Annotated in this window: 37 protein-coding genes, 1 tRNA gene and 1 pseudogene; 25 read left to right on the plus strand and 14 right to left on the minus strand. The window is 73.7% G+C overall.

Going from position 1 to position 41,580, the window contains the following annotated elements; translation table 11 throughout:
• Positions 1-120 precede the first annotated feature (120 nt).
• Positions 121-312, minus strand: a pseudogene (locus tag WMI84_RS04190) (N-acetylglutamate synthase); the annotation flags it as partial.
• Between the two features lie 29 nt (positions 313-341).
• On the opposite strand from WMI84_RS04190, the gene WMI84_RS04195 reads away from it, so the two are divergent.
• Entirely contained in the window at positions 342-935 is a 594-nt protein-coding gene (locus tag WMI84_RS04195) for a hypothetical protein (RefSeq protein WP_347350757.1), read from the plus strand.
• A 379-nt stretch (positions 936-1,314) separates the two neighbouring features.
• Here the strand turns inward: WMI84_RS04195 and WMI84_RS04200 are convergent.
• A tRNA-Lys gene (locus WMI84_RS04200) sits at positions 1,315-1,387 on the minus strand.
• A 464-nt stretch (positions 1,388-1,851) separates the two neighbouring features.
• Here WMI84_RS04200 and WMI84_RS04205 point away from each other — a divergent pair.
• From WMI84_RS04205 to WMI84_RS04225, 5 genes are all read left to right on the plus strand, one after another.
• A complete protein-coding gene (locus tag WMI84_RS04205; protein ID WP_347350758.1) occupies positions 1,852-2,652 on the plus strand; it encodes a PAS and ANTAR domain-containing protein in 801 nt (266 codons plus the stop codon).
• 9 nt (positions 2,653-2,661) lie between these two features.
• A complete protein-coding gene (locus tag WMI84_RS04210) occupies positions 2,662-3,276 on the plus strand; it encodes a hypothetical protein (protein ID WP_347350759.1) in 615 nt (204 codons plus the stop codon).
• Positions 3,277-3,528: 252 nt separating this feature from the next.
• On the plus strand, positions 3,529-3,741 hold the full coding sequence (locus tag WMI84_RS04215; RefSeq protein WP_347350760.1) for a hypothetical protein: 213 nt from the start codon (positions 3,529-3,531) through the stop codon (positions 3,739-3,741).
• A 97-nt stretch (positions 3,742-3,838) separates the two neighbouring features.
• On the plus strand, positions 3,839-4,459 hold the full coding sequence (locus tag WMI84_RS04220; RefSeq protein WP_347350761.1) for a DUF47 family protein: 621 nt from the start codon (positions 3,839-3,841) through the stop codon (positions 4,457-4,459).
• Positions 4,460-4,465: 6 nt separating this feature from the next.
• Complete coding sequence (locus WMI84_RS04225; protein ID WP_347350793.1) at positions 4,466-5,461, plus strand: inorganic phosphate transporter; 996 nt, start codon at positions 4,466-4,468, stop codon at positions 5,459-5,461.
• A 57-nt stretch (positions 5,462-5,518) separates the two neighbouring features.
• Here the strand turns inward: WMI84_RS04225 and WMI84_RS04230 are convergent, their stop codons facing one another.
• Genes WMI84_RS04230 through WMI84_RS04245 form a run of 4 tightly spaced genes read right to left on the minus strand, consistent with a single transcriptional unit; the run spans position 5,519 to position 10,481 of the window.
• Positions 5,519-6,469, minus strand: a complete 951-nt coding sequence (locus tag WMI84_RS04230) for an NUDIX hydrolase (protein ID WP_347350762.1) — start codon at positions 6,467-6,469, stop codon at positions 5,519-5,521.
• A gap of 5 nt (positions 6,470-6,474) precedes the next feature.
• Positions 6,475-8,814 carry an RNA degradosome polyphosphate kinase gene (locus WMI84_RS04235; RefSeq protein ID WP_347350763.1) on the minus strand — a complete coding sequence of 780 codons (2,340 nt, stop codon included), beginning with the start codon at positions 8,812-8,814 and terminating at the stop codon, positions 6,475-6,477.
• Positions 8,815-8,871: 57 nt separating this feature from the next.
• Positions 8,872-9,783, minus strand: coding sequence for a mycothiol synthase (mshD, locus tag WMI84_RS04240; RefSeq protein WP_347350764.1), 912 nt, complete (start codon positions 9,781-9,783; stop codon positions 8,872-8,874).
• 23 nt (positions 9,784-9,806) lie between these two features.
• A complete protein-coding gene (locus tag WMI84_RS04245) occupies positions 9,807-10,481 on the minus strand; it encodes a response regulator transcription factor (protein WP_347350765.1) in 675 nt (224 codons plus the stop codon).
• Between the two features lie 79 nt (positions 10,482-10,560).
• Between WMI84_RS04245 and WMI84_RS04250 the strand changes: the two genes are divergently transcribed.
• The gene (locus tag WMI84_RS04250) at positions 10,561-10,854 is read left to right on the plus strand and encodes a MoaD/ThiS family protein (RefSeq protein WP_347350766.1); all 294 of its coding nucleotides are present in this window, start codon (positions 10,561-10,563) and stop codon (positions 10,852-10,854) included.
• A gap of 9 nt (positions 10,855-10,863) precedes the next feature.
• On the plus strand, positions 10,864-11,676 hold the full coding sequence (locus tag WMI84_RS04255; RefSeq protein ID WP_347350767.1) for a hypothetical protein: 813 nt from the start codon (positions 10,864-10,866) through the stop codon (positions 11,674-11,676).
• On the opposite strand, the gene WMI84_RS04260 is transcribed toward WMI84_RS04255, so the two are convergent.
• Complete coding sequence (locus WMI84_RS04260) at positions 11,660-13,081, minus strand: wax ester/triacylglycerol synthase domain-containing protein (protein WP_347350768.1); 1,422 nt, start codon at positions 13,079-13,081, stop codon at positions 11,660-11,662. The genes WMI84_RS04255 and WMI84_RS04260 overlap by 17 nt on opposite strands.
• Before the next feature lie 260 nt (positions 13,082-13,341).
• Here WMI84_RS04260 and WMI84_RS04265 point away from each other — a divergent pair, with 260 nt between their 5' ends.
• The 3 genes from WMI84_RS04265 to WMI84_RS04275 all read left to right on the plus strand — a co-directional run bounded on the left by WMI84_RS04265 (position 13,342) and on the right by WMI84_RS04275 (position 17,483).
• Positions 13,342-13,827: a hypothetical protein gene (locus WMI84_RS04265; RefSeq protein ID WP_347350769.1), complete on the plus strand. Its 486-nt coding sequence runs from the start codon at positions 13,342-13,344 to the stop codon at positions 13,825-13,827.
• Positions 13,828-13,946: 119 nt separating this feature from the next.
• Complete coding sequence (locus WMI84_RS04270) at positions 13,947-15,419, plus strand: alpha/beta hydrolase (RefSeq protein ID WP_347350770.1); 1,473 nt, start codon at positions 13,947-13,949, stop codon at positions 15,417-15,419.
• 168 nt (positions 15,420-15,587) lie between these two features.
• Positions 15,588-17,483 (plus strand): potassium transporter Kup, encoded by a 1,896-nt coding sequence (locus WMI84_RS04275; RefSeq protein ID WP_347350771.1) that lies wholly within the window; start codon positions 15,588-15,590, stop codon positions 17,481-17,483.
• Positions 17,484-17,499: 16 nt separating this feature from the next.
• Here WMI84_RS04275 and WMI84_RS04280 read toward each other — a convergent pair whose 3' ends face one another.
• The 6 genes from WMI84_RS04280 to WMI84_RS04305 all read right to left on the minus strand — a co-directional run bounded on the left by WMI84_RS04280 (position 17,500) and on the right by WMI84_RS04305 (position 23,252).
• On the minus strand, positions 17,500-18,168 hold the full coding sequence (locus WMI84_RS04280) for a helix-turn-helix domain-containing protein (RefSeq protein WP_347350772.1): 669 nt from the start codon (positions 18,166-18,168) through the stop codon (positions 17,500-17,502).
• Between the two features lie 54 nt (positions 18,169-18,222).
• A complete protein-coding gene (locus WMI84_RS04285) occupies positions 18,223-19,020 on the minus strand; it encodes a redoxin domain-containing protein (protein WP_347350773.1) in 798 nt (265 codons plus the stop codon).
• Positions 19,021-19,096: 76 nt separating this feature from the next.
• Entirely contained in the window at positions 19,097-20,041 is a 945-nt protein-coding gene (gene ccsB, locus WMI84_RS04290; protein WP_347350774.1) for a c-type cytochrome biogenesis protein CcsB, read from the minus strand.
• 30 nt (positions 20,042-20,071) lie between these two features.
• Positions 20,072-21,577, minus strand: a complete 1,506-nt coding sequence (locus tag WMI84_RS04295; protein ID WP_347350775.1) for a cytochrome c biogenesis protein ResB — start codon at positions 21,575-21,577, stop codon at positions 20,072-20,074.
• Between the two features lie 13 nt (positions 21,578-21,590).
• Positions 21,591-22,343 (minus strand): cytochrome c biogenesis protein CcdA, encoded by a 753-nt coding sequence (locus WMI84_RS04300; RefSeq protein WP_347350776.1) that lies wholly within the window; start codon positions 22,341-22,343, stop codon positions 21,591-21,593.
• Positions 22,344-22,376: 33 nt separating this feature from the next.
• Positions 22,377-23,252, minus strand: coding sequence for a tetratricopeptide repeat protein (locus WMI84_RS04305; RefSeq protein WP_347350777.1), 876 nt, complete (start codon positions 23,250-23,252; stop codon positions 22,377-22,379).
• Positions 23,253-23,627: 375 nt separating this feature from the next.
• On the opposite strand from WMI84_RS04305, the gene WMI84_RS04310 reads away from it, so the two are divergent.
• The 9 genes from WMI84_RS04310 (at position 23,628) to WMI84_RS04350 (ending at position 35,393) form a co-directional block, all read left to right on the plus strand.
• On the plus strand, positions 23,628-25,397 hold the full coding sequence (locus WMI84_RS04310; protein ID WP_347350778.1) for a sensor histidine kinase: 1,770 nt from the start codon (positions 23,628-23,630) through the stop codon (positions 25,395-25,397).
• Positions 25,394-26,080, plus strand: coding sequence for a response regulator transcription factor (locus WMI84_RS04315; RefSeq protein WP_347350779.1), 687 nt, complete (start codon positions 25,394-25,396; stop codon positions 26,078-26,080). The genes WMI84_RS04310 and WMI84_RS04315 overlap by 4 nt, the downstream gene beginning before the upstream one ends.
• Before the next feature lie 135 nt (positions 26,081-26,215).
• Complete coding sequence (locus WMI84_RS04320) at positions 26,216-26,596, plus strand: hypothetical protein (RefSeq protein ID WP_347350780.1); 381 nt, start codon at positions 26,216-26,218, stop codon at positions 26,594-26,596.
• Between the two features lie 144 nt (positions 26,597-26,740).
• Positions 26,741-27,229, plus strand: a complete 489-nt coding sequence (gene nrfH, locus WMI84_RS04325; RefSeq protein WP_347350781.1) for a cytochrome c nitrite reductase small subunit — start codon at positions 26,741-26,743, stop codon at positions 27,227-27,229.
• A gap of 7 nt (positions 27,230-27,236) precedes the next feature.
• The gene (locus WMI84_RS04330) at positions 27,237-28,703 is read left to right on the plus strand and encodes an ammonia-forming cytochrome c nitrite reductase subunit c552 (protein WP_347350782.1); all 1,467 of its coding nucleotides are present in this window, start codon (positions 27,237-27,239) and stop codon (positions 28,701-28,703) included.
• A 145-nt stretch (positions 28,704-28,848) separates the two neighbouring features.
• Positions 28,849-32,151 carry a bifunctional lysylphosphatidylglycerol synthetase/lysine--tRNA ligase LysX gene (lysX, locus tag WMI84_RS04335; RefSeq protein ID WP_347350783.1) on the plus strand — a complete coding sequence of 1,101 codons (3,303 nt, stop codon included), beginning with the start codon at positions 28,849-28,851 and terminating at the stop codon, positions 32,149-32,151.
• Positions 32,151-33,263 carry an alpha/beta hydrolase-fold protein gene (locus WMI84_RS04340; protein ID WP_347350784.1) on the plus strand — a complete coding sequence of 371 codons (1,113 nt, stop codon included), beginning with the start codon at positions 32,151-32,153 and terminating at the stop codon, positions 33,261-33,263. The genes lysX and WMI84_RS04340 overlap by 1 nt, the downstream gene beginning before the upstream one ends.
• Positions 33,256-34,122 carry an SGNH/GDSL hydrolase family protein gene (locus tag WMI84_RS04345; protein ID WP_347350785.1) on the plus strand — a complete coding sequence of 289 codons (867 nt, stop codon included), beginning with the start codon at positions 33,256-33,258 and terminating at the stop codon, positions 34,120-34,122. Before WMI84_RS04340 ends, WMI84_RS04345 begins: the two co-directional genes overlap by 8 nt.
• Positions 34,123-34,277: 155 nt before the next feature.
• Complete coding sequence (locus tag WMI84_RS04350) at positions 34,278-35,393, plus strand: alpha/beta hydrolase-fold protein (protein ID WP_347350786.1); 1,116 nt, start codon at positions 34,278-34,280, stop codon at positions 35,391-35,393.
• 63 nt (positions 35,394-35,456) lie between these two features.
• On the opposite strand, the gene WMI84_RS04355 is transcribed toward WMI84_RS04350, so the two are convergent.
• On the minus strand, positions 35,457-36,239 hold the full coding sequence (locus WMI84_RS04355; protein WP_347350787.1) for an ATP-grasp domain-containing protein: 783 nt from the start codon (positions 36,237-36,239) through the stop codon (positions 35,457-35,459).
• 111 nt (positions 36,240-36,350) lie between these two features.
• Here WMI84_RS04355 and WMI84_RS04360 point away from each other — a divergent pair, with 111 nt between their 5' ends.
• Genes WMI84_RS04360 through WMI84_RS04380 form a run of 5 tightly spaced genes read left to right on the plus strand, consistent with a single transcriptional unit; the run spans position 36,351 to position 41,251 of the window.
• Complete coding sequence (locus WMI84_RS04360) at positions 36,351-37,214, plus strand: hypothetical protein (protein WP_347350788.1); 864 nt, start codon at positions 36,351-36,353, stop codon at positions 37,212-37,214.
• The gene (locus WMI84_RS04365; RefSeq protein WP_347350789.1) at positions 37,214-37,900 is read left to right on the plus strand and encodes a hypothetical protein; all 687 of its coding nucleotides are present in this window, start codon (positions 37,214-37,216) and stop codon (positions 37,898-37,900) included. Before WMI84_RS04360 ends, WMI84_RS04365 begins: the two co-directional genes overlap by 1 nt.
• On the plus strand, positions 37,897-39,177 hold the full coding sequence (locus WMI84_RS04370; RefSeq protein WP_347350790.1) for a 2-dehydropantoate 2-reductase N-terminal domain-containing protein: 1,281 nt from the start codon (positions 37,897-37,899) through the stop codon (positions 39,175-39,177). The genes WMI84_RS04365 and WMI84_RS04370 overlap by 4 nt, the downstream gene beginning before the upstream one ends.
• Positions 39,174-39,977: an ATP-grasp domain-containing protein gene (locus tag WMI84_RS04375; protein WP_347350791.1), complete on the plus strand. Its 804-nt coding sequence runs from the start codon at positions 39,174-39,176 to the stop codon at positions 39,975-39,977. Before WMI84_RS04370 ends, WMI84_RS04375 begins: the two co-directional genes overlap by 4 nt.
• Positions 39,974-41,251, plus strand: a complete 1,278-nt coding sequence (locus WMI84_RS04380; protein ID WP_347350792.1) for an MFS transporter — start codon at positions 39,974-39,976, stop codon at positions 41,249-41,251. Before WMI84_RS04375 ends, WMI84_RS04380 begins: the two co-directional genes overlap by 4 nt.
• Positions 41,252-41,580: the final 329 nt, after the last annotated feature.

The raw sequence follows: 41,580 nt of genomic DNA on the forward strand, positions 1-41,580 counted from the left end.
GACGCGATCTGACCGGTACCGCTCGACAGCGCTACCGGCGCCCCACCCCGGTTGTGCGTGGTTGTGGTCGCCAGGGCCGCCACAACCACGCACAACCCCCCGGTGCTGACCCAGAGGCCGTCACAGCGTGCGCAGCATGCGGGTGTTGCCGAGGGTGTTGGGTTTGACCCGCTCCAGGTCGAGGAACTCGGCGACGCCCTCGTCGTACGAGCGCAGCAGCTCGGCGTAGACGTCACCGGTGACCGCCTGGCCCTCGATCGACGCGAAACCGTGCCGGGTGAAGAACCTCGTCTCGAAGGTGAGGCAGAACAGGCACCCCCGGTCGGGCGCTACGCTGGGACATGAGTGAGCGGCATACGCCGGAGGGGCCCGGCGAACGCCCGACGGTGGGGCCGTTGGGTGAGCGCTTGGTGAGCGGGCGGACCCGCCCCCAGCGGCTGCTGATCTGGCTCGGCGCGGCGGCGACCTCGATCCTGGCGATCGGCGCCCTGGTGACCGCGGTCACCGGCTGGTTCCACGGGCAGGGTCAGCCGGCGGCGCCCACCGTCGCCGGACCGACCCAGGGGCCGACCGGGTCGGCGGCTGTCAGACCGGCCGGGCCGGACGGCGTGGTGGTGGTGCGGAACCAGTCCGCGGAGGCGGACCAGCTGGTCCGCACCCTGCTGGACTCGGTCGGCAGGCACCCCGTGCAGCTCAACCACCAGATCCTCGCGCCCGAGTACCTGAGCACCGGCATGCCCGAGCTGACCTACGGCTGTGACGCATCCGGGTTCTGCGTCAAGACCAGGATCGAATGGACCAACAAGCCCTTCGGGTCCGTGCGTGGCGGGTTCTGGGCGCAGGGGTGCTACCAGGTCGCCAAGGACGGCGAGGGCTACGGTGTCGAGCCCCTCGACCTGGAGCTGACCCACCAGGGGCCGGTGTGCCCGTCATGAGGGCGCGGGCGCGTCACGTGGCCGGCTGCGGGCCGGCGTGGTCCCGGGGGCCGACCCGGCGTGTGCGCCGGTCGAGCGGTGACGGGTGTTGCCAGGGGTGACCCGGCATGACGGCGCGGGTGCGCTGCTCGCGGGGGTGGCTGGCCACCAGCTATCGGGCCGGGGCGGGATTGTGGGTGCTCGCGGGGGTGGTTGGCCACCAGCTATCGGGCCGGGGCGGGATTGTGGGTGCTCGCGGGGGGGGCTGGCCATCGACTATCGGGCCGGGGCGGGATTGTGGGTGCTCGCGGGGGTGGTTGGCCATCGACTATCGGGCCGGGGCGGGATTGTGGGTGCTCGTCCGGGCGCCGGGTCGCCGCGTCATCGACCGGTGCGAACGTGGGCCCCGTCGGGCTCGAACCGACGACCGGCGGATTAAAAGTCCGATGCTCTACCAACTGAGCTAGAGGCCCGCAGGAGCCGGTCGCGGCCACCTCGACACGCCCCGGTCGCTGCGGCACGGGTCCGACCCGCCAGCCACCAGTATGCCGGACCGTCTGCCCGCCCGACCCGGTACCGGCCCGCCGCCCCACAGGGGCGGCGCCTGCGGGCCGGCTGGTACCCGACGGCGACGACCCGCCCGCGGGCTCACCGGGGAACGGCCGGCAACCGGTCCGCCCCGACGCCACCCGCACAGGGGTATGCCGCTCACCTCGCAGCGCCGCCGACCCGGCCCTGCGCACGAGGCGGGCTCGGCGGCATACCCCCCCACCCGCGCGCGCAGTCCGGCGACCCGTGATCCGACCGGTGCCCACGCCGACCCGGGCACGCCGGGCCCGTTAGGGTGGTCGTGGTTGAGCCACCAGCCGACGGTCGCTGCCCGGTCCGCCCGGGCCGGCCAGGATCGGCGACGGCCAGGAACCAGGAGAAGCCCGGGATGCCGAAGCGCAGCGAGTCGACACCTCACTTCACGGAGGCGAGCGCCCCACCGGTGGCAGCATGCCGGTACGACGCGGTCGGCGACCGGCTGTGGTGGTCCCCGCAGATGTACCGGCTGTTCGGCTTCGAGCCGGGCGAGGTCGTCCCCACGCTGGCGCTCGTGGACGCGCACATCCACCCGGAAGACCGGCTCACGGTGCACGGGATCTGCTGCCCGGCGTGGCAGCACGGCGGGCCGTTCACGACGCGCCACCGCATCCACGACAGCAGGGGGGCCGTGCACGACGTGCTCGCGGTGGGCGAGTCGATCCTGACCGAGGGGCGTTGCGTGACGGTCCATGCCTACTACGTCGACGTCACGACCCAGATCGGCGCCGACGTGCGGGCCGGCGTCACCACCGCGCTGACCGAGACGTTCCGCACCCGGGGGCTGATCGACCAGGTCAAGGGTGCGCTGATGCTGGCCTACGGCGTCGACGCCGACACCGCGTTCTCGCTGCTGCGGGGCATCTCGAACAACCACAACCTGCGGGTCGCGCAGCTGGCGGCCTACGTCGCCGACCGGATGGCCCGCGCGGAGCCCGGCCCGGAGCCGGCCCAGGAGACGCTCTTCGAGATCCTCGCCTCGGTCGCCGACCGGCGCGCCCTCATCGAGTCGTGGGCCGAGCCGGACGGGAGCGTCCCCGACCCGCCACACCCCGGGGGACTCGACACCGAGCGACCTCCCGACACCGAGGGACGGGAGCCGGATGGAGCGGGGCAGGGCCGGTCGGGTCCGGCCGGCCCGCCAGCGGGCTAGCCTGCTGGAGTGAGCAACGAGGAGCGCCGTACGCCGCCGCGCCGGCCGGCGTTCTTCAGCCCGTCGGCGCTCGAGGCCCACGGCGGGTCCTACGACCCGACCGAGGCGCTGCACGCCGCCCACGCGACCGCCGCGGTCCTCGTGCACACGGGGCGGGCGGCGGCCGACCCCGAGCTGACCGAGCGCCTCGTCGAGCTGGTCGCCGAGATCGGCCTGTCGACGGTGGCCGAGCTGTGGTCGGAGCGGCCCGCCCGGACCCTGCCCGGGGCGCTGTGGCGGCTCTACGTCCTGCACGAGTGGGTGCGTCGCGCCCCCGAGCAGGCCAGCCGCGAGTATGCCGCCGGGGTGTGGTTCACCGGCCCCAACCACGTGGTCGCGGGCGCGGCCGAGCCGCCGGGTCCTGAGGAGGTCCGCCGCGTCAGCGACGAGATCCTGCGCGGCGTCTTCGCCGGCGACCTCGCCGTGGCGCTGGAGCGGGCCGCCGCGTTCTGCCGCGTCGTCTCCGCCGGGCGCGCCGACATCGGGGAGGGGGAGCAGGCGGCGGCGGGCGCTGCGAACCTGCTCGCGATGGCCGGCGACCTGACCGCCTGCGCGCACCTGTGGCGGGCCGGCACCCTGGCCTGACGCAGGTCCGGCCGGACCGAAGTCTTCGAAGGAAGTTCTGCCGGCTGGACGGAAGTCTTTCGAGATCGGCCGCCGGACCCTTATTCTGGACTGCGCGTCGGGTCGCGGTAGCCCCGGGTCCCAAATTCTGCCGCTCAGAGCGGCCCTGTGCCGAGAGGCGCTCCCGGCCCGACGCAACAGGTCGGCGCACTGCTCGGAATCCGTCGACCGATAGCCCCCCGCCGGGTCTCGGCGGACCCTAGATTTGTCTGCATGACGCGTGCGGACGAGGGTGAAGGGGAGCTGCTCGACGCCGACCTGCGCGACGAGATCGAGCTCGTCAGCGACCTCGTCGTCGCGGCCTCCGCGTCCGACCGCCACTTCACCCCCGCCGAGGTCGATGCCCTGCTCGGGATCGGGCCCGAGGCCCCCGACGAGCCCGCCGGCGACGAGCGCGGGTCCGCAGCCGAGCCCGCCGACGGCTGACGTCCGCCGGGCGCGCCAGCGGGCCGCTGGTTTGCGCCGACGTGCACCGGACGGCATAGCATCGTCCCGACCAGCCGTCCAGCGACCGGAGCCAGCCGTGGGCCTACGCCTCACACCCCAGGAGACGAGCTTCTACTCGCTCTTCGCCACGTCAGCCGATCTGCTCGTCCAGGCCACCCGCGAGCTCACCAGGCTGCTCGAGGCCGCCCCGTCCGACCGCCAGCCGATCGCCGACCGCCTGAAGGAGCTCGAGCACGAGGCCGACGACGCGACCCACGCGATCATCAAGCGGGTCAACAGCTCGTTCATCACACCCTTCGACCGCGAGGACATCCACGGCCTGGCCGCCCACCTGGACGACTGCATGGACCACATGGAGGAGGCGGCCGACCTGATCTGCCTCTACCGGATCGGCGAGCTGCCCAGCGGTCTGGCCGGCCAGTTCGAGATCCTCTCGCGCATGGCCGAGGTCACCGCGGAGGCGATGCCCAGGCTGCGCTCGCTGCAGAACCTGTCCTCCTACTGGATCGAGATCAACCGTCTGGAGAACCAGGCCGACGACCTGCACCGCAAGATGCTCGCGGGACTGTTCAACAACGGCAACGACGCGATCCACGTGATGAAGGCCAAGGAGATAATCGACGGCTTCGAGGACGCAGCCGACTCGTTCGAGAAGGTTGCCCACCTCGTCGAGGGCATCGCCGTCAAGGAGTCGTAACCGGTGCTGGACCTGCTGCCCATCGGCATCGTCATCGCGCTGGCGATGGGCTTCAACTACACCAACGGGTTCCACGACGCGGCGAACGCCATCGCCACGTCGGTCTCGACCCGGGCCCTGACCCCCCGTGCCGCGCTGTTCATGGCCGCGGTCGCCAACCTCGTCGGCGCCTTCTTCGGCACCAAGGTGGCCAAGACCATCGGGTCCGGGATCATCGACGAGCCCGTGGGCGTGCGTGGCCTGTGGCTCGTCGGCGCCGCCCTCGTGGGCGCGATCGGCTGGAACCTGATCACCTGGTGGTTCGGGCTGCCCTCCTCGTCGTCCCACGCGCTCATCGGCGGCCTGGCCGGCGCCGCCGTCGTCGCCGGGGTCGGGGTGCAGTGGTTCAACATCCTGATGGTGGTCATCATCCCGATGATCGTCTCGCCGGTCGCCGGCCTGCTGCTCGGCTACCTGGTCATGACCGCGATCCTCTGGCTGTTCCGGCACGCCCAGCCCGGCAAGGTCCAGCGTGGCTTCCGCTGGGCCCAGACCCTCTCCGCGGCCGCAATGGCCTTCGGGCACGGCCTGCAGGACGCCTCCAAGACCGCCGGCGTCGTCGTGCTGGCGCTGAGCGTCGCCGGCCACCACGAGGGGTCGCACATCCCGGTCTGGGTCCTGGTGCTGTCCGCCATCGTCATCTCCCTGGGCACCTACTCGGGCGGCTGGCGGATCATGCGCACCCTGGGCCGGCGCATCATCCACCTCACCCCGCCGCAGGGCTTCGCCGCCGAGACCACCGCCGCCGGGATCCTCTACGTCGCCGGGATGAGCTTCGGGGCGCCGATCTCGACGACGCACACGATCACCTCGGCGATCATGGGCGTCGGCGCGACCAAGCGGCTCTCGGCGGTGCGCTGGGGGGTGGCCGGCAACATCGTCGGCGCGTGGATCTTCACCTTCCCCGGGGCCGCCCTGGTCGCGATGATCGCGTGGTACGTCACGTTCTGGGGGCGCCTCTGACGTCGGGCCGGGACGCAGCCGTCCGGCGCCGAGGGTGGCCGGGGCGAGGGTCCGCGCTCAGCAGGTGATGCGCTCGACCGCGACCACGGCCGCGGCCTCGGCCCGTCCGTGGACGTGGCAGACCAGCACCTCGCCCTTGCGCATCTGCTCGTCCGCCGCCCCCGCCAGCTCCTCGCGGCACGCCTCGGCCCGCGGGAGGTCGTCGGCGACCAGCTCGACCAGGCGCCCGAGCAGGTCGGGCAGGACCGGCCCGTGGGTGCACAGCGCAGCGGGGGTAGCGCGCCGCAACGCCGCGGCCAGGTGACGTGCCGCCCGGGCGGGGTCGGCGGCATACCCCTCCTCGGAGAGGCCGTCCTTCGCGCGCAGCCGCAGCCCGGCGCGGGCGGCATACGGCTCGAGGGTGGCCGAGCAGCGCACGGAGGGTGAGGTGACCAGCCGGGAGATGCCGTATGCCGCCAGCACCCCGGCGATCGTGGCCGCCTGCCGGGTGCCCGCCGCGGTCAGCGGCCGGAGCCGGTCGTCGCCGCGCCAGGCCTCGCGGGGCCGGGCCCTGGCGTGCCGGACGAGCGCCAGCGGCCAGGTGTCCAGGCGACCGTCGCGCTCGGCCCGCACGAGCGCGCGCAGCTGCTCCCGGTCACGCGAGTAGTCCAGCCGGTCGTGGGCGGCGCCGACCTCGACCCAGTCGAGCGCGTCGATCTCGTGCTCGAGACGGCCGTGGCCCCCGGTGACGACCGCGGCCCAGTAGTCGACGTGCTTGCTGGCGAGCCCGCCGGCCCCGTCGGGCAGGGGGTACTCCGACGGCGGCAGGGGCGCGGCGAGCCGGACCTGCAGCCCGGTCTCCTCGAGGGTCTCGCGGACCGCGGCCAGGCACGGCAGCTCGTCGGGGTCGAGCTTGCCCTTGGGCCAGGACCAGTCGTCGTACTTCGGCCGGTGCACGAGGGCGACCTCGAGCCGGCCGTCGCGGCGACGCCACGGCAGGGTCCCCGCGGCCGGGATGGAGGAGGCCACCCGGCTCAGCGGCGCCGGGCCTTGCGGCGCCGCTTGTCGTGCCGCTCGGCCAGCCTGGCCTGGATGTCGACGAGCGGCTCACCGGCCTCGTCGGTGGCGTGCCGGACCCAGCGCCCGTCCGGCCCCAGGTCCCAGCGCGAGCTCGAGTCGGCGAACCCGAGGGCGAACAGCTGGGCCAGCTCGGTCAGGTGCCCCGGGTCGGTGATCCGCACGAGCGTCTCGACGCGCCGGTCGAGGTTGCGGTGCATCATGTCGGCGCTGCCGATGTAGACCTGCGGGTCGCCGCCGTGGTCGAACCAGAACAGCCGCGAGTGCTCGAGGAAGCGGCCCAGCACCGAGCGGACCCGAACCGTCTCGGACAGGCCGGCCACCCCGGGGCGCAGGGCACAGATGCCCCGCACCCACAGGTCGACGCGGACCCCGGCCTGCGAGGCGCGGTAGAGCGCGTCGATGACCGCCTCGTCGACGATCGAGTTGACCTTGATGGCGACGCGGCCGGGGGGCTGTCCCTCGCCCCGGTTCGCGTGCAGGGCCACCTCCTCCTCGATGAGGTCCACCAGACCGGACCGGACGCTGCGCGGCGCGACGAGCAGCCGCTTGAACTTGCTGCGCGGCGCGAAGCCCGACAGCTGGTTGAACAGGCGCGACATGTCCTCGCCGACCTGCGGGTCGCAGGTGAACAGGCCGAAGTCCTCGTAGATCCGGGCCGTCTTGGGGTTGTAGTTGCCGGTGCCGATGTGGGAGTAGCGGATCAGCCCCTCCGGCTCCTGGCGCACCACCAGACAGAGCTTGGCGTGGGTCTTGAGCCCGACGACGCCGTACACGACGTGCACCCCGGCCTGCTCCAGCTTGCGGGCCCAGGAGATGTTGTTGACCTCGTCGAACCGGGCCTTGATCTCGACGACGGCCAGCACCTGCTTGCCGGCCTCGGCGGCGTCGATGAGCGCGTCGATGATGGGGGAGTCGCCCGAGGTCCGGTAGAGCGTCTGCTTGATCGCCAGGACGTCCTTGTCGGCGGCCGCCTGTTCGATGAAGGACTGCACCGAGGTCGAGAACGAGTCGTACGGGTGCTGGACCAGCACGTCCTTGTGCCGGATCGCGGCGAGGATGTCGCCCGGCTGCGAGCTCTCGGTCGGCGCGAGGTCGGGGTGGGTGCGCGGGACGAACTTCGGGTACTCGAGGTCGGAGCGGTCCACGTCGGTCAGGCCCCACAGGCCGGTCAGGTCCAGGGGGGTCGGGAGCCGGTACAGCTCCCGCTCGCTGATCTGCAGCTCGCCGGTCAGCATCTCCAGGACCCGCGGGTCCATCTCCTTGTCCACCTCGAGGCGGATCGGCGGGCCGAACCGGCGCCGGGTCAGCTCCTTCTCGAGCGCGGTCAGCAGGTTCTCGACGTCGTCCTCCTCCACCTCGACGTCCTCGTTGCGGGTGACGCGGAAGGTGAAGTGCTCCAGCACCGTCATGCCCGGGAAGAGCTGGTCGAGGTGTGCTGCGATGACGTCCTCGAGCGGGACGAAGCGCTTGTGGTGGCCGGCGCCCTCGGTGCCGGCGGCGTCCGGCCGGTCGGCGATCTCGATGAACCGGGGCAGGTTCGGCGGCACCTTGAGCCGGGCGAAGTGCTCGACGCCCGTCTTGGGGTTCTCCAGCAGCACGGCGAGGTTCAGCGACAGGCCCGAGATGTAGGGGAACGGGTGCGCCGGGTCGACCGCGAGGGGGGTCAGCACGGGGAAGACGCGGTCGGAGAAGAACCAGTGCAGCGGCTGCCGGGCCGCCTCGTCCAGCTCGTCCCAGCGGATGATCTCGATGCCCTCGGTCTCCAGGGCGGGGCGCACGTCGTGCAGGAAGACGTCGGCGTGCTGGGCCATCAGCTCGTGCGCGAGCCGCGCCACGCGGTCGAGCAGCTCGCGCGGCTCGATGCCCGCGGCGGTCCGGACGGCCAGGCCGGTCGCGATCCGGCGCTTGAGACCGGCGACCCGGACCATGAAGTACTCGTCGAGGTTGCTCGAGAAGATCGCCAGGAACCGGGCTCGTTCGAGCAGCGGCACCAAGGGGTCCATGGCCAGCTGCAGGACCCGCTCGTTGAACTGGAGCCAGGACAGCTCGCGCTCGAGGAAGCGGTCAGCCGGCAGCTCCTGCTCCGGGCGGGGGGAGGGGGTCGCCGGCGCGAGGCCGACGAACCGGCCGTTGGGGGCCCGGGCCGGCAGCCGGGGGGCCGGCACGGCACTCGCGAACGAGCTGACCGCCTCCGTGACGAGGTCGGGGGCCGGGCCGCCCGGGTCGGTCCCGGCCTCTCCCGGCCCGGTCCCGGCGTCGTCGGACGTCACCTGCTCGAGGCTGCTCGTGCTCATGTGCCCATCGTGACACCGATTCCCGGGTGGTGGGCGGTCGGCCGGGTCGGGGCCGGCTCAGGGCCGGGCGAACTGGCGGTGGACCTGCAGGTCGTGGAACCCGAGGCCGAGGTAGGTGTGCAGCGCCGCGGCGTTGTCGTCGTCGACGTACAGCACCACGTCGTCCAGGCCCTGGTTGCGCAGGTGGTCGAGGCCCAGGATCGTGACCGCCCTGCCGAGCCCGAGCCCCTGGTGCTCGGGGGCGACCCCGACGACGTAGACCTCCCCACGCCGGCCGCTGGGCGGGTCGACCTTGGTCCAGTGGAACGCGGCGATCCGGTCGGGCTCGTCCTGCCGCACGAGCAGGATGAAGCCGTCGGGGTCGAACCACGGCTGGGCCATCCGCTGCTCGAGGTCGGGCATCCCGAGGGCGCCCTGCTCGGGGTGGTGGGCGAAGGCGGCGGCGTTGACCCGGAGCCACTCGCGCTCGTCACGACCCGGCTCGAACGAGCGGACGGTGAAGCCTGCGGGGAGCCGGGCCGCGGGCCAGGCCGGCCCGGAGGTCAGCGAGCGCCCCATGAAGTGCAGCTCCCGGACCGGCACGAAGCCCTGCGCCCGCGCGAAGGCCGTCGCGGCACCGGCCGGGTCGTGGCTCCACAGCCGCACGCCGGCCGGCAGCCGGGTCAGCAGCGCGGCACCGACCCCGCCGCCACGCCGGTCCGGGTCGACGACCACCTCGGCCGAGGGGGGCTCGCCCGGCCCGCCCGAGCGGGACTGCGCGTAGCCGGCGAGGGCCCGCTCGGCGGCATACGCGAGCAGGTGCGTGGCGCTGCGGTCGTCGCGGGACTCGACGGACAGGCGGAACTGCTCGGACAGCGCGGCGCTGCCGTCGGCCTCGCGGGCGCGCTCGGCGAGCCGCAGGATCGCGTGGGACTCGGCCGGGGACAGGGGGGACCGCGCGTCCCGGCGCTCGATCGTGACCTCGGGCATACGGCGATTCCATCACAGGGCGGTCACGGGACGGGCACGACGAGACGGTAGCCGACGTTGCGGACCGTGCCGATGAGCGACTCGTGGTCGGGCCCGAGCTTGGCCCGCAGCCGCCGCACGTGCACGTCGACGGTGCGGGTGCCGCCGTAGTAGTCGTACCCCCAGACCTCCTGGAGCAGCTGGGCCCGGGTGAACACGCGGCCCGGGTGCTGGGCGAGGTACTTGAGCAGCTCGAACTCCTTGTAGGTCAGGTCGAGCAGCTGCCCGCGCAGCCTGGCCGAGTAGCTGGCCTCGTCGATGACCAGCTCGCCCGAGGTGATCGGGGTGTCCAGCTCGCCGGACCCCGGCTGGTCGCGGGTCAGGGCGAGCCGGATGCGGGCGTCGACCTCGGCCGGGCCGGCCGTCTCGAGCACGACGTCGTCGACCCCCCACTCGGCGGTGAGACCGGCCAGCCCGCCCTCGGTCAGGATGGCCAGCAGCGGCGCGGTCGTGCCGGTCGCGCGCAGCACCCGGCACAGCGAGCGGGCCGCCGCGAGGTCGCGCCGGGCGTCGACGAGCACGACGTCGCACGCGGGGGCGTCCACCAGCGCGGTAGCCTCGGCGGCGAGCACCCGGACCGGGTGGGCGAGCAGCCCGAGCGCAGGCAGGACGTCGGCGCTGGGGGCCAGCGCATTCGTCAGCAGCAGCAACCGGGCCATTGCGAGCAGGATACGAGAGACTGGAGCCGGCCCGTCGGTCCGGACGGCGCCACGAGACGACCCGAGAGGAAGGTGCGCGGTGTCGACAGCCGCTGAGACGACTCCGGAGGCGGGCCCCGGCAGCCCCCCCGGGGCGCCGACGGTCACGGTGCGCTACTGGGCCGCGGCGCGCGAGGCCGCAGGCACGGCGACCGAGCGCCAGGCGGGCCGGACGGTCGGGGGTGTGCTCGATGCCGCCGTCGGCCGCCACCCGGGACTGGCCGGCGTCGTCGCGGCCTGCACCGTGCTCGTCGACGGGCTCGCGGCCGACCGGTCGGCCCGGCTCGAGGAGGGCGCGACGGTCGAGGTGCTGCCGCCCTTCGCGGGAGGCTGAGTGGGGCCGGTGACCGATCCCGCAGTCGAGGACCCGCCCGGCGGGCCCGAGGAGCACGGCCCGTTGCGCCTGCCGTTGTCACCGGTGTCGGGTGACCGGGTACGTCCCTGGTCCGTGGTCGTGACCGTGCTGGGCGCGGTGGCCGTGCTCGTCGCGTCGCCCTCGGGGTATGCCGCCGTGCTCGGTGTGGTCGCCGCCCTGACCCTGGTCGTCGTGCTGGGGTGGCCCGCGGTGGGCGCGTCGCGATCGCCGCTCGCCTCGTCGGTCGTCCTCGCGATCGCCGGTGTCGCCATGCTCGCGGCCACCGTCCGCGACGACCTGCGGTGGCTGCCTGCGGCCGTGGCGCTCGGGATGGTCGCGGCCTTCTTCCACCAGCTGCTGCGGCCGCCACCACGCGAGGGCCTCGTGCTCTCGCTCCTGGCCGCGCTCGGCGGGCTCGTCCTGCTGGCCTGTGGTGCCCTGCTCGTGGTGAGCACCCACGAGCCCGGCTCGCGCCCGGTCATCGTGGTGGCGATGCTGGCCGTGGCGGTCGGCGTCGCGGGCGACCTGCTCGCGCCGGTCCGCGTGCTGCGCCCGTTCCTCGGGTTCGTCGTGCTGCTGGCCGGCATGGGGGTGGCCGCGCTCACGGTGTCGTGGTCGGACCAGCTGACCACGCTGGGGGCTCTGGGCATCGGCGCCGCCGCTGCGACCATCTCGTGGTCCCTGCGACGGGTCCTCGCCCTCCAGCCGGCGCTGCTCGGTGGGCTCGGTCAGGCCGCGGTGGGCTGCGGGTCGGTCCTGTTCGCCGGCGCGCTGGTGCGGCTCTTCACGATCCTGCTCTGACCCTGCCGTCCCCTCGCCCGGGCGGTGGTTCGCTCCGGATCGGTGACGCGATGCCGCGCAGCTCCGACTCGAGCTCGCGCACCAGCCGGTCGGCCTCGGGGAAGTGGTCGGGGTCCGTGACCACCGTCACGGTCAGGGTGCCGGCGTAGTCGAGCACCTCGAAGTAGACGGGCATGTTCCCGGCCTCGCCCACGGCCAGGGCAGCGGCAGCGACCACCGGATGGCCGGCCAGTCGAACCGGCTGCACGGGAGCGCGCACGTGGCTGACCAGGGTGTGCATCCGACGCTGGTGGCGCAGGTACCACCGGAAGCCGCCCATGGCGGCCAACGGCCGGAAGAGCCACCCGAGGATGGCGATCGGGGGCGGCCCGGCGGCCGCCGCGCGGTGCCGGCGCACCTGCGCCGCCACGTCCGAGACGGCCGCAGCCACCGGGCCGGTCGACGGCACCGCGACGAGCATCGGGCTGACCAGGTTGCCCAGCTGCCGACCCGCGCCGGGTGGCGAGTCCGCGGCCCGGCTACGCCCGGACACCGGGACGGCGACGACCACGGGGTCCGGCTGCCCGTCAGACGCGGGCAGCACCGACCGCAGGGCTCGGGCCACCGCCACCAGGACCGCGTCGTTCGTGCTGCCGCCGGCCGCGCGCGCCGCCAGGCTCAGCTGCGCGCGTGGTAGCCGGAGACACCGCACCTGTCGGGACGCCCCGGTGGGCCGCAGCAGCGTCCGGTTCGGCAGGCGCGGCGGGTGCACGCCCCCGGCGGCCTGCATCGCCCGGCGCAGCAGCCTCGTCGAGGCGGCCAGGTGGGCCAACCCGCGAATCCGGCTGCGGAGCGCCGTCCCGGCGAGCACCGCCGTGCTCGGCCGCGCACGCGGGAACGGCCCGCCCGGGTCGGCCGGGCGGCGGGAGTCCTCGGACTGGTCGTCGGCCAGGGCCCCCAGCACGAGCAGGCCGCCTGCGCCGTCGGCCAGCGCGTGGTGCAGGACCACGACCAGGGCGAGGGACCGCCCGTCCGGGTCGGACAGCAGCGTCGCCGACCAGAGCGGCCGGTCCCGCGGCAGGCGTCGGGTCACCACCGACAACGCTTCGTCCAGCACGGCCTGCTCGCCGGTGTCCGCACACGTCCGGCCGGTGACGTGGCGAGCGAGCTCGAACCTGTCGTCGTCGACCCAGACGGGTCCGCCGCACCCGAAGGGGCTGGGCACCAGACGCTGGCGCAGCCGCCGGACCCGCGGCACCCGACCCGCCAGCACCGCGCGCAAGGTGCCCAGGTCCGGTGCGGCCGCGGCGCCGAAGAACAGCACGGCAGCCACCTGCTCCGGGACCGGGCCGCGGTCCATGGCCAGGAACGCGCGGTCGGCCGGACTGGCCCGCTCCACCGGCGCCGCGACCCCGAACTCGGCCATGACCCAAGCAGAGCCCGCCGCCGCACGCCCCACCAGTGTCGAAGGTCCCGCACGTCATCCGGCGCAGCGGGCGGCATACCCACCGGTGCTGCGGGCCCAGCCGGATCGGCGGGACGTTCGGCCCTGGCGGGCCCCGGCCCGACCGGGGTGTGCTGGCGCCGGAGGACCCGGAGGGCGCTCCGGTACGAGCCGGCCGCGCTGCCCCCTTCGCCGAACCGCGCGTCCGGCCGACGCGGGCGCCAGGCACCGAGGAGCGGACCATGACCACGACCAGCCCCAACCGGCACCCCGCCCTCCGGGGTCGTCGTCCCACCGGCGAGCGTCCGGCCCGGATGACGCGCCGGCGCTGGTCCGCCTGGACGGCCGCCTGGACCGGCGGGGCCGTCCTGGCGGTGGCCAACGGCACGGTTCGCGAGCTCGTCCTCGTGCCCTGGCTGGGCGCGACGGGTGCGCGCCAGGTCTCGACCCTGGCGCTGGTGCTCCTGCTGGCCGGATACATCTGGTGGCTGTGCCGGCGGCTGCCCCTGCCCACCGTGCGGGTCGCGCTGCGCGTCGGGGTGCTCTGGGTGGTCCTCACGCTGGGCTTCGAGTTCGGGCTCGGCCACTACGTGCAGGGCAAGCCCTGGGCGACGCTGCTGGCCGACTACGACCTGAGCGCGGGGCGGATCTGGCTGCTGGTCCCGCTGTGGACGCTCGTCGCGCCCGCCGTGACGACCTGGCTGCAGGGTCGCGGGGGACGACGGTGACGGCGCCGGACCGCACGGGCCTCGACCGACCGACGCGGCCGGGGCCGGCCCCGTCCGCGACCCGGCCGGCCGCCGCGGTCTCGGCGTGGCGGGGTCGTCGCGCGCGCGCCGTGGGCGGGGTGCTGGCGACCGCGGCCTACGGGGTGGCTCTCGGGCTGGCGCTGCCGCGGGGCCCGGTGACCACGGCCCAGGCCCTGACCACCCTGACCGCAAGCTTCGGGGCGGGTCTGCTCGCCGGCTACCTCACGCGCTCCCGCTGGGCGATCCTGGTGGCCCCGACCGTCTTCGGGGTGGTGTTCGAGCTGGTGCGGGTCGGGGCGAGCGGCCCCACGGTGGACGCGGTCGCGCCGACGAGCACCTACGGCGTTATCGCGCTGCTGGTCGGGCGTGGGTTCCTGGCCCTGCTGACGCTGTCCCCGCTGGCTCTCGGTGCCACGCTCGGCGCGGCCGCCACCCGTACCGGCCGGGCATCGCCCGGTGGGCGCCCGCCCGCCCGCGGGACGCGCTACCTGCGCCGCACCGTGACGGCCCTGCTCTGCCTCGGTCTGGTGCTCTTCGGGGTGGCCCTGGCCCGGCCGGCCCGTACCGCGCCGATCCCGGGGGCCGACGGCCGGCCCCTGCCCGGCAGCATCGCCGAGCTGGTCCGCGTCGAGGTCGGCGGTCACGAGCTGGGCCTGATGATCCGTGGCCACGACGTCACCGACCCGGTGCTCCTGTTCCTGGCCGGTGGCCCCGGCGGCAGCGAGCTCGGGGCGATGCGCCGCCACGCCCAGGGCCTCGAGGAGGACTTCGTCGTGGCGACGTTCGACCAGCGCGGCACCGGCACCTCCCACCACCAGCTCGAGCCGGTCGAGACCATGACCCTGAAGCGTGCCGTCGCCGACGTGGTCGAGGTGAGCCGCTACCTGCGGGACCGGTTCGACACCGACCGGATCTATCTGGTCGGGCAGTCCTGGGGTTCGACCCTGGGCGTGCTCGCCGTGCAGGACTCGCCCGCGCTCTACCGGGCCTTCGTCGGGGTCGGCCAGATGGTCAGCCAGCGCGAGACCGACCGGATCTTCCGTGCCGACACCCTCGCCTGGGCCAGGCGGGTGGGCGACGAGGCGCTCGCCCGCGAGCTGACCGCGATCGGCCCGCCCCCCTACGCGGACGTCCTCGACTACGAGACCGCCCTGTCCCACGAGCAACAGGTCTACCCCTACGACCACGGCCCGAACTCCGAGGGTGCGGGCGGCTTCTCGGAGAACCTGTTCGTCGAGGAGTACACCCTGCTCGAGCAGGTGCACAACCTCGGCGCGTTCCTCGACGTGTTCACGATCCTGTACCCGCAGCTGCAGGACATCGACTTCCGGCGGAGCGCGACCAGGCTCGAGGTGCCCGTCTACCTCGTGCAGGGGGCGTTCGAGGCGCGTGGCCGTGCGGTCCTGGCCGACGAGTGGTTCGGGCTGCTGCAGGCTCCCCACAAGCAGCTGGTCGTGCTCGACACCTCTGGGCACCGCCCCATCTTCGAGCAGCCCCAGCGGTTCCACGAGGTGATGGTCGGGATCGTGCTCGCGCAGACCGAGGGCAGAGCCACCCCGCAGGGTGGGTGACCCGTCGGGTATGCCGCCCGGCCCGGGGCGGCGCGACCGGCCCCGCACGCGCGTCGCCCTCCGTCCCGCACGCGCGGTTCCCCGCCTCGCACGCGACGGCACGGCTGCGCCCGGGTGGCTCGGCGGCATACCAGCCACGGCTGGGCCCGGACGTGGATAATGCCGAGGATGAGGGCAATGCACGGGCATCCCCGCACCGGCTGGACCGTCCTCGCGCTGGGTGCCCTCGGCGTCGTCTTCGGCGACATCGGCACCAGCCCGCTCTACGCGTTCCAGACGGTCTTCACCATCGACGGCGGCATCGTGCGCCCGACCCACGGGGACGTGTACGGCGTGATCTCGCTCGTGTTCTGGTCGGTCACGATCATCGTGTCGGTCAAGTACGTCGCCTTCATCCTGCGCGCCGACAACGACGGCGAGGGCGGGGTCATGGCGCTGGCCGCGCTGGCTCGGCGGTGGGTGCGTCCGGGCGGACGCCGGTCCGTGCTGGTGATGCTGCTCGGGGTCGTGGGCGCGTCGCTGTTCTACGGTGACAGCGTCATCACCCCGGCGATCTCGGTGCTGTCGGCGATCGAGGGCCTGTCGGTGACCGCCCCGTCGCTACGTCCCCTCGAGGTGCCGCTGGGTGCGCTCATCATCACCCTGCTGTTCCTCGGCCAGCGGGCCGGCACCCACCGCGTCGGGCGGATCTTCGGGCCGGTGATGGTGGCCTGGTTCGTCGTGCTGGCGCTCCTCGGCGTCGGCGGGATCGTTGGTGACCCGGCCGTGCTGACAGCGCTGTCGCCGACGTGGGCGATCCTCTTCTTCGTCGACCATCCCTACATCACCTTCGTCGCCATGGGGGCCGTCGTGCTGGCCATCACCGGGGCGGAGGCGCTCTATGCCGACATGGGTCACTTCGGGCGCTCGCCGATCCGGCGGGCCTGGTTCGGGCTGGTCTTCCCGTGCCTGACGCTGAACTACCTCGGTCAGGGCGCCCTCGTGCTGCGCCACCCCACGGCCGTCACCAACCCGTTCTACCTGCTCGCGCCGGGGTGGGCCGCCTTCCCGCTCGTGGTGCTCGCGACCGGCGCGACCGTGATCGCCTCGCAGGCGGTCATCTCCGGGGCCTTCTCGGTCTCCCGGCAGGCCGAGCGGCTCGGCTACCTGCCGCGGCTCACGGTGCGACACACCTCCCAGGTCGAGGGCGGGCAGATCTACGTGCCGGTCATCAACTGGGTCCTGTACGGCGGCGTCATCCTGCTGCTGCTCATCTTCGAGTCCTCGGCCCGGCTGGCCACGGCCTACGGCCTGGCCGTCACCGGCACCTTCCTGCTCACCACGACGCTGTTCCTGATCCAGGCGGAGGCGGCCTGGGGCTGGGGCCGCTGGCGGCTGGCGGGGGTGGGCGCGCTCTTCGGCCTGCTCGAGGTCACCTTCTTCGCCGCCAACCTGACCAAGATCGTCCACGGCGGCTGGCTGCCGATCGTCATCGCGATCATCGTCGCGACGATCATGCTCACCTGGCGCAAGGGTGCCGCGATCGTGACGCGCAAGCGGCGCAACATGGAGGGCCCGCTCGCGGACTTCCTCGAGGACCTGCACACCGAGTCGTACGCCCGCGTCCCCGGGACGGCCGTGTTCATGCACCCGGCCGAGGACACCACCCCGCTGGCGCTGCGCGAGAACCTCCGGCTCAACCACGTCGTGCACGAGCGGATCGTGATCGTGCGCACCGTCTCCGAGGTCGTCCCGCACGTCGCCGCCTCGGACCGGATCCGCTGGCACGCGGTGGGGGCCGGGGGGGACGGCATCGTCCACGTCGACCTGCACTACGGCTTCCAGGACGACCAGAACGTCCCCCGGGCGCTCGCGCTGGCCCGGGAGCAGGGGGTGCCCGTCGACCCCGACGAGGCGGTCTACTTCCTGTCCCGGATCACCATCTCGCGCGGCCCGACGCGGCACATGTCCGCCTGGCGCAAGCGCATCTTCGTCGGGCTGGCCCACAACGCCGCCTCGCCGGCCGACTACTACCGCCTGCCCAGCAGCCGGACCGTGTCCATGGGTGCCGCGGTGAGCCTGTAGCCGGGTGGGCCCCGTCTCACCCGACAGCCTCGGCGGCCTCCGTGACGGCCGCGTGCGACCCGACGAGGGCGACCACGAGGCGGTCGACGCCGTCGTCGGTCCGCGCCAGCAGCCGCGTCGTCTGCGAGATCTCGAGCCGGTGGCGACAGGCCAGCTCGGACAGCTCGCCGACCAACAGCCCCCGGAAGTGGTGCAGCGCCGCCACGGTCTCGCCGAGGTCGCCGTGGTGGGCGGCGGTGACGCGCCCGTGCAGGGCCGCGGCCTCCACGGCCGGGCGGATCGCCGCGTCCCGCTCGTCCGGAGAGTGCGCGTCGACATAGCCGAGCAGCCCGTCGACCATGGCCCGGCCGGAGAGCGCCAGCAGGCACCTGGTCTCCTCGTCGGCCGTCTGCAGCCAGGCGATGTCACGACAGACCGTCGACACGTGGCGCTCGACGGTCCGGGCCAGCCGTTCGCGTGACTCGCCGAGGGCCGACAGCGACAGCCCTCCGGGCGGCTGGTGGAGCAGCTGCTGGATCATCGACCAGGCGTAGCGTCGGTGGCCGCCGGGAGTCGTGAAGGCCTGGACCTTCCCGGCCGCGCTCCACCGTCGGAGGGTGGCCGGTGAGACGCCCAGCATGATGCTCGCGTCGTGGACGCCGAGCCAGACCTCCGCCCGGTCCACGAGGTGTCGGCTACCGGACATGGCGGCCTCCCTTCCGTGCCCGCGCGGTGACGGACCGGAGCGGCCGGGCTGCGCTCATGGCGTCATCACACCTCTCAGTGACGTGGTGATCGTCTCGGGGGACACGGCACCCTCCCGGCGCTCGCGCAGCACTCCGTCCGCGTCGATGAAGAAGTGGGCCGGGATCGCCGAGACCCGGTAGGTGTCCGCGACCGCGGAGCCGGTGTCGGCGCCGATCGGGAAGGTGATCCCGACGCGCTGCGCGTAGTCGCGCACGGCCTGCTCTCCCTCGGAGATGTTGACGCCGATGACGGCCAGGCCCTGCGAGCGGTGCTGTCGATAGGCGGCCTCGATGTCGGGAACCTCGGCCTGGCAGGCCGCGCACCAGCTCGCGCCGAAGACGACCCAGACCGGCCGTCCGGCCAGCTCGGCGAGCGAGACCCGCGTGCCGTCGATCGCGGTCAGGGTGAAGTCCTGGGCCGGCGCACCGACCTTGGGCGGGGGCGCCGTGGACCGACCGGGAAGGCTCACGGCGGCGGTGCCGGCCGCCGCGGTGGTGCCGGCGGAGCGCATGGCGTCGACGACCCACGTCCCGCCGGCCACGAGGGCCGCAGTCACGAGCAGCACGACGATGGTCCCGTACCGGCTGGCCCGGATGCGCTCGCGCAGGCCGGGCCGGACGTCCGGGGCGGGACCGGCGCCGGTGCCCCGGGCCGATGGCTCGGCCAGCGCGTCGATGCCGCCGGAGCGGGTCCTCGGGGGTGCCGGTCGGGGGGCTCTCGGCGGGGGAGCGTCGAGCAGGTAGTCCTCGTCGAAGAGCTCGTCCGGGGGCGTCCCGGTCCCGGGTGCGCCGGGCAGGGTGCGGTCGGACATCTCGCTCGCCTCCTTTCGCCGGGTGCGGCTCTGGTCGTGCGGGTGGTCGGGGAGTCCGGTGGTCGCGCCCGACGGGTCAGGTGTAGCTGTGCAGGCCGCCGAAGAAGCTGTTGCCCATGAAGGTCAGCACGACGCTGGCGAAGCCGATGACGAGCAGCCAGGCGGCCCGCCTGCCGGTCCAGCCGCGCGCGACCCGGGCGTGCAGGTAGCCCCCGTAGATCAGCCAGGTGACCAGCGAGGCCGTCTCCTTCGGGTCCCAGCTCCAGTAGCTGCCCCAAGCGATCTCGGCCCAGACCGCGCCGATGACCACGACCATGGTGTCCAGCGGGAAGCCGATGACGACGGCCCGGTAGCCGAGCCGGTCGAGCACCTCCGAGGTCGGGATCAGGTGGCGCCACCGGCGCGGGGTCCAGAGGTCGAGGGCGGCAGCCGCGAAGGAGACCGAGAAGGCGCCGTAGGCGAAGACCGCGACGATGATGTGCAGGGTGAGCAGCAGGCTGTTCTGCAGCGCCGGGATCAGCGGCTCCGCCGTCGTCTTCTGCGTGCCGGCGTAGGCGAGCGCGATGACCACGAGCGGCAGGACGAACAGCGCGAGCGTCCGTGCGTGGTAGCGCCACTCGAAGTACGTGTAGGCCGCGAGCATCCCCCACGCCGCCGCCGTGGCGAACTCGTACTGGCTCACGAAGGGGCCGTGTCCAGTGGCGGTCATGCGCAGCACGAGGGTCACCGTCAGGAAGGCCAGGGCGAGCCAGCTCAGCCAGGTGGCGTACCTCGCGAGCCGGGCTGCGGACGGACCGGAGTCCCGGACCGTGACCGGCTCGTCCGGGTCGGCCGCTCCCGGGATCGAGTCGAGGTCGTCGATCAGGTCGCCCCCGGCGGCGCCGACCCGGACCCGACCGCGGGGGCGGGCCCCCACCAGGCTCGCCCGGTGCCCCGCCGCCATCGCCCAGAAGTAGGCGAGCGCGGCCAGGACGGAGGTGATCAGGGCTGCGACGAACGTGAACTGCGAATAGCTGAGCATGGTCTGGGCTCCTCGTGGGTGGGGTCCGACTCAGCGGTCGGACGCCTTGATGCCGGCGACGATCTGGTGGAACACGGGCTCGAACGCGGGGTCTCGCTTGAGCGGGGCGCCGAGCATGACGCGGCTGGTCCCGTCGGCGTTGTCGCGCACCCGCACCCAGAGGCGCCGGTGGGGCATGAAGAACACCAGGTAGCAGCCGATGATGAACAGGGCCGAGCCGAGCCACACGAGCCCGGACCCGTTGTCCTGCTTGATGATCAGGCCGGTGTACTGCCGGTTGCGTTCGTAGGTGAAGGTGAGCCCGGCGGCCTGGGCCGACTGGCCCTGGCTCACGACCGGGACGCCGACCGGCGCCTCGACGCCGTCCTGGTGCACCTCGAGCAGGGTCGAGCCCGCGGGCAGGTCGGCCAGGACCTGTCCCGAGGCGGCCTGGATGACGAAGACCGTGACGCCCGTGGACGGGATGCCGAACCGGCCGATGCTCTGCTGGCCGTCCTTCGACTGCCACTCGAGCGGGACGGACTGGGCGAAGAGCTGCTTGCCGCCCTGCGTGACGGTGATGTCGGCGCCGATCCCGAAGAATGCCTGGTGGAACCACACGCCGTCGTAGATGAGCGGTGAGTTCACCCGGGTCTGCTGGCGGGCGACCTGCCGGCCGTCCTTGGTGACGACCAGGTCGGACACGTAGTCCTTGGGCCGGCCGTCCTCGTGGTACGTGTCGGCGAACGAGAGCGCCTTGACCACGAGGCCGGTGCCGTGCCCGACCTCGACGGGGACCCCCACCGGCGCGATCACGTCGTTGTCCTTGAAGCCGGTGGTGGCCGAGACCACGAAGCCGAGCAGCACGACGATGACGCTGAGGTGGGCGACCACCGTGCCGAACGGGCCCCAGCGGAACCGCTCGCCGTAGACATCCGCGCCCTCCTTCGCGGTGCCCTCGAGCACGCGGAAGTGCTTGGCCCGCAAGGCGGCCCGAACCCGGTCGGCGGAAGTCGCGACGTCGCACGGCAGGTCGACCGTGGCGCGCAGCGGGGCGTGGTGGAAGAAGGCCGCGCTCATCGACGTGCGGGGGCGGGTGGCGACCCGCCAGAGCCGCGGGGCCCGGTTGACCGAGCAGGCCAGGATGCTCAGGCTGAGCAGGGCGAACGGGCCGCGGAAGTACCACGTGTAGAAGACGTGGAACAGGCCGAGCCGGCCCAGGATCGCCGCCCACCCCCCGTAGCGCTCCGTCGGGTCGCCGGCCAGCCACTCCTGGTAGGCCTGCGGGTCCGCACGGACCTCGGGAGGCGCCTGGGTGAGCAGGGTGCCCAGCAGGGTCAGGATGCCGAGCACGAGGATGATCCACAGGCCGGTGCGCATCGAGATCAGGAACACCCAGGCGCGCCGCAGCGGACGTTGCCGGCGGCGACGCTCCTGACGCGGCAGCTCGTCGAGGACGTCGACGCCGTGCTCGGGATGGTCGCCGGGCCGGTGCCGGTCGCCGTGTGCGGCAGGCTGCGCCTTCGTCTCCGGGGGGCGCTTGGCGGTGGTGGTCATCTCGGGGCCTCTCTCAGACGGCGAAGGTGGGGAAGAACCGGGACAGGCTGACCAGCAGGTTCGTGATCATCAGGAAGCCGACCACGACCAGGAGCGTGCCGGTCGCCACCGAGACCACGGCCTCGTGCCGGGCCAGCCAGGCCAGCCGGACCCGCACGGCGTCGGCGCCGAGCGCGACGAGGATGAACGGCAGGCCCAGCCCGAGCGAGTAGGCCACGAGCAGGACGGCCCCCTGCCCGACGTCGGAGCGGAGCGCGGCCAGACCGATGATCCCGCTGAGGATGGGGCCGACGCAGGGCGTCCAGCCGGCGGCGAAGACGACGCCGAACAGGACCGACCGGCCGACTCCCGGGGTCCCGGGCTCGACGGTCCCGTCCGGGCGGCGGCGCAGCAGCATGCCTGCGCGCGGCCCGGTTCGGCGGCCGAGCACGGGCAGCGAGATGAGCCCGGCCACGTGCAGGCCCATGACGACCAGGACCGACCCGCCCACCCGGCGCAGCATGTCGGCCTGGTCGCGAAGCGCGTAGCCGATCAGCCCGATCGAGGCCCAGAGCGCGACGAAGACGACGGTGAAGCCGAGGACGAACGCGACCGCCTGCCGCAGGGTGGTGCGCCGCGGCACCCGGCTGCCGACCGGTCGGCCGTCGCCGGTGGAGCCGCCGACCAGGTAGCTGACGTAGGCCGGCACCAGCGGCAGGCAGCAGGGCGACGCGAAGGAGACCAGGCCCGCGGCGAAGGCGACGGCGAGGCTGATGTTTCCGGTCATGTCGGGGCTGCTTCCACGGTCGTCGCGGGTGGCTCACCCGGCCGGGGTGCCGGACGGGGTGGTGACGGGGCCGACCTGGGACTGGACGGCCTTGGCGATCTCGCTGTTCGGCGCGAGCTCGACGACCTTGGCCCACTCGGAGCGCATCTGCGCGGTGCGTCCGGTCGTCATGTAGAGGAAGCCGAGGTCGTAGTGCAGCTCGGCGTTTCCGGGGTGCAGCCGGACGCCGGTCTGCCAGGCCTGCTCGGCGGCGGCCGGGTCCCCACCGTTGAAGGCGGCCGCCCCCAGGGTGACCAGGCCCTGCTCGTTCTCCGGGTCGACGTCCAGCACCCGCTGGGCCGCCGCCCGGGCCTCGGCCCAGCCGTTGGCGGTGAAGTGCAGGTCGGCGATGGACTGCAGCGAGACCACGTCCTTCGGGTCGGCCTTCACCTTCGCGGTGAGCTGGGCGAGCCGGGCCCGGTCCAGGGGCGGCGGAGCCGTCTGGCCGGCCCCGGTCTGCGCCACGGGGGTGGAGGTGGCCGGGACCGCGGGCCGGCCCGTCCAGTAGACGCCGAGCACGACGCCGACGGCCACCAGGGCGGCGACGACGCCGAGCAGCGTGCGGTTCGTGGCACCGCGGTGTGCCCTGGCCGCAGCAGGTCCGTGCGGCCCGGTCCGACCGGCCCGAGCCTCGAGCGCGGACTCCGGACCGGTGAGCAGCGCGAAGATCCGGTCGACCTCGTGCCGCCGGCGCTCGGTCCAGCCGCTGATCTCGTCGGGAGCCGCGTCCAGGTACGCGACGATCCGGTCATGGGTGCCGGCGACCTGCTGGTCGTCCGCGGTCGCCTCGAGCCCGAGCCGGAGCAACAGGTCGCTCCGGACGCTCGCCGGCCTCGCCGGATCGGTCATCGTGCCCTGGTGGTCGGACATGCCGCCTGCTCCTCGCCTGCTCCTCGTCCTGCGCCGTGCGCCGGTCGGTGCTGGTTTTGTGGCATCCAGTGTCTTTTTGAGCGATGTGGTGGGCCATCCGCCGACCGGCACAGATTGGGTACAGCGGGTACAGCCGCCGCGGGTCGCGTCCGCTCCCGGGCACGGCTGCCGTCCTCGTGGCGCCGCCGGCTCGCCCCGGTGCGTCCGAGGTGAACCCACGGGACCGGCGTCCTAGACTCGGGGCCTGACGGAGGCACCGGACCGGCGAAGGAGCGGCAGATCAGCACCCGGGAAGCCATCGGCGAGCAGACCCCCGACCCCGGCCCGGCCGGTGCGGCCGGGCCCGTCCACGCGGCTGCCGACGACCCGGCACCTGTGGTCCCGGCTGCGCGCGGCAGCGGCCGGCTGGCCGGCAGCCGGCTGCGGGCCCTCGGGATCGTCCTGCCGGTGGCCTTCGTCGTCGCCCTCGAGGTGGTGCGCTCCCTGCTCGAGCGCAAGGGCTACTGGTCCCCGGGCAACTTCGGGCTCTGGCGGGTGTCGACGCTGGGGCTGGTCATCATCGGCATCGTCGTCTTCTCGGTGCTCATGTTCCGGCTCATCGACCGGGCCGAGCGACAGGTCCTCAGCCAGAACCGCGACCTCACGACGGCCAACGCCGTGGCGGCGGCCATCCAGGGGGAGTCCAGCGTGGCCGCGGTGGCCGACGGCGCCCTTCGCGCCATCCTCGGGGCCGAGGGTGCCGTCCGGGTGGCGATCCGCCTGTTCGACGCGGCCGGGCAACCGCCGCGGGACGAGCAGCTGCACGAGTTCGTGCTGGGCAGCGCGCCGGCACAGGCCGGCCCGAGCCTCGACGTGCCCATGTCCAACGGGCCCACGACGGTCGGGCGGCTGGCCATCTGGTACCCGGCGGGAGCCGACGTCACCGACCGGATCGGCGGTGCGGCCCTGTCCAGCCTGACCACGCAGATCGCCTGCGCGGTCCAGCTCGCCGACGCCGTCTGGGACCTGAACCGGCGCCAGGCCGAGGGGCACGCCTTCTACGACATCCTGCTGCGGATCTCGCACCAGGAGCCCACGACACCCGTGCTGGACGCCGTCGCGAAGCATGCCGTCGCCCTGCTGGACGCGGACGCGGCCGCGATCACCGTGACGCCCGAGACGACCCGCTCCATCGGGATCGAGTCGGACCCGCAGGCCGCGTGGATCCGCCCCGACGGCGCCGCCCTCGTCGCACACGGTCTGCCCGCGCATCCGGTCGCCACGGGGGGCGGCGGCCCAGCGGCATCCGACGCGATGGACGTGGCGCGCTGGACGAACGTCGCGCGGCGCGCCGTGCCCGGCGGCGCCGACGCGCTCGGCGAGATCTGGGTCGCACGGTCGGGCGGCACGGCGTTCTCGGCGCGCGACCGGGGGTTCCTCGCGGCGCTTGCCAGCCTCGTCGGGATCGCCCTGACCGGTGCCCAGATGCGCGAGGGCGCCAAGCAGCGCGAGGTCCTGAACGAGCGGGCCCGCATCGCCCGGGAGATGCACGACAGCCTCGCGCAGGTGCTCGGCGCCGTGCACCTGCGGCTGCGCGCCCTCGGGACGAACGTCGACGGAGTGGTCCCGGCCCACGTGGCCGGTGAGGTCGAGGCCCTGGCCGACGTGTGCGCGGAGGCCTACCGCGACGTGCGTGAGGCGATCCTGGGCCTGCGTGCGGCGCACCAGCATGCCAGCCGCAGCCTGGAGGACAACCTGAGCGCATACCTCGGGGCGTACTCCGCCCAGTCCGGGGTGGCCGCCACCCTGGTCAACGAGGTCGGTCACGAGGTGTCGCTCTCGCCGCGGGCCGAGGTGCAGGTCCTGCGGATCGTGCAGGAGGCCCTGACGAACGTGCGCAAGCACGCCCGCGCCGGGTCGGTCACCGTCAGCATCCGCGACGACGGCGCCACGACGAGCGTCGTCGTGCAGGACGACGGTGTCGGGTTCGACGCCGGCGCGACGCTGGCGGCCAAGGACGGCTACGGCCTGGGCACGATGTGCGAGCGCGCGGCGCTGCTGGGGGGCACGGTGGACATCGACTCCACCGCCGGCCGCGGCACGGCGATCAGGATCTCCGTCCCCGAGCGTCCGTACGCCGCCCGCGGGTCACGGGGCAGCCGATGAGCGAGCCCATCCGCATCCTGGTCGTCGACGACCAGCCGCTGTTCCGGGGCGCCATCGCCGCCCTGCTCGGCGCCCAGCCGGACATGGACGTCGTCGGTGAGGCGGAGAACGGGCTGGTCGGGGTCGAGCAGGCCCGGGTGCTGCGTCCCGACCTGGTCATCCTCGACGTCGACATGCCCGTCATGAACGGCGTCGACGCGGCCCGGCTGATCCGCGACCAGGTCCTGGACGTCAAGATCATCATGCTCACCGTCTCGGACGTCGAGGACGACGTGCTCGAGGCGTTGCGCGCCGGCGCCCACGGCTACCTGCTGAAGGACCTGCGGCCCGAGCAGCTCTACGACATGGTCCGGTCGGTGATGCGCGACGAGACGCCGATCTCGCCGCGGGTGGCCGGACCCCTGCTGCGCGAGCTGCGTGACGGCACCGGCCCGCGCGTACCGGACCCGAGCGCCGAGGAGGCCGGCTCGCTCACCCCCCGGGAGCTGGAGATCCTGCGTCTGGTCGCCGAGGGCCTGAGCAACCTGGAGATCGCCCGCCGGCTCGTCATCACCCAGGGCACGGTCAAGAACCACGTGCACAACGCGCTCGAGAAGCTGCACATGGACAACCGCATCCAGGCCGCCGGCTACGTCATCCGGCACGGCCTCGGCTCGCCGAGCGCGGAGCAGCGGGAGCGCTGAGGAACGGCTCGCCGCGCGGCGACCGGACGGTACAGACCACCTCTACCCAGCCTGTACCCAGCAGGGGATGTCGCCCCCGACGGGCCCGTCCTAGCCTGATCCGCAAGGCTGTTCGTCGCGGGAGGAGACCAGGCGATGGCGCACCGTCCGTCCGTCCTCGTGGTCTTCCGGCACGCCCTGCTCGGCGAGGGACTGGCGGCCCGGCTGAAGGCTCTCGGCATCGAGGTCACGTCGGCCGAGGTGCAGGACAGTCCGACCCTGGTCACGGCGTTGCAGGACCACCCCGACGTCGTGGTCGTCGAGTGTGCCGACGACGGGTGCCTCGAGCGGGTCGCGCGGCTGAGCCCGGAATCACGGGTCGTCGACGTCAGCGCCTCGGTCACCCGCGGGTACACCGGCGACACCGTGGGATTCGAGGCCATCCTGAGCGCGCTGCCGCCGAGCGCGGAGCAGCCCGCAGCCTCGCGTGCCCCGCCCGGGAACGTCGCGGGTCGCCGTGAGGGCACACACCCGTGAGCGATATGAGCCATACGGTCAAGATCGAGCGAATCCTGTTGCAGTGCAACCGAATCGATACCCGAACAGATGAATGTGCGGGGTTGCCTGCGGGATTGCAGCAGGACACGATGAGAGGCACCCGGCGAAGCGGAGGAAGGGGAGATGTCCGCACAGTCCAGGACGCAGAGCGTCGTCGCGCGAGCCAAGCGGTGGTTCTGGCCGATCGTCGCGGTCCTCGTGGGCGTCTTCGTCGGGCTTGCCCTCTTCACCTTCGGGTATGCCGACGGGGCCGCCTACTTCGGCAAGGACCCACAGACCTGTGCCCAGTGCCACGCCATGGACGCCCAGTACGCCGCCTGGTCGAAGGGACCGCACCAGCACGTGGCGACGTGCCAGGACTGCCACGCCCCGCACGACGACCTCGTCGCGTGGGCGCTGGACGAGGCCGACAACGGCTTCTGGCACTCGCTGAAGTTCACCTTCGACACCTATCCCGAGAACGTCATGATCCGTCAGAAGAACCGCGACGTCGTGCAGGAGTCCTGCCTGTACTGCCACGGGGACTTCGTCAGCCAGACCGAGCTCGGCCGTCCGCACGGCCAGGGCGTCGCGTGTCTGAACTGCCACAGCCGAGTCGGTCACGAGAGGTAAGGGCGCCATGAGCGACAACGAGCCCGACACCGGGCCCGCCACCCCAGCCGCCGAGAAGAGCCGCGGGCGATGGCGCCGGAAGCGAGGGATGATCCTGGTCTTCCTCGTCGGCGGGGCGCTGCTGGCCTTCGCCGTCGCCGGGCTGCTGGTCAACATCGCCCAGCGCAAGGCGGAGGGGCAGAACACCTTCGCCAAGGTGGTCGACCTGGACGAGCAGACCTACGACCCGTCGGTCTGGGGGCAGAACTTCCCGGCCCAGTACGAGGGCTGGAAGGCCACCGAGGAGATGCAGCCGGACGACACCGTCACCCGCACCCCGACCGCGCAGGACCCGCGCACCACCGTGGCGCACTCGAAGATCGAGGCCGACCCGCGCCTGGTGACGATGTGGCGCGGCTACGCCTTCGAGATCGACTACCGCGAGCCCCGGGGCCATTTCTACATGCTCATCGACCAGCGGTACACCAAGCGGGTCCTCGAGCGTCCGCAGCCGGGTGCGTGCCTGAACTGCCACGCCTCGCTGCCGGAGATCACCACCGCGCTGGACAAGGGCGACCAGGCGGCCGGCTGGGCGATCATGAACAAGACGCCGTACAACGAGGTGACCAAGCTGGCAAAGCACCCGGTCGGGTGCATCGACTGCCACAACCCCCAGACCATGACGATACGGGTGACCCGGCCGGCCTTCATCGCGGGCATCGCCCAGTACAAGGCCTCCCAGGGCATCAAGGACTACGACGTGAACAAGCAGGCGACGGTGCAGGAGATGCGCAACTTCGTCTGTGCGCAGTGCCACGTCGAGTACTACTTCAAGGGCGACGCGAAGACCCTGACCTTCCCGTGGGACAAGGGCCTGACCGTCGATGACGCGCTCGCCTACTACGACGAGGTCGGCTGGACCGACTTCACCCACAAGCTGACCGGCGCGCGGGTGCTCAAGGCCCAGCACCCCGACTACGAGACCTACAGCCAGGGCGTGCACGCCAAGGCCGGGGTGACCTGCGCGGACTGCCACATGGCCTACAAGCGCGAGGGCGCCATGAAGGTGACCGACCACCAGATCCGCAGCCCCATGACGAACGAGTCGACGATCAACCGGTCGTGCATGACCTGCCACCGCACGACCGAGGCCGACATGCGCCAGCGGGTCGAGACGATCCACGACCGCTACGAGCACGCCAAGAACGTCTCCTTCGACGCCCTCACCGCCCTGATCACCGACATCGAGAAGGCCAGGACCTCGGGCACGGCGCAGGACCGCATCGACCGGGCGCAGTCCTTCCAGCGCAAGGCGCAGTTCTTCATGGACTACGTGGTCTCGGAGAACTCGCGCGGCTTCCACGCGCCGGCGTACACGATCCGGGTGCTGAACGACGTCACCGACGCGTCGCGACTGGGCCAGCTGGCGCTGCTCGGCCAGCAGCCGAAGACCACGACGAAGCCGGCGCTGCAGCCACCCGCCCCCGCGTCCTGACGGCGCACCCCCTGACCGGGCCGTATGCCGCCCCGCCGGCCCCGCGGCATACGGACCCGGTCGCTCGGGTGTCGTCCACCTGCCACCCAGCAGGCTCACAGGATGCGGTCGGCGGCCTCCCAGCCGGGCGCGTCAAGATGCGGTCATGCGCGTCAGGAGGTCGGGCCGGCGATCGTCCGCCCGGCCGGCGCGGGTCCTGACCGGGGTGTACGCCCTGGCCACCCTCGTCGCGCTGGGGCTCGTCCTGTTCGAGCGGCCGGGGCGACCCGGCCGGGGCGAGCTGGTCTTCGGGCTGTTCAACATCCCCGTCGCGCGCAGCTTCGTCTCGGTCGTGGTGCTCGCGCTCGTCACGCGTGCGCTGGTCGGGCGCAAGCGGGTCGCGCTGTGGCTCGTGGCCGGGTTCCAGCTGGTCGGGGTCTACCTGGGTGTGGTGGCCCTGCTGCCGCCGGACACGCACCTGGTCGCCGAGCTGTGGCGTACCCACGGCTTCCTCGGCCGGGAGCTCGACGTCGCGGGCATCGGGATCGGCGGGCTCGCCCTGTGGTGGCTGTGGACGCTGCGGCCGCTGTTCCCCGGCCGCCTGCGGCGCGGCTCCTGGTGGCTCGCCGGGACCGTGCTGGTGGTCGGCTCGGGGGTCACCCTCGCGACCACCTGGCTGCTCCTCGGGGGCACCGACAGCCCGCGGGGGCAGCTGCACGTGGTGGTCGACACCGTGGCCGCCGCCTTCGGCGGGATGAGCCGACGGGTCCTGGTGGAGGCACCGCACGGGGTCATCGCCGTCACCTCGGTGCTGGCCGGGAGCACGATCCTGCTGGCGGTCGGGCTGTTCCTCGCGTCGGCGAAGCCGCGCAACAGCTGGTCCCCGGAGCGGGAGGTCGCGTTGCGCCGGCTGCTGGCCGACCACGGTGCGCAGGACTCGCTGGGCTACTTCGCCACCCGCCGGGACAAGGGGTCGGTCTTCTCGCCCGACGGGCGGGCCGCCGTCACGTACCGGGTCGTCGCCGGGGTGTCGCTGGCCTCGGCCGACCCGGTCGGCGACCGGGCCGCCTGGCCGGGGGCGCTGACCGCCTGGCGGGCCGAGGCGCACGAGTACGGCTGGCAGCTCGGCGTGCTCTCCGCCAGCGAGGCCGGGGCGCGGGCGTACGCCGCGGCCGGGCTGCGCGTCATGCTGCTGGGTGACGAGGCGGTGCTCGAGCCGGGCCGGTTCACCCTGCGCACGCAGTCGATGTCCCCGGTGCGCCATGCCGCGCAACGGGCGACCCGGGCCGGGGTGACCGTCCGGATCGGCCGCCAGGCGGGACTCACGCCGGAGGAGCTGGCGCACGTCACGGCCTGCGCGCGCGCCTGGCTCGGCGGGCAGCGCGACCGCGGCTTCTCGATGGCGCTGAACCGTTCGGGGGACCCGGCCGACGCCGAGACGCTCTACGTGCGGGCGTACGACCCGGGCGGCGAGCTGGTCGGTGTGCTGGGGTTCGTGCCGTGGGGGCGCTCCGGCGTGTCCCTGGACGTCATGCGGCGCAGCCCCACCGCCCCGAACGGGGTGACCGAGCTGATGGTCAGCGAGCTGATGGCCCGTTGCGAGGAGTTCGGGATCCGCCGGGTCTCGCTCAACTTCTGCATGTTCCGGGGCGTCTTCGAGCAGTCGGCCCGGATCGGCGCCGGAGCCCTGACCCGGCTGAACGCGAGCGTGCTGGGCCTGTTCGACCGCTTCTGGCAGCTCGAGCGGCTGTACCGGGCCAACGAGAAGTACGAACCGAGCTGGGTGCCCCGGTTCCTGTGCTACGACGACGCGCTCGCACTGCCACAGATCGCGCTGGCCGCCGGCGCCGCCGAGGGGTTCGTCCCGTGGCCGAGGCTGCCGACCGGCGGGGCGCACCGGCTCGGCCCCGAGCAGCTCGGGCTGCTGTACGCCCTTCCCGAGCAGCCGGCGGTGCCGGCCCGGCGCCGTTCCGGTGAGTCGCGCCACCGGCTCGCCACCGTGGAGCGGATCCGCGCCGCCGGGGCCGACCCCTACCCGCCCGCCCTGCCCGCCCGGCCCGTAGCGCTCGACGAGCTGGCGCCCGGCCGCTGGGTGGGCGGCGTGGAGGTCTCCGTCGTCGGTCGGGTCCGGTCGGTCCGGGACCACGGCTCGGTCGTCTTCGTGACGGTCGACTCGGGCGGTGCCACCACGCAGGCGGTCCTCGAGGCGCGCGTCGTGACCCGGGCCGGGATCGACCGCTTCACCGCCTGGGTCGCCGGCGGCGACCTGCTCCGGGTGGACGGGGTGACCGGCCGGTCGCGGTCCGGGACCCCGAGCGTGCTGGTCCACGGCTGGCGCCTCGAGGCCAAGGCGCTGCGCCCAATCCCGTTCCGCGCCCTGGCCGACCCGGAGCAGCGGGTGCGGCGCCGGTCCCTGGACCTGCTCGTGCACCCGGAGCAGGCGGCGCTGCTGCGCCAGCGCTCGGCCGTCGTCTCGGCGGTGCGCCAGGCCCTCACCGGCCGCGGCTTCCTGGAGGTGGAGACCCCGATCCTGCAGGCCGTCCACGGCGGCGCGTCGGCGCGCCCGTTCGAGACGTTCAGCCGGGCGTACGACGTGGGCCTGTCGCTGCGGATCGCCCCCGAGCTGTTCCTCAAGCGGCTGGTCGTCGGCGGGTTCGGGCCGATCTTCGAGATCGGGCGCAGCTTCCGCAACGAGGGGGTAGATGCCACCCACAACCCCGAGTTCACCTCCCTGGAGGCCTACCAGCCGCACGCCGACTACACGACCATGCGCGAGCTGGCCGAGCAGCTCGTCAAGGTGGCGGCCCGAGCGGTCCACGGCCGCGAGGTGATCCCGTGTCCGGCCCCCGGCCAGGTCCGCTGCGGGCTCGCCGGCGTCGAGCTGGTCGACGTCAGCGGCCCGTGGCCGGTGGTCGACGTCCAGTCGGCCGTCTCCCGTGCGGTCGGTCGCGAGGTCTCGGTGGAGACCGACATCGACACCCTCGTCGGGCTCGCCCGCCGGCACGGGGTCGAGGTGCGCGACGACCTGGGCCCGGGCGCGCTCGTCGAGGCGCTCTACGGCCGCCTGGTCGAGGCGAACACCGTCCCCCCGACCTTCTACGTCGACTTCCCCGTCGAGACCTCGCCGCTGACCCGCCCGCACCGCAGCCGTCCCGGGTTGGTCGAGCGGTGGGACCTGGTCATCGGCGGGATGGAGATCGGGACCGCCTACACCGAGCTGACCGACCCGGTGGAGCAGCGGTCCCGGCTGACCCGGCAGTCGCTCAGGGCGGCGGCGGGCGACCCCGAGGCGATGCAGGTCGACGAGGACTTCCTGGCCGCGCTGGAGCTCGGCATGCCTCCGACCGGCGGTCTGGGGATCGGCGTCGACCGGCTGGTCATGACCCTGACGAACACCCCGATCCGGTCCGTGCTGGCCTTCCCCTTCGTCCGGCCGCGGGCCGACGCCGCCACTCGCAAGGAGCACTGATGGAGCTGACCGAGCCCGGTCCGGTCATCCTCTTCGCCGGCGTGGCCGTGGTGCTCTTCCTCCTGCTGGTGCTCGGCCGGCCCCGGTGGGGCGGGCGGGTGGCGCGCGCGGGCCTGCGCGGCGCCCAGGTGCTCGTGCTGAACCTGGCCGTCGTGGCGCTGTGCTTCACCTTGCTGAACGACCAGTACGTGTTCTACTCCAGCTGGGCCGACCTGCTCGGGTCACGCTCCACGCAGGTGCTCGAGCACCACGGCGGGTCGGCCCGGAGCGCCGAGCAGGCCCGGGTCCCGGGGCCGAGCCTGGCCGACGTCTCCGGCCGTCGCGACTTCCGGCTGCCCCAGCCGGGGGCCCGGCTGCAGTCGTACTCGCTGCGGTACCCGGGCACCGGCATGACCGCAACCGTGCTCGTCCACCTCCCGTCCGGCTACGACCCGAGCTCGGCGCGCACGTACCCGGTGGTCCTGGGCCTGCACGGCTTCCCCGGCACCCCGGCAGGCTTCGCCCACCTCAACTTCCTCGCGACCGCCGACACCATGACGGCCGAGCACCGGCTCGCCCCCTCGATCTTCGTGATCCCGACCGTCGACGTGCCGGACGGCCTCGACACCGAGTGCATCGACGGCCCGGCCGGCACGCCCCAGACCGAGACCTGGCTGGCCCGGGAGATCCCCGAGTGGGCCGTGCAGCACCTGCGCGTGCGCACCGACCGGTCCGCCTGGGTGACGATGGGCTACTCGTACGGCGGGTGGTGTGCCGCCCTGCTCGCCATGCGGCATCCGGGGATCTTCGGCGGGGCGATCGTCCTGCAGGGCTACTTCCGCCCCGACTTCCTGTCCGGCTACGACCCGCTGAGCCCCAGCGCGCTGCGGCCGTACGACCTGGTCCGCCTGGCCCGGTACCGCCCACCGCCGGTCGGCCTGTGGGTGCTCACCTCGCGGCAGGACAGCCTCTCCTACCCCAGCACCGCGGCCTTCCTCGCCGCCGCCCGGGCGCCCCTCGACGTCACGGCGACCGTGCTGGCGACCGGCGGCCACCGCGCCTCCGTCTTCGAGCCGTACAGTGCCGCCGCCCTGACCTGGGTGGCCCGGACCTTCGAGCCGTTCCGTGGCTGACCACCCGACCTCCGGGGTCCGGCGGGCCGGCGTGATCGGCGCGCTCGTCCTGGTCGGCGCAGTCCTGCTCGGGCTCGCCGCTGCCCGGCTGGTGGCCTTCGGACCGCTCGGTGCGGCACACCCGTCGGCGGCGGGCACGGGGGCGCCGTCCCGGTCCGACCCGCTGCGGATCGTCGCGCTCGGCGACTCCGTACCGGCCGACACCGGGTGCCCCTGCCGGGGCTATGTCGCCGACCTCGGGGCCGTGCTGCAGGGCCTGACCCACCGCACGACGGACGTGCGCAACGATGCCGTTGCCGGGTGGACCAGCGCCGACGTACTGACGGCGCTGGACTCCGGGCAGCTCTCCGGGGACCTCGCAGGAGCGGACCTGGTCGTCGTGCAGGCCGGCGCGAACGACTTCGACCCCGGCCGGATCGGCGATCCGGCCTGCCCGCCGACTGCCACCTCCCCGTGCTGGCGTCCCACCCTGGCCACGCTGCGCACCGGCCTGGTCGGGATCAGCCGACGGGTTCGGGCGCTCGACACCAACCCCGACCTGCGCATCGCGCTGGTGGGCTACTGGAACGTCACCGTCGACGGCGCGGTCGGGCAGTCGCGAGGGGCGCAGTTCGTCACCGACAGCACCGCGTTGACGGTCGTCGTCAACGACACGATCTCGGCGGTCGCCGCACAGCAGCACGACGTCTACGTTGATGCCTTCACCGGCTTCAAGGGCCCGGACGGGCGGCGCGACCCGACGCCGGACCTGCAGGCGGACGGCGACCACCCCAATGCCGCCGGCAACGCGATCCTCACGGCGGCCGTGCGCTACGCCCTCGTCGACAGCGGCGCGCTCCCGGTGTGGACGGCGCCGTGACGGGCGCCGACCGGCAGGGCGAGGGCGTCCAGCGGCATACGACCGCGTCCAGCCGGCTGTCGAGGCGCATCCAGTACGCGGTCAGCGGACGCACAGCGGCCTCCCATGGTCGCGCTGCACGATGGCCCGGGGGAAGACCGGCCGAGGAGGCCATGGTGGAGCTGACCGATGCAGGGCCGGTGGCGATCCTGTCGGCCGCGGCGCTCCTGCTGTTCGTCGTCGTCGTGACGGGACGGCCGACCTTGCGCAACCGGTGGATGCGGCTGGGCGGCCGGACGGTCGGCGTGCTGCTGCTCAACGGCCTCGTCGCGCTCCTGACGCTGGTGATCCTCAACGACCAGTACGTCTTCTACGCTACCTGGGCCGACCTGTTCGGGGCTCGCTCGCCGCAGGTGCAGACCCAACACGGCGGTTCCGCCACGGCGGCGCTCGCCGCGCCGGTCCACGGTGACGGGCTGGCCGGCGTGCACGTGAGCCATCCGGACTACGCCCTGCCCCAACCGGGTTCGCGCCTGCAGACCTACTCGGTGCTGGACCCGGGCGCCCACCGACGCGTACCGGTGCTGGTCTACCTGCCGGTCGGCTACAACCCGCACTCCGCCCGGCGCTACCCGGTCATCCTGGGCCTGCACGGCTTCCCCGCGACGCCGACCAGCTTCGTGCGGCACAACTTCGTCGGCACCGCCACGACGCTGACCGCCGAGCACCGGCTCGAGCCGAGCATCTTCGTGATCCCCCAGATCGACGTGCCACCCGAGGTGGACACGGAGTGCCTCAACGGGCCGCCGGGTGACCCGCAGACCGACACCTGGCTGACGAAGGTGGTGCCGGTGTGGGCGATCGGGCACCTGCACGTCCGGACGGACCGGTCGTCCTGGGCGGCCTTCGGCTACTCCTACGGGGGATGGTGCTCGGCCGTGCTGGCCATGCGTCACCCGGACGTCTTCGGCGCCGCGGTCGTCATGGTCGGCTACTTCCAGCCGATGTTCGACCCGTCCTACGAGCCGTTCACCGCCGCCCAGCTGCGCGCCTTCGACCTGACCCGCATGGCGAGCCAGAACCCGCCGCCCGTCGCGATGTGGGTCCTGGCCTCCCGGCAGGACCGGCGGTACTACCCGTCGACGGCGGCCTTCGTCGAGGCGGCTCGACGGCCGTTGTCGGTGACCTCGGTCGTGCTCGCGCAAGGGGGCCACGGGCCCGCGACCTACGAGCCGCACTCCGCGGCGGCACTCACCTGGCTGGCCGCCGCCCTGCCCGGCTTCCGGGCCTGACCCGGCCGGGCCCCCGGTCGCCTCGCGGCACGACGCGGGCACGGGGGCGGGCATGGGGCTGGGTCACCGCCGGACGGGAGCGACCTCGCGCAGCACCCGCTCGGCCAGGCGGCGGCCCGCCTCGGGCACGCCCTTGAAACCGGGGAAGCTGGACAGGTCGACCACCCACGGCTCGCCGTGGTGCTCGATCACGTCCACGCCGTACGTGTCGATGCCCAGCGCCTCGCCGCAGGCCCGTGCCACCGACTCGATCCCGGCCGGCAGCCGGACCAGCCGACCGACCTTGTCGGCCAGGCTCTGCGGCGGCCAGACCCGCTCGACGCAGAAGACCTCGTCGCCGATCCGGTAGATCTTGCGGTCGCGCCCGTCCGGCTCGAGGTAGCGCTGGGCGAGGATCGGGTCACCGCCGTGGTCGATGCGGGACAGCTGCTCGGGGCGCTCGACGACCTCGATCCCCGCGCCCTGCGAGCCCCGGTAGGGCTTGACGACCAGCGGCCCGTCCGCCAGCAGGGGGGCGAGGTCGGTCGGGTCGAGCGCGGTGAACGTCGCCGGCACCGGCACCCCGGCCGACTCCAGCACCCGCGTCGTGGCGATCTTGTCCCGGCACAGCTCGGTCACCTCGTACGGGTTGAAGGTGGCGACCCCGGCCTCGTGGTAGCGCCGCGCCAGCGCCAGGGCGGCGGGGGTCTTGGCCTTGGTGACGCACAGGTCCACGTCGGAGCCGATCTCGCCGGCGTCGCGGTCACACCGGACCTGTCTCACCTGTGCGCCGTGCTCGGTCAGCACCCGGGTCAGCTGCGCGAACACGGAGCTGGGTGGCCGGACGAGAAGCAGGTCGATGCGCATTGCCGTAACGCTAGCCACCACGGTCCGGCCGCGAAACCCGGTCCGCGGACCATGAGAGCTCTCTCATCCTCACCTCACCGGAGCCTTATGCCGCTCCGGTGTGCTGGCCCCATGCCGACCTTCGTCACCGTCCTCGTCGAGGAGCGCTACCGCGACCAGGCCCAGCCCGCCGGACTGGTCGACGGGTTGCGTGCGGCAGGCGCTCGGGTGCGGGTGCTCGGCGACGCCGAGCTCGCCCGGGCGGACGGCCCGGCCGGACACGCCGCCGCGCTCGCGAGCAGCGACGTCGTCGTCGCCCGGGGGCGCAGCCGGGCCGTCCTCGACGGGCTGCGGACGGCCGAGTCCCGCGGGGTCCCGACCATCGACCCGGCCGCCGCCGTGACGGCAGTGCGCGACAAGGGCCGAATGGGCCGCCGGCTCGCGCGGGCCGGGCTGCCGGTGCCGCGCACGTGGGTGGGCACGGGACCCGAGCTGGCCGGGCGCCTGGCGGGTGAGCTGACCCGCGTCGCCGGCCCGCCGCTCCGCGGCGCGCGCCTGATCGCCAAGCCGGTGTTCGGCGACAACGCCACAGGCATCCGCGTCCTGGAGACCCCGGACACGCTTACCGGACTGGGTCCGACCGAGCTGGTCGTGCAGGAGCTGCTGGTCACCGACGGGCTCGACACCGACGGGCTCGACCTCAAGCTCTACGTCATCGGCACCCGCGTGTGGGCGGTGCGCAAGCCCTCGCCGGTGCTGGCGAACCGTTCGCGGCGCCGGCCCGGGCCCGTGGTGGTCACCGGGCGCCTGCGCGAGCTGGCCCTCACGTGCGGTCCGCTGTTCGGGCTCACCGTCTACGGCGTCGACTGCATCGAGACCGCTGCCGGCCCCGTGGTCATCGAGGTCAACGACTTCCCGAACTTCACGCACGTGTCGGGCGCGTCACGGCTGCTTGCCCGGCACGTCCTGGGCCGGGTGCTCGAGAGGACGGCGTGATGCGCATCCACTTCCTGACCACGCGATGGCCGACCCGCGACTCCGTCACCCGTGCCGCCGCCGTGCTGCTGGCCGACTGGGGCGTGCAGGTGCGCTTCGTACGGCCCGAGCCGGGTGGTGGGCTCGAGTACGAGCGAGCCGACCTGTACATCCTCAAGTCGGCGGATGACGCCGTGCTGCGAGTCGCCGACGCGCTCGAGTCCGCCGGGGCCGGGTGCCTCAACCGGCCCCGGGTGGTGCGCCTGACGCGGGACCACGCCGGCCTGGCCGGGGCACTCCGGTCGTTCGGGGTGTCCCTGGCGGCCCCGACCGAGGCCGCGTCCGGGTCCGACGCCGGCCGGGACGACGATGCGGGCACCAAGGTCTACCGGATCGGTGGGCAGGTCTTCGGGGTCGAGCGGCGTGGCGCGGTCGTGCGACCGCTCACCGTGCCCGTGGAGACCCGGGAGCTGACCGATGTGGTGGCCCGCGTGCTCGGGTCGGACCTGTTCGGGCTCGACCTCGCGGCGGGTGGCGCCGACCCGCTCCGGCCGGACGGCGATGCCGGGTGCGCGGGCCCGGTCGTCGCTCAGGTGCACGCCTTCCCGGGGTTCAAGGGAGTACCCGACGGCGGGCTCCGGCTCGCCGACTACATCTACGCCGCCGCCCATGAGCAGGCGGCCGAACGAGAGGTCGTGAGGTCATGAACCCGGTTCGCCAGAACCCGGCCCACCCCGGCCCGGTGCATCCGGTTCCGGTCCACCCCGGTCCGGTGCGCCCGGGTCCGGCCCACCCCACGGTCCGCCTCGACCGCACCGTCGTGGTGGTCGGCGCCGGCCGGGTCGGGCTGGGCTGTGCCGCCCACCTGGCCCACCGCGGAGGATGCCGGGTGCAGGTGCTCGGCCGCGGGAGCACCATCGCGGCCCTGGCCGGGCACGGCCTGGTCCGGGTGCGCGTGACCGACGGGGCGCTCGCGACCGAGGAGGACGTGCCCGTGAGCGCCATCGACCTGCACCGCGATCCCGAGGGCGCCCGGGCAGCCATCGCAGGGGCCGATCTGGTCTGCACCGCCGTGGGCGCCGGCTCGCTGCCCGCCCTCGTTCCACTGCTCGCGGACGGGTTGGCCCGGGCCGACCACGCCGTCGACGTCGTCGCGTTCGAGAACCTCGCGGATGCCGGCCGGCTCCTGCGACAGCAGGTCGGCGCCGGCCTGTCCGTGCCCCACGGCTTCTCCGGCGCGGTCGTCGACCGGGTGGTCGCCCACCGCCTCCCGGCGACCGCCGCCACCCCGGTGACCGTGGTCGCCGAGCCGGCCTGCCAGGTGGCCGTCGACCGGAATGCCCTGAACCACGACTGGTCGGTCCTGCCCGGTGTCGTCGGCGTGGACGACTTCCGGGCGTGGTTCCGCCGCAAGCTCTACCGGTACAGCGCCGGGCACGCCACCGCGGCCTATCTCGGCCGGCTCAAGGGCTACCGCTTCCTGCACGCCGCGGCCGCCGACCCGGAGATCGCCGAGGAGGTGCTCGCCGCCATGGAGGAGGGACGGCGCGGACTGCTGCACAGGTACGGCAGCCGGGTTGCCGGCACGCCCGCAGACCTGCACGAGATCCTGGCCCGGTTCGGCAACGCGGCGCTGGGTGACACGACCGCACGGGTCGGACGCGACGTGCCGCGCAAGGTGGCCCGGGACGAGCGGCTCGTCGGGGCGGCCCGGGCGGCAGCGCGGGCGGGGGTCACGCCGAGGCACCTGGCCCAGGCGACCGCCGCCGCGATCAGTGCCGAGCTCGCCGCCACCGGACAGCGCGCCGAGTCCGCAGCCGAACGCGCGGAGACCGTGGCCCGGTTCACGGGGCTGGCCCCGCACGGCCGGTTGGGCCGCCTCGTCGCGGCCTGCCTGGACCAGCTCGACGCCACCACCGTGCTGCTCTCGCTGGCCGAGCGGACACCCGCCTGGGAGACCGGCGTGGTCGGGAGGGCGTCATGAGGATCACCGTGCTGCTCACCCGGCGGGTCCCCGACCGGCCGAGCCCGGTCCTGGCGGAGGTCTTCGCCCGCCTCGAGGCGCTCGGCCACACGGTCGACGCGTGGATCCCGGAGGACCGCCTGCTCACCGCCGACTCGGTGCGCGTCGAGTCGGACCTGTACGTCCTGAAGAGCCACACCGAGCACGCGCTCAGCCTCGCCGGGGCGATCCACGACGCCGGCGGGGTCGTGCTCAACGACTACCCCTCCTGCCTCGTCGCCCAGGACAAGGTCACCGCCGCGCGACGGCTGCGCAGCCTCGGCGTTCCGACACCCGACACGTGGCTGGTCGCCGACCCCGGGCTGGCGACGGGGCTGCTGGCCCGCGGCCCGCTGGTCGTCAAGCCCAATCGGGGGCATCGCGGGGCGGACGTCCGGCTCGTCACCCACGAGGCCGAGCTGAGCGGCATACCCGCCGGGGGCGGCCCGCTCGTCGTGCAGCGCCACGTGCGGGGGCCCGGCGAGGACCTCAAGGTGTATGTCGCCGGCGACCGGGTGTGGGCCGTGCGCAAGCCCTTCGACGCGCTGTCCTTCACCCGGCCGGGCCGACCGGTGCGGGTGAGCGAGGAGGTGGAACGGATCGCCCAGCAGGTGCGCCACGGCTTCGGGCTCGAGCTGTTCGGCATCGACGTCATCGAGTCGCCGGACGGGCCCATGGTCGTGGACGTCAACTACTTCCCCGGCTACAAGGGGTGCACCGGTCCGGCTCCCGTGATCGCCGACGTCATCGCCCGGTCGGGCGGCGCGCGGCTGGCCGCGTGAACGTGCGCCACGACCCGGACCGGGCAGCGCGACCCCTCGCCGCCGTCCTGCTCGAGGCCGCCACCTCGCGGCTGGCGTTCGGGCTGGTCAGCTTCGCGCTGCCGCTGTACGCGCACCACCTGGGGATGTCGCTGGCCGCGATCGGGCTGCTGCTGTCCACCAACGCCGCGGTCGCCGTCGTGCTGAAGCCCGTCATGGGGGCGCTCATCGACCGGGTCGGGGTGCGCCGCGCCCATGTCGTCGCGGTGCTGCTGCGCACCGTCGTGCTCGTCGCGCTCGTGGTGGCCACCAGCCCCGTCCACCTCTTCCTCGCCCGCAGCCTGCACGGCGTCTCCATCGCCATGCGGGACCCCGCTTCGGCCACCGTGCTCGCGGCCCTCGGCGGCAAGCAGGCGGTGGCCCGGCGCTTCGCCTGGTTCCAGACGGTCAAGTCGGTCACCAGCTCGGGCGGCCAGTTCCTCTCCGGCATCGTGCTGACCCTGGCGACCGGCGACCACCGGGTCGTCTTCGCCATCGCGGCGGTCCTGTCCGGCCTGCCGCTGCTCGTCGTGCTGGTCGGGCTGCGCGGGGCCCTGGTGGACGGGCTGCGACTGCCGCAGCCGGCCCGCCGCACGCCCATGCCCCGTGACCTGCGCCGCGTGCTGCTGCCGTATGCCGGACTCGGCGCGATGATGACCGGCACGGCCTACCTGATGTCCAACCTGCTGCCCGTGCTTGCCGTCGAGCACATGGGCCTGGCCCCGGCCGCCGCCTCCTCGCTGTATCTGGTCAAGACCGTGGTCGGGTTCACCGGGCCGGTCTGGGGCTGGCTCTCCGACCGGGTCGGCGTGCGTCTCGTGCTGGGGGTGCGGGGGCTGGGCAACGCGCTGTCCTCGATCGTCTGGCTGCTCTTCCCGTCCCTGGCCGGGCTGATGGTCGGGCGGGCCCTCGACGACGTCGGCAAGGCGGCCTTCGCGCCGGCCTGGGGGGCCACGATGGCCGAGGTCGCCGACCTCGACCCGGCCCGACGGGCCCGTACCCTGGCCTGGCTCGGCTCCGCCGAGAACGCCGGCGAGATGGCCGGGCCGGTGGTGGCCGGGGCGGTGTGGGCGACCTTCGGCCTGCCGGCCCTGCTGGTGCTGCGCGCCGCCCTCGCGGTCGCCACCGAGCTGTATGCCCTGGCCCTGGCCAGGCGGGCCGCACGCCGGCCCTCGGCGCCGGTCGGAGTCTCGGGTTCGGGCGAGGTCGGGCCGGCCGCCCGGCTCGTCGCGCCGACCGCCGTGGTGGACCGGTGAGCGCCGAGCGGGTCATCCGTCGACGTGTGGCGCTGTGGCGCCGGCCGGGACCGGTCGCCGGGAGCTGCGGTCAGGCGTCGGGGGCCCGACGCCCCGGCCCGGCGACGCTGTTCGCAGGGTGGGCTGTTCGAGGGGCAGCTGCTCGGAGGGTCAGCTGTTCGGGGGGTCAGCTGTTCGGGGGGGCGAAGAACTCGATGGCGATGCCGTCGGGGTCCGGGCAGGTTGCGACGTTGGCCGGCTCGGTGCTGAGCGTGCTGTGCGCCACGCCGGCGTCGTCGAGCCTGGTCAGCCAGGCCTGCACCCCTGCCCGGTCCGGGCAGGCGATCGAG

The organism is Intrasporangium sp. (assembly GCF_039812505.1).
Classification (GTDB): domain Bacteria; phylum Actinomycetota; class Actinomycetes; order Actinomycetales; family Dermatophilaceae; genus Intrasporangium_A.

What these genes read in the sequence shown, in the direction of transcription:
- WMI84_RS04195 (WP_347350757.1), top strand. Translation starts at nt 342, where the DNA reads ATGAGTGAGCGGCATACGCCGGAGGGGCCCGGCGAACGCCCGACGGTG.
- WMI84_RS04205 (WP_347350758.1), top strand. Translation starts at nt 1,852, where the DNA reads ATGCCGAAGCGCAGCGAGTCGACACCTCACTTCACGGAGGCGAGCGCC.
- WMI84_RS04215 (WP_347350760.1), top strand. Translation starts at nt 3,529, where the DNA reads ATGACGCGTGCGGACGAGGGTGAAGGGGAGCTGCTCGACGCCGACCTG.
- WMI84_RS04235 (WP_347350763.1), bottom strand. Translation starts at nt 8,814, where the DNA reads ATGAGCACGAGCAGCCTCGAGCAGGTGACGTCCGACGACGCCGGGACC.
- mshD (WP_347350764.1), bottom strand. Translation starts at nt 9,783, where the DNA reads ATGCCCGAGGTCACGATCGAGCGCCGGGACGCGCGGTCCCCCCTGTCC.
- WMI84_RS04245 (WP_347350765.1), bottom strand. Translation starts at nt 10,481, where the DNA reads ATGGCCCGGTTGCTGCTGCTGACGAATGCGCTGGCCCCCAGCGCCGAC.
- WMI84_RS04260 (WP_347350768.1), bottom strand. Translation starts at nt 13,081, where the DNA reads ATGGCCGAGTTCGGGGTCGCGGCGCCGGTGGAGCGGGCCAGTCCGGCC.
- WMI84_RS04265 (WP_347350769.1), top strand. Translation starts at nt 13,342, where the DNA reads ATGACCACGACCAGCCCCAACCGGCACCCCGCCCTCCGGGGTCGTCGT.
- WMI84_RS04275 (WP_347350771.1), top strand. Translation starts at nt 15,588, where the DNA reads ATGAGGGCAATGCACGGGCATCCCCGCACCGGCTGGACCGTCCTCGCG.
- WMI84_RS04280 (WP_347350772.1), bottom strand. Translation starts at nt 18,168, where the DNA reads ATGTCCGGTAGCCGACACCTCGTGGACCGGGCGGAGGTCTGGCTCGGC.
- WMI84_RS04285 (WP_347350773.1), bottom strand. Translation starts at nt 19,020, where the DNA reads ATGTCCGACCGCACCCTGCCCGGCGCACCCGGGACCGGGACGCCCCCG.
- ccsB (WP_347350774.1), bottom strand. Translation starts at nt 20,041, where the DNA reads ATGCTCAGCTATTCGCAGTTCACGTTCGTCGCAGCCCTGATCACCTCC.
- WMI84_RS04295 (WP_347350775.1), bottom strand. Translation starts at nt 21,577, where the DNA reads ATGACCACCACCGCCAAGCGCCCCCCGGAGACGAAGGCGCAGCCTGCC.
- WMI84_RS04300 (WP_347350776.1), bottom strand. Translation starts at nt 22,343, where the DNA reads ATGACCGGAAACATCAGCCTCGCCGTCGCCTTCGCCGCGGGCCTGGTC.
- WMI84_RS04305 (WP_347350777.1), bottom strand. Translation starts at nt 23,252, where the DNA reads ATGTCCGACCACCAGGGCACGATGACCGATCCGGCGAGGCCGGCGAGC.
- WMI84_RS04315 (WP_347350779.1), top strand. Translation starts at nt 25,394, where the DNA reads ATGAGCGAGCCCATCCGCATCCTGGTCGTCGACGACCAGCCGCTGTTC.
- WMI84_RS04320 (WP_347350780.1), top strand. Translation starts at nt 26,216, where the DNA reads ATGGCGCACCGTCCGTCCGTCCTCGTGGTCTTCCGGCACGCCCTGCTC.
- nrfH (WP_347350781.1), top strand. Translation starts at nt 26,741, where the DNA reads ATGTCCGCACAGTCCAGGACGCAGAGCGTCGTCGCGCGAGCCAAGCGG.
- WMI84_RS04330 (WP_347350782.1), top strand. Translation starts at nt 27,237, where the DNA reads ATGAGCGACAACGAGCCCGACACCGGGCCCGCCACCCCAGCCGCCGAG.
- lysX (WP_347350783.1), top strand. Translation starts at nt 28,849, where the DNA reads ATGCGCGTCAGGAGGTCGGGCCGGCGATCGTCCGCCCGGCCGGCGCGG.
- WMI84_RS04340 (WP_347350784.1), top strand. Translation starts at nt 32,151, where the DNA reads ATGGAGCTGACCGAGCCCGGTCCGGTCATCCTCTTCGCCGGCGTGGCC.
- WMI84_RS04355 (WP_347350787.1), bottom strand. Translation starts at nt 36,239, where the DNA reads ATGCGCATCGACCTGCTTCTCGTCCGGCCACCCAGCTCCGTGTTCGCG.
- WMI84_RS04360 (WP_347350788.1), top strand. Translation starts at nt 36,351, where the DNA reads ATGCCGACCTTCGTCACCGTCCTCGTCGAGGAGCGCTACCGCGACCAG.
- WMI84_RS04365 (WP_347350789.1), top strand. Translation starts at nt 37,214, where the DNA reads ATGCGCATCCACTTCCTGACCACGCGATGGCCGACCCGCGACTCCGTC.
- WMI84_RS04370 (WP_347350790.1), top strand. Translation starts at nt 37,897, where the DNA reads ATGAACCCGGTTCGCCAGAACCCGGCCCACCCCGGCCCGGTGCATCCG.
- WMI84_RS04375 (WP_347350791.1), top strand. Translation starts at nt 39,174, where the DNA reads ATGAGGATCACCGTGCTGCTCACCCGGCGGGTCCCCGACCGGCCGAGC.